Here is a 44,235-nt window from a genome sequence, read left to right as displayed (position 1 = left end):
GCATCACGCAGTCGCACATGTCCACGCCGCGCTCGATGAGCTCCAGCAGGTTCCACGGCGTGCCAACACCCATCACGTAACGGGCGTGGTCCTGCGGCAAAATATCGGTACAGAAATCCGCAATCTCGTACATCGTCTCGGTCGGTTCTCCTACCGAGAGGCCTCCCATCGCAAATCCGTCGGGCCCGAGTTCCGCGATGCGTTCAATCGCCTGCTGGCGCAAGTTCTTGTGCATGCCGCCCTGGATAATCCCGAAGAACTGCTGGTCGTAACCGTGGATGGGCGGGTGCTCCTTGAGCCATTGCATGGCTTCCGCGGTCCACTTGAGGGTGTAATTTAGGCTGTGCTCTGCTTCCTTTGCCGTGCTCGGGAAGGGCGTGCACTCGTCGAGCGCCATGATGATGTCGGCACCGATTTCCCGCTGTGCGTTCATGACGCTTGCGGGGCTAAAGAAGTGCTTCGAACCGTCCAGGATGCTCCTGAATTCTACGCCTTCGGGCGTAATTTTGCGCAAATCCTTCAGGCTCCATACCTGGAATCCGCCGCTGTCGGTAAGCACCGGGCCGTCCCATGCCATGAACTTGTGGATGCCGCCCGCCTTCGCAATACGCGGGGTGGTGGGACGCAGGTACAGGTGGTACGTGTTCGCGAGTATTATTTCCGCCTTGATATCCTTGAGCTGTGCCGGGGTGACCGCCTTGACGGTCGCCTCGGTGCCCACCGGCATAAAAATCGGCGTTGTCACGTCGCCATGGTCGGTGTGGACTACGCCCAGGCGGGCCTTGGATTTCTTGGATGTTTTAAGGAGCTCGAAACGGTTCATTTGGCCTAAAATGTAGAAAAAAACGCTTGTTGTCAATTTATCCATGCAAAGGCTGCGACATGGGGGGATATTACCCCTGGCAGAACATATTTTATATTCGCGGGTTCTGCATGTGCAGGCCCTTGGTGAATGGAGATGTGTATATGAAAACAGTGTGGAAAGCCGTTACGGCTGTTACTTTCGGCATGGTCGCGAATGCAGTTGCCGACAACCCCATTTCATCTTACCACTATCTGGCGGACCCTTCTTGCGCCTCTGATGGTGACACGTTCTACATCCTTACCGATGTGGACGACTACAACAACCAGACGAACTGGAACTACGACATTGTCGGCCTTTATGCCTTTACGTCCGAAGACATGAAAAACTGGACCGACCACGGCATGATTTTCCGCTCCAAGCGTGAATTCGGCAACTATCCGAACAACACTTGGGCTTCGGGCATTGCTGTCAAGAATGGTAAGGTCTATATCGTTTACCCTGATGGCGCAAGCGGCGTGGGCATGATTACCGCTCCGGCTATCGATGGTCCTTATACCGACCCGGTCAAGGAAACCCATGGCGTCAATAGAATTGCGGGTGGTGGCAGCCTTATCGGTGGTTGCGACGGCATTGCGCACTGCTTTGACCCGGGCATCTTGATTGATGACGACGGCAAGGGTTACGTGATTTTCGGTGGTGGCGAAAGCTCTAGCCGCCCCTATGGCAACAACTTTGACATTATCAGCTTTACCGAAAGCAATGGCAAGATTACTTTCGACAAGAACTCATTGAAGAAGGTCTCTTTGCCGAACTCCTTCGAAGCTCCTTACTTGCACAAGAAGGGTAGCACCTATTACTTGAGCTTCAACAACCGTAGCCAGGTGATTGACTATGGTATGTCCAACAATATTTGGGGTCCGTATACCTTTGTGGGCACGGTCATTCCGGGAATCGGCTCTGTGCCTGATGCTCATGGCGAAGGTGGTAACAACCACCAGGGTTTCGCTCCGTTCAAGGACAAGTGGTACGCAGTCTACCACGATCGTCGCCTGGTGACTTCCGACAACCACCCGGCCGCAACGACCCAGGCGGGCGTGCGTTCCGAGAACCCGAACTACGAAAACCACAGAAGCGTGTCCATCGACGAACTCACCTGGAGTGGCGACAAGATGAACAAGCTGACCTTCACTCGTGAAGGCCCGAAGCAGATCAAGAACTTCGACCCGTACAAGACCTACAAGGCTACCACTAGCTCCAAGCAGATGAACATCCGTAGCCGTACCGACTGGACCAAGGGTCAGCCGGTGAAGCACGTGCTTCTGCCGCTTACGAGCCGTAGCGAATCCTGGATCCGCGTTACCGGAGTGGACTTCGGCAATGGTGCCCAGAACCTCCGCATCAAGGCTGCGAACGTGGGCGATGGCAATAAGATTGAAATCCATACGGGCAGTGCCTCCGGTACACTTGCCGGTACTTGCGAACTTGCGAAGACTGCCAATAACATGACCTTTGTCGATAACGATTGCGAAATGAAGGGCCTTACCGGCGTTGTCGACCAGGTGTTCTTCGTGTTCAAGGGCTCGCAGGATTCCACCATGGGCATTCTCGAATGGGAATTCCAGGGCACCAAGCGTGAACCCGAACCGCAGAGCGCCTTTGGTGGAAAGGCATGGGCCATTCCGGGCAAGATCGAAATGGAAAACTTCGATGAACCGGGCTACGGCGCAGGCAACGATTCCTACGCCGACAAAGATGCCGATGACCATGGCGCCGAAACCAACGGGGGCAAGAGCTACCGCGAAGGCACGGGTGTAGACATCTACAAGAAGGCGACCGGCTATGTGGTCGGCTACAACCAGACTGGCGAATGGCTGGAATACACCGTGGAAGTTGCCGAGGCGGGCGATTACACCATGTATGCGGCTGTGGCTTCTGCCAATGCGACCTCCAGCTTCCAGCTTTCTATCGATGGCGAAAGCATTACTGGTGAAGTCTCCGTTCCGCAGGCCAGCGCCGGCGAAGAGAACTACGACGACTACAACAAGGTCAAGGAAAACGTAACGCTTACTGCGGGCAAGCATATCCTCCGCTTCACCGTGACCGGCGACTGGATGGATATCGACTACATCAACTTCGTGAAGGGCAAGGATGCCGCAGATACCGACCCGATCGGTACGCTGGCTATCGGTGATGTCAGGTTCCAGAACGGTGCGTCGAAATCCTACCGCGTGTATGGTCTTTCGGGCAAGCTGCTCGGTACGGTCGACTTGACCGGCATGGATGCCTCCAGCGCCCTTAAGGCGGCCGGCTATACCAGGGGCGTGTACATGCTCAAGCAGGTACGGGGCGGCAAGAAGCTCATGGTGAATACCGCAAGGTAGCCTCACGCGTTCGGGCTGGAAATGCCCGCTCGGGTTAGAAATGCCCCGGACCTTTGTCCGGGGTCTCTTTTTTGCATTTTCTTGAATTCAAAAACAAGAAAACCCGGCTTTTCAGCCGGGTTTTCTTCTGCGGTCGGACAGACTTGAACTGTCATGGGATCTCTCCCACTAGCACCTCAAGCTAGCGTGTCTACCAATTCCACCACGACCGCGTGGTCCTTAGCGGAACGGCTCAAATTTAGATTAAAATGAGCCGTTTGTAAAGGGGTTCCTGCACTTTTTTGTGATTTTTCTTTTTATACCTCAGAAACCAGCTTGTCGAAGACTTGGCCTCGGACCTTGTAGTTCTTGAATAGGCCGAAACTGGCGCAGGCGGGGCTCATGATGACGGTCCCGCCATTGCCGATGGAGAGGCTGTCGGCAAAGGCTTCTTCCAGGGTGGGGAAGATGCCTGCGACAATGCCCGAGCCTGCGGAATCGAGACCGGCTTGCCGGAGCGATTCGAGCATGCGCTCGGCGGTGGCACCGATGAGCGCGATGCGCTTCAGGTTCGGCCGCTGTTTCACGAGGATGTTCGAAAGTTCGGTGAAGTCCGCGTTCTTTTCGGAGCCGCCAAGAATCAGCGCGAAGGGACGCTTCATGCTGGCAGTGGCGGCGATAGTCGCGTCGGGGCGGGTAGCGTAGCTGTCGTTGTAGAACTCGATGCCGTTCTTTTCGCCCTTGAATTCCATGCGGAAGGGGAGGGTCTCGTAGCTCTTGAGTGCATTGAAAGCGTCGGCAACGGGAATCCCGAGAGCCTTGCACGCGAGGGTCGCCGCCGCCATGTTTTCCAGCTGGTAGATTCCCTTCACCTTGCAGTCGGCCAGGTACAGCGTTTCTCCGCCGATGGCGAGCGTGGCGCCGTCAATCACGGCATCTCCGTTGCCCGCGTTCGGGCCGTCTGCAAGGGTAATCGAGTACTTGGTCGCTGCAGGGCTTTCGCTCGCAATCTTCGCGGTCGGTGCGGCGTCTTTCAGGTAGACGCAGGTGCCGCCGCGCTTCTGCCAACGGACCAGGTTCGCCTTCGCGTCGCGGTATTCCTCGACGGTCTTGTGCCAGTCCAGGTGCTCTGTCGAGACGCGCAGTACGACGCCTACATCGGGCGAAACGGACAATGTCATCAGCTGGAAACTGGAAAGCTCGAGGATGCTGATGCGTTCGGGAGTTTCGTCTTCGAGCAAGTCCAGGGCCGGTACGCCGAAGTTCCCGCCGATGGCGTTCTTCTTGCCGCACTTGTCGAGAATATGGCTGATCATGCTCACGGTAGAACCCTTGCCGAGTGTTCCCGTGACTCCTACTACTTTTGCGGAGCGTGTCTGTTCCAGGAACAACTGTATCTGGCTCGTCATGATTCCGCCGTTCATCTGGAACTTGAAGAGTTCCTGGCTCATCGGGTAAACGCCCGCCGAGCGAACGACTGTCACGCAGTCCTTGAGTCCGTCCATGTAGTTGTCTCCGCTGAACGTCTTGACGTTCACGTCGGCCGGGACTTCCGGCAGGGTGACGGGGTTCTTGTCCATTACGACAATTTCCTTGATGCCTTCACGGACCAGGTACTTGAACGTGCTCTGGCCTTCGACGCCAAAGCCCAAAACGCCAACGGGCTGTATAAGATTAGAATCCATATTTCTCATTGTCGATGCATTTGATTTTCTCTGTGTTTGCATTGCACAGGGAATCGATGTTTAAAGGTTTTCCGGGTTGCTGCGTAGCTAGAATTTCTTGTTGTTCGGCCTTGCATCTTTCGACTGCGGCAAAGTCCGTACATTTACGGCTATCGCGTTCGTGCTCGTCTTCCCAAAACTCTTGGCAATGCTCGTCAGATAACTCCCAGCAACCACATGAGCTCAAGACGAGACAAAGAAAGATGAAAACGCGCTTCATATCAAGAAATCTAACATTTTTACTAAGCGGAAAAAGTCCGCCACAAGGGCGGACTTCAATATGCGGTTGGGCTATGCTCCCTTATTCGGCAGCCGGGGCAGCCGCATCAGCGGCCGGTGCTTCGGCTGCAGGCGCTTCAGCGGCGGCACCTGCATCAACAGCCGGAGCGGCAAAGTCACCGGGCAGAGCCGGGACCGTCGGAGCCTGCTGGGCAGCGCCTTCGCGTGTAGCCTTCTGCATGGCGGATTCTTCAACAGCCTGGTCCTGCTTGGCCGTGATGAGGCCGAGGGCGAAGACGATGATGAAGAACACCACAGCCACACCGCGGGTCAGCTTCTGGATGAACGTTGCTGCACCGGCGGTGGAGAATGCGGACTGGGAAGTCATACCACCGAGACCTGCGAGGCCACCCATCTTGTCGTTCTGCACGAGAACGAGCAACATGAGGAAGAAGCACAGGAACACGTGGACGACGATAAGGACCCAAAAAAGAGTTGTCATAGTGACGATTCCTTGGTTGTTTGAAAATTACTTGGCTTCGGCAGCGTCGATGATTTCCTTGAAGGTGTTGGCCTTGAGACCTGCACCGCCAATGAGACCACCGTCGATGTCCTTCTGGGCGAGGAGGCCGGCTGCGTTGGCGCCCTTCATGGAGCCACCGTACTGGATGCGCATGCCTTCGGCAACAGCTTCACCGTAGATTTCCTTCACAACGGAGCGAGCGTAGGCCTGGGTGTCCTGAGCCTGTTCGTCGGTAGCGGTAACGCCGGTACCGATTGCCCAAACCGGTTCGTAAGCGAGAACGCACTTGGCTGCGTCTTCAGCAGAAACGTCCTTGAAGGCGCCCTTGATCTGGAGACCGAGGACTTCCTTGAGGATGCCACCGTTGCGCTGGTCGAGGGTTTCGCCAATGCAGATAATCGGCTTAAGACCGGCTTCGAGGGTCTTCTTGACCTTGAGGTTCACGGTTTCTTCGGTTTCGTGGAAGTACTGACGCTGTTCGGAGTGACCGATGATGATGTATTCGGCACCGATTTCCTTGACCATGTCCACAGAAACCTTACCAGTGTATGCGCCCTGGTCCTTCCAGTGGATGTCCTGGATGGCGAGCTTCACGTTGGAACCCTTGATGACGTCGGCGACCTTGGCGGCGGCGAGGTAAGTCGGGGCGATGACCACTTCGGTCTTCTTCACGTCCTTGACGGCTTCCACGATATCCTTAGCGAGCTGAATGGATTCGCTAACGGTTTTGTTCATCTTCCAGTTACCAGCAATGATATACTGACGCATAATTGACTCCTTGAGAGGTTTAAATTTAACGCGCGTAAATGTAGAAAATTTTATGGATTTGGGTAGGCTGGAACGCGTTTTAGGCTCCGTATAGACCCCAAAAAAGACCGCCAGATGTTTTTTCCGGAGGTCTTTTTGCCTTTTTTACCGCTATCTGTTGTCAAGTTCCAGCAAAAGGGAATCCAGGCGGTGGGTGTAGATCTCGGCTCCTGTATCGCAAAGGTGCTGCGAATCTTCGTTCATTCCGCCGGCGTAGTCGTGCAGACCATCCTTGTTTTCGTCGAACAGGACAAAATTCGAATATGTGTTTTCCATCTCGACGAATTCATTGATCAGGGAATCGGCAATACTGCGCTTCATGCCCAGGTAACCGAACATCGTGGAATTCCTGTATGCGGGTGACTGGGGGAGGATTGTCCCGATGACTGTTACGCCTCGCTTGGCCGACTCTTCAATGATGGTCTTCAGGGAATTCATGGAGCCTGCGAGGATTTCTTGTCCAGGATCGCTAACGGTAGCTCCAAAACTTGCTCCTGGCCACGATCCCGAGCAAGTAGTGTGCAATTGACCTCTAAGCTCAATAATATGGTCGGTACGATTTGATGACGGGTAGAGTATTCCGTCCTTCGCAGCCTCGTATAAAGGTGTAAGGTCTTCTTCGCCAGCCCAGTAATCGTGGTTCTTGTCATATACAAATCCAGGATACAACAGGTATTTTGCGTTGGCGTCGTTGTCGGCGAACCAGTTGTCATCTTTGGCAGATGCTGTTTTCCACCAAAAATCCAAATCGAGGGAAACTACCAGATACTTCATCTTTTTGTAGTGGGGCATAATGTACTTCATCAGGAGGTCCTTTGACATATGGATCGTGCATGATGCAAGGCCCAAGTTTACCCCGATGAATTGGTTGCTGAGTCTTGTGGGGTAAACGGCGTTTAGAGGGCGCGAAGACCCTATGACGACCACGTTGGCGGAATCGGCAAACTGCCACAAGAGCTCCATCTTGTATCGTATAATGAAGTCTTTGAACTGCGTGTAGCTTTTTACGTATATTCCTGCGCTGTCGGGATCCAGGACCAGGCTGTGTTCGCCAGAAGAACTTGTTGGGTCAATCTCGCCGGAGGAACTTATCGGGACGATTTCGCCGGAGGAACTTATCGGGACAATCTCGCCGGAGGAACTTGTCGGGACAATTTCGCCGGAGGAACTTGTCGGGACAATCTCGCTTGAAGAGCTGGTTTCGACGATCTCGCTTGAAGAACTCGTTTGGATACTTGTGCTGGACGGTTCTTCGGCCGCTTTACTTGAAGAACTGCTTTTTGCGACAGGAGGCATGGACTGTTCTACCCAAAGAACCGGATGCCATAATTCATCGCTTTCTACGAGTTCGACAATTTTTTTCGTTTCCATGTCTATCAAGACGATTTTTTTATGGGCTCCATTATGGTCCGTAAGTGTTGCCACCGCCGCATTCTTGCCGGCCACCCATTCCGTATGGTCATAGGAATAGCCTGCCGGAGAAGCGACTGCGTCCACTAAGTTTCCACCGCTATTCATTACAAGAATTTGTTCGTGGGTCCTGTATCTCTGGCCGACAAACTTCTGACCCGTAGAACCTCCAAAATCGAGAAACAAAGTTCGGCTTGAACCGTCGCTGGCAAGGGAGACGTTGCAGGCCTGCTCGTTGTTGTACCATACGTCATATTTAACCTTGTCGGGATCGTTCCAGGTGGCAACGCGCAAAAGTGTCGAGCCGGTTACCGCAAACCCCTCTGTTACGCCTCCGTTAAAACTGCCCTTTAGCAATAGTCGGGGTGTGCCGAAATTCCCCCCTGCAAAAGGTACAATCCAGGTGCTGTATCCTGCCCAAGTCAAGGAATCCTTGTTGCTTCCTGCATCAGATACATACACTAGAACGGTATCGCCGGGTCCTAAGACCCTGAATCGCGGTATGGCGGCATTATTTACGGGGAGTTCTACTTTTTCTGAACATGCGGAATCCAGGCGGCATACATAGACTTTTGATTTTCCGGACAGTCCTTCAATCTGGGTGCTGAACGCGACATAATTGCCATCGGGAGATACGTCTGGATGGAATGCGCTTGTATTATCTTCGATTTCAATAGCCCTGGAAGCATTCCTGGAGTAATCGATAAAGGTCAATTTCCCGGAAACGTCGTTCCTGAATACGAGTTTCGCCTTTGCCCTTCTGGTGTTTAAAGTTCCCAGGACAGATTCTGTGGTTGCTACGATGTTTATCTTGACCGTGTTCACTGATCCGGAAGGATCTAGCCAAAGCGGTTTGTCGATGGCTCCAAGCACTAGCCTGAATCCTACATAATCGGCGCTGGAATTCATCGCGATAGGATACACATCCCGGCGGGTGTTGATGTTGATGTCGTTGGGCGACAGTCGATAGTTTCCGCCCTTTATCATGTTTTCTTTTAGACTGTTGGGAGCGGAGGCGCCGACGTAGTTTGTCAGTGTGGTATCTTTAAAATCCGCAAGCCATCCGTCCACCCATTCTGCAACATTTCCTGTCATGTCGCAGACGGCATCCGGATTTTCCTCGAATTTGCCGTGAGAACCGCCTAATCCGGGGGTGGAGCAAACCTCGTGGGGCGTCGATGAGGAATTGTCCGCGTTCCAGGAATTTTCAATATTCCAGAACTTTTTTGCGACGTATACCCACTCGGCCTCCGTTGGCAGTCGGTAGCCGGACACTTCGTAGTGGGTGGCTAGCCCTTCAAGAAAAACGCAACTTCCGGAGGGGGCGAAATTCGATTTTGCATAGGTATAAACGGTGTCGAGTCCTTCGCTTTTACTTAATGCGTTTGCGTACAAGACGGCATCGTAGAAATTGACATCGACTTGGGGGAGGTTCTTTTCACTTTCCGGTATATCGCCACCCATGAGGGCGGCGTACTGTCCTCGGGTCACTTCGGTGCGGCCAATGTAGAAGTCGTAGTCCAGCTGGACATCCATCGTAACTTTGGACTCGTCAGAGGCGTCTGTCAAAGATACCGTCTTAGGCCCCTTCTGCTTTACGAAACCTTCTATGGAGTATTCCGCTTCTTCGGAGGAACTGGACGAGTCTAGTTCCTCTCCAGAGGAACTGGATGACTCTTGGCCTTCGTCAATATTTTCCGAAGAGCTGGACGATTCAGGTTCTTCTCCGGTCTCGAATTCCAGTTCTTCTACAATATCGTCATCGGATTCAGTAGATTCGCTATTGGAACAGCTCGTCCAGAAACCGAATGCCAACAAGGGGATAATGCAGAAAATAGTTGTCTTTTTCATTTCTAAAAAAAGGGCTAATATAACAAAAAAAGCCGCCCTTGGCGGGTCGGCTTTTTGCCTGGATGCGGAAAAACTCCGGCAATCGCAGTTGAATTAGTTGTTGTAGTTGCTGGAACGGCTGGAGGTCGGGGCCGGGGATCCGCCGTAGCGGTCGCCCTCGATCTTTTCGAGAACCCATTCGCCTTCGAAGCCCTTCAGGCGGGCGATGTCGGGGTGCTTCCAGATGAGGCGGGTGATCAGCTGGCCTTCGCGGGTGTAGTATTCCCACACGCTGCTGGTCTCGGTCTCGGTTTCGTGGTCAGGAGGTCCCCAGAGCAGGTTCACCATGTCGTTGGTCATGCCTTCTTCGATATAGCCCTGCTTGAACACGTCCTTCAGGCGCTTGTCGATGCCCATGCTTTCCTTGACGACGAAATATTCACGTTCCCATTCTTTACGGCCTTCGCCGCGTTCGATAAGGATAGGGGAGGAATAACGGCTTGCGCAGCTCCAGAACAGCAATGCGCCGAGAGCAAGCAAACAGATATGAGGAATTTTCATAGAATCTCCTTAGAGGATTTTGTTGTTCACAAAATAAGAATTTAAATTACAAGTGGCTTAATATTTTTTAGATTTTACATTGAAATGAAGCTTCGGGGTCCCATAATCTGTAAATTTTTGCCCATTCTTATGATGGCGGTCGCCTTGCCGGCGTTCGCTTCGTTCGACCAGGGCGAACAGAACGGTTTCCGGTACGGGCCGAACCTTTCGTGGGGCGTCATGGGCAATACGCCCTTTGTATGGGGCCAGTGGTTACCCCAGTTGGTAGGGAACGTCCACTATACGTGGTTGGAACCCCTCGACGAGCCGGATTACGGCGGCCCGCTCGGCAAGAACCCCGCCTACCTCAAGATGGAAGCTTCCGTGGAGGGCTCTCCGTTCTACGGCGGCTATAGCGCGGGCCTCGGGCTCCGCCCGTTCAAGACGAATCCGCAGTTCGAAGTGAATCTCGTGTACGAAAGCTACATCTACTACAAGTCCAACCTCGAGATGGTCACGGCGGATGTGCAGGGCGGTGGACGCATCGCCGAAACCTGGAACGCCGACTACATTACCGACAATGTGTGGAAGGACGAGGCGGCGAACCTCGACTACGTGCAACTGTTCGACATGAGCCTGAGCCTGGAGTTCTACTTCCTCCGTAGCTCCATTCTGGGGGGCGGAATCCACTATATTCTTTCTGACGTGAGCACGGACTTCAGTGGCAAGAGCTATGACTACAAGCGCAACATCCCCGTGTTCAGCCGCGATTTCTTGCTGGAACTGAATACTTACGGACGCCTGGTGTTTACGGAAAACTGGGCTGCAGTGTTCGAGACGATTTTTTATCGTACGGGCTACCTCCGCAGCGGGAATACGGTGCAGAAAGAATCCCTCGGGTACGGAATGATCAAGGCCGGACCGCATTTCTCATGGAAAAATGGTTTGCAGAACGTGACCTTGGAATTCGGCATGTGGAAACGCCCCAAGAAGCGCTTCTATGACGGCTCACTCTCTCAGGAATTCCTGATTGAGCTTGAGTATCAGGGGTATTTCTCGTTTCCCATCCACAAGCGTCTTTCTAAATAAGACCGGACGTTTGGACTGCTTCTTCTTTGAATTCTCTACGATAGGATCGCCTTTCGGCGGTTCGATGGTGTAGGCGGAACGCACCCAGAGGTTGCCGCTGTAGTTCGGGCCGGTCATCGAGACGAGTGTCGGCAGCGTACTCCCGGAAAAATCCTTCCAGGCACCGATATTGAAAGTCCTCGCTTCCTTGCGGGCTCCGCGCATCACGACCTTCTGCGGTAGCGGTAGCGTGTCGACGACCATGGAATACCACATGTTCGAAAAGGCCGTCGAGAATATCTTTTGCGATTTTGTCGAGTCGCGGCACAGGAACAGCCCGTTGGCCAGGAGTTCCAGGTCGTCCAGCTTGAGCGGCGTGTTGCCGATGGTCTCGCGGAGATGGTGCAGTCCCAGCTGCCGTTTCACGTTGGTCGGCTGGAGAATCTCGTAACGGGAATCCCCGGCAGTCACGAAAACGACGGGCTTCTGCTGCGGGAAGTTCAAGAAGAACGTGTCCAGCGCCTCGGGATGGTGACGCCATTCTATATCCAGGCTCACGCGGCTGTTCTGCGCGTTTACAAAACGTCCCTCTACGTTCACGATCATCGCGGAATCCAGCATGAACTGCGGGCACAGGTCGTGGGCGGCCGAGTAACCTAGACCCGCCAGAACGAGAAGTACGGATAAACGCGCTAATTTGAACATGCCGTAATGATAATAAAAAATATTGCGAGCGGTCGCTGAACGCAAAAAAAACTCCGGACCCTCACAATGGCTGAAGGAGGGAGCGGAGCTTGTTTCTCAACAGGAAGAAATTTAGATGGCGGGCGAGGCCCGCTTTTTTTGCTGCTAGCCTTCGGCCACTTCGACGGCTTCGTCGTCGCCAGCTTCGACCGATTCGTTCTCGCCGAGCTTGAACAGTTCCACGTCCTTCATGCTTTCGCGAATCTTCTGTTCGATCTCGTTGCAGAGTTCCGGATTGTCCTTGAGGAACAGGCGGGTGTTTTCGCGGCCCTGGCCGATTCTCTCATTGTTGTAGCTGAACCAGGAACCGCTCTTCTGGATGATGTCGAGTTCGGTGGCGAGGTCGAGGATGGAGGCTTCGCGCGAGATGCCGCAACCGTAGAGGATGTCGAATTCGCACTGGGTAAACGGTGCGGCGACCTTGTTCTTCACGACCTTGATGCGGGTGCGGTTGCCGATGACCTCTTCGCCGTCCTTGATTGCGGCGATGCGGCGGATGTCGAGACGCTGGGTGGCGTAGAACTTGAGGGCGTTACCGCCGGTGGTGGTTTCGGGGTTGCCGAACATCACGCCGATCTTCATGCGCAGCTGGTTGATGAACAGCATGCAGGTGTTGGACTTGGAAAGAATGCCGGTGAGCTTGCGGAGCGCCTGGCTCATGAGGCGGGCCTGGAGGCCGACGTGGTTGTCGCCCATTTCGCCGTTGATTTCGGCCTGCGGCACGAGGGCGGCCACGGAGTCGACGACGATGATGTCGATGGCGCCGGAGCGGACGAGCGTTTCGGCGATGTCGAGGGCCTGTTCACCGGTGTCCGGCTGGGACACGAGTAGGGATTCGATATCGACGCCGAGCTTGCGGGCATAGACGGCATCGAAGGCGTGTTCGGCATCGATGAAGGCTGCGACGCCGCCGAGCTTCTGGGCTTCGGCAATGGCGTGGAGGGCGAGGGTCGTCTTGCCGGAAGATTCGGGTCCGTAGATCTCGATGATACGGCCGCGCGGGAATCCGCCAACGCCGAGCGCCATGTCGAGCTGGATACAGCCGGACGGGATGACGGGAATATCTTCGACGGGTTGCTGTCCGAGAGCCATAATCGAACCTTTACCATAGTTCTTTTCAATTTGTGCAATTGCGGCTTCTACCGCTTTTGCCTTGTCCGAGGAAAGGTTGCTCGTGGGTGTATTTTTCTTTGCCATGTTGTTTGACTCCATTTTAGTTTTGTTTCTCTGTTAATATACTAATTGGTGTTCGTTTGTGCAAGTGCTTTTTTGGTTATTTATTAAAAAAAGTAGCTTGCCTAACACCTTATAAACGGATTTTTCCCGGATTTCGTTCCTATTTCCGTCAAAAATTTCAAAAAAAGACTCATTTTGCCAACAACTGTTGACACACATCCATACGGAACCGACCGGTTTGCCGGGTTCCGCTCCGGTGGGGCCGGCGATTCCGGAGGTGGCGACCGCCCATTCGCAGCCGAATTTTTCGCGGACGCCCTTTGCCATGGCCTCGACGGTTTCGGCGCTCACGGCACCCTTTTCTTCGAGAACCTGGTGGGGGACCCCGAGGATGTTCTCCTTGATCTCGTTCTGGTAGGCGATTACCCCGCCGGCAAGGATGTCGGATGTGCCCGGCTCCTTCACGATTTCGGATGCGATGAGCCCGCCCGTGCAAGATTCGGCGGTGGCCATCTTTTCGCCACGTGCGATGAGCGCCTCCTTGATGGCCTTGACCAGCAGGGAGATTTCGTTTTCGATATTCTCAAGATCTTTTGTGTCGCTCATTTTCATACTCCATAATTTAGAATTATTTTATGACATAAAATGACAATTAAATAAAAACTTCGTTTTTTTTGAAATATACCTTTTGGAACCGCGGTATGCAGTTCTTTTACTGAAAAAAGGAAAATTATTGCCGGTGGTTAGGAAATCGTATGTCTATATAAACGAATAAAAGTCGGGTTGTAAACCTGGCTGGCGCAGGGTTGGCCATCTTTTTCTATATTGTCAAGCCGATGTCAAACCGTCTGCTTGCTATAATCTTGTTCGCATGCCTCGCCATTGCTACGGGGGCTGGTGCGCAGACGGATTCTACGGCGTCCATCAGGGTGACGCAGAAGGGCGTCACCGGGATAGAATCTATCGATACGCTGACCGTGAACGAATGGGATATCCCGACAACGCATAATTCGCTGCCTTTGACCATGCTGTTCAGCATTTTCCCCGGTGGCGGCCAGTACTATACGGGCCATTATGTGCGCGGCGGTTTCATCACGGGTATCGAGGCCCTGCTTATATACGAAGTCTATATCAACAAGTCGTGGCAGAAGGACCGCGTGTACGAACAGGCCAAGCCGTTCCAGGATTCCGTCGCCATCATGAACCGCAAGATCATGGAAGCCGACAACCGCGATAGCCTGCAGGCGTATCACGAAAAACGCCAGGAGTATGCGAACCGCGTCCGCGAGCTGAGCGACAAGAAGATGGAACAGGAAGACTTGCGCACGGCCGAAAACGCCTGGCTCTTTGGCCTCCACCTCTACGGCATGTTCGATGCCTTTGGCATCTGGTACAACAACAACTACCGCAGCGTAGAACTGCGCAGCATGAAAAAGGCCTTGCTCTGGGGCATCATCCCGGGGTTCGGCCAGATGTACAACGGGGAGTTCGGCAAGGCCGGGCTTTTGTACATGAGCATCATCGGCGCGACCACGAGTATAAGGACTTCGCAGCACATGGTCAATTACTACCTCAAGCGCAAACACATGTTGGCCGACGAATCCCCGGATTCCGAGGAATACGAGAAGATTGCCGAGCGCGTGACGTACTACCGCAAGAACCGCAACCAGTACATTTGGGGTATGGCTTTAATTTATCTGTACTCCCTGGCCGATGCTGCCGTCGATGCCCTGCTGAGCGATTTCGACAACCCGTTGCATTTGGCGGTCCTGCCTCGCCTGGAAGGCGGTGCGCAGGCGATGTTCTCGGTAGACTTTTAGCTGTGGGCCGTGGGCTTTGGGCTGTCATCCTCCGAAGGAGGATCCATCATCAATTATCAATCATCAATCATCAATTATCACAAATCAATCGCCCATCACGAGCGGGGGCATCTGGATGCCGTCGTAGATTTTTTCGAATGTCCCGCGGAAATGCCCCTCGGCGTTGCGCTGCAGGTCGAAGCGCGTCACCATGGTATAGCTGAACTTGCCTTCCACGAAATCCTCGTCGGGCAGTCCGCAGGCGAAATGCTGCAGGGCCGCAATGACTCCCGCATGCGTCACGAACAGGAATTCCCCGTCGTCGGGGAGGCTGTCCAGGAACGACTCGACACGCCGGTCCACGTCGTAGAAGTTTTCTCCGCCCGGGAAACGGAACCCGCGGAGGTCGTTCATCCAGGCGTGCATCTCTTCGCGGGGGACGGCAGTAAGCTTTTGCCCTTCCCAGGAACCGAAGTTCACTTCGATGATGGCGTCGTTCTTCTCGATTTCGAGTCCTGTTGCCTGGGCGGCCTTTTCTGCAAGGCGGTAGGCCCGGAGAAGCGGGCTCGAGAAAAGCCGGGTGGGCTTGGCCCCTGATTTCTGGAATGCGTCCAGCGCCCCGGCGGCCTCGCTTTCGAATGTCGGCGAAACGTCAAAATCCAATCGGCCGTAGCAGACGTCGTTGGGGTTGTAGGGCTTCGTGTGGCGGATTGTCCAGAGGATCATATCGGAACTTAGAAATTGGGGATGCAATTAAAAAAGCAACCCGAGGGTTGCAAAAAGAATCCTAGGCGACCCGGACACATAAAAATTCGCAAGTCCGTTGCTGCTTTCGCCCTGGCGATTTGCCCGCAAATAGTCATTGTCCGGGGCCTAGGACTCCGCAATATAGCTTGTTTTTGCAAAAATTACAAGCGTTTTGTCGAAAATGGCCGTTTTTTATCACATAATTATGCGATTATACCACTATGGAATAAACACAAATGAAAAATCCCGTTTACATTAATTATATTTTACAAATAGGGGTGGTGGAATCGGTGATTTCCGGATGGGATTTTTAGATGCCGTTTCAACGGGGCTGTGCCCCCTAGGAGTGACTATGGTTAGGTGTGAATTCAAATTTGCACTAGAGTTCTTGGCCTTGAGCCTTTTGGCCGCGGTGAATTTGTTCGCCGTGCCTATAGAGCCGTTTTACTTTGAGAATGCTGTCGACCAGGAAGCGACCTGGGACGACTTGATGAAGTATAAGCTCTGGGGAACGGGACTTCCTGGTGACAATTATGGCGTGGCGTTTATCGGACAAGAAGTTTTTATAAATGATTCAAATGGATATTCGGGAAGCGCTTCGGCCGGTTTCCAGATGAAGAATATCAAGCATTCAATTGGTGGCCCACTTGCATTTGCCGGGAATTTTGAAAATGGTGATGGTCAGGACACTGTTTTGAGTGGGCCTAGCCATTTTGGCGGACGTGTTAATGTAGGGTTTAATGGTCGAGAAAAGGTTGTCTGGAACGGCCCGGTTTGTAGTGATGTAAATGGTTTCGACTATTTCGACAATGTTCGGACGAAGGATGGTGCTGTGCCGGAAAAAACTTGTGACCCCGAAAAAGTCCCTGCCATCGACAAGACCCTTGATGTCCCCAAGGTAAACCATGCCGGATTTACGTATGATCGTGAAGTTGATTCATACCTGTTCGAGGATAAGACGAACTACATCGATATCCCGGAAGGCGAGGGCTTTTACGACATCCACGTGAAGGGCGACCTTACCATGAAGAGCAATAACGATTACTTGTACATTCGTATGCCGGAAGGCCGCTATGTACGATTCTTTATTGATGGGCGGTTTGTAATTTCTTCCGACTTGCACAATATTGTCGTCATGACGGTGAAGGACGGTGAATGGAGCGAAACCAACCAGCAATGGAACGGCGGTACGCAGAAGACTGTAGAGAACAAGGATTACGGCGGAAATCTGCTTTTCTATTCGCCGAATAATATTGCTTTCCCCGCTGAAGAATGCCATATTCAGGGAACGTATATTTCGGGTGGTACGATTAGCTTTGAACAGCATTACAAGTTTGCCGGTCAGCTTTTGGCAAAGAAGGTCTCTATCAATGCAGAATTCAGGGCCGGCGATTTCCGCTACGTGCAGTTCTTCCCGGCCAAGCTCAAGGTCGACAACAAGAAAAAGCTTCGCGAAGACCACGAAGATATCGGCGACACGGTGCGCCTGTACCTGAGTCTGGAACCGGCAACTAAAGTGCCGTTCCGCTATTGTTTTGAATTCCCCGACAAGGGTGCCGAGAACGGTGCCGGCGGCAAGTATGCACATCGTGACGACATTGTCGATACGGGTATCCCGGCTTGCGACAAGGGCGATACGGTAAAGGCTTATTTCGAGAAGGGGAAGACGACGCTGACGAACCCGATTATCCTGCATGCGAAGTACGATGCCTTGCTCGAAGAGGATGAACGCTTCTACATCCGCGTGTGCGACCTGGAAGCGGCGGTCTATGCCGATGGCGACAGAACCGAAAATTGCGCGAGACTCCCCATCGACATCATCAACGTGCCGAAGAGCCCGCTCAGCGAGGACTTCACTGTCACCGGTATCATGAACGACCCGCTTGTGATTTCGGATTTCCGGGCCATGAATCCGGACTCCTCCGCCCTTGCGGATTATTCCGTGAAGATCGTGGATGGTGTTTCTGTCGGTACGCTTAAGCTCGATGGCGCTGACGTTGTTGCCGGTACGGTTATCGATGCGAAGGATTTTGCGAAGCTCGTGTACAAGGGCAAGACCGACGAGTTCGGCGCCCCGTACGATTCGCTCCATTTCCAAATTATCCGTAACTCGGACAGCACCGTTTCGGACTATACGTACACGCTGACCATCGACCTCGTCTCGGCCATGTTCCCGGTCCTCGAAAACTCCAAGAAGGATACGCCGGTCGGCTATATGGAAACGGATATCGCATCGCCGGTGTTCGGCATCGACGATCCCTCCGGGACGTTCGTTATCGATGCGGCTTCGGGCCTCATTACGGTGGCGGTGGACAGCACCATCGACTACGAAGTCAAGGACAAGTATTTGGTGACGGTGTCGATTACGAGCGGTACGGTCACGAAGAATGTCGCGGTACAGGTTTTGGTGGTAGACGTGAACGATCCGCCTTCTATCAAGGATACCACGATGGGCGTTCGCGAGAACGAACCCGTGGGTACCGAGGTCGGCGTGCTTGCCTATTACGACCAGGACGGCCCGAATTCAGGCTTCCGCCAAAACACCTTTAGCCTGGTGGGTGGCGATTCCAGCCTGTTCGCCATTGACGCGACGAGCGGGAAGATTACGACCCGCAAGGTGTTCGACTACGAGGCGCTCCCCGCCGACAAGAAGTACTACACGGTCAAGGTGCAGATTATCGACAACGACGGCTACAAGAGCGTGGCCGATGTCCGCATCAACATCCTGGATGTTGTCGAAAAGTCCGTTATCGTGGTGACGCATGCCGAATCGGGTACGGGCGACTACAGCGAAAACAATCCGGAAATTCCTATCAAGGTGAACGACAAGACGGTGACGCTCTCGTGGACGGGTGACGGCATCCCGCAGCCGGATACGACTGTAAAGAACCTCCACGAAGGCTACAACGTAGTACGTTTGACATACTACGACAAGACAAAGGATTCTCCCGCCATCTTGGATGTCATCATCTTCGTCTGCACCAAGACTCCGGAAGTGGATGTCTCGACGCAGGTCGCCGATGTACTCGCGACCGATATCTTCACGGTCGTGGAACAGCCCGCGGAAGGCGATACGTCGTTCTACGTGAACAAGAAGTCCAACGACATTTCGATCAAGATAAAGAATCCTGTCCTGGATTCCACGTATACGGATTCTACTTGCAACTACACGACAAAGGAATTCAAGATTGCCGACGTCCCGTTCGATACGCTGAAGAACGTGTCCGACGCGGTGAAGACAATTGCAAAGATTGCCGCCGAAAAGATTATGCTGAACGATATGCCGTCTGGCAAGGTCAAGCATTCTCCGTTTAACGACAGCCTGGTGGCCGTGAGCTATGCCGAAAAGGTGGCTGGCCAGACGGTGACCGTTTCTTACGTGACCAACGCCAAGGGCGACGTGGTGAACGACCGCATCAAGGTTTCTTACGAGACGACGATTGACGGCAAGACGGTGACGGTGTCGTACGAGGCGGATGCGCTCACGGGTGAACCGGTCGAATCGGAATCTGGCGCGATTTACTCTGTGGCGTACAGCTATACCGACAAGCACGACAATAGCGTCACCGTGGCCTACGCCTTGAATTCCAAGGGCAACGCCATCAAGGACGAAGACAAGAACGTGGGTTACGAGGTCACCTTCACGTACGTGAACGAATTCGGCAATACGGCCAGCCGTTCCATCTACATCGTGGTCGACCTGATTCCGCCGAAGGTGAAAATCGAATCGCCGCATACCGACGACGTGATATTCTCGACCTACGTCGACGTGAAGTGGACTGTAGACCTGAACGACGGCAAGGGCCCCGCCGTGATGGATACCCTCAAGGTGCAGGGACTCAACAAGGGCGGCAACACGATTATCCGCCGTTACAAGGACAAGGCCGGCAACGGTTCTGCCGATACGGTTTACGTTATCATGAAGGACGCCAAGGACGTGGACATTTCTGTGGTGACTCCGGTGACGAAGGTGACCCGCGAGAAGACCGAGGAATACTACGCTGCGAACGAGCCGGAAAAGGGCCAGACCTTCGCCGTGACCATCTACAATTCCAAGACGGATAAGGAAGTCGAAACGCTCAAGGGCGGAAGCTTCAAGACAAAGAACGGCTCCGGCGACGAACCGTATCCGAACATGAGTGGCCACCTTGGCCCGACTCTCGCCGTAGATGCCAAGCTGCCTGTAGTTAGCGCCGTGACGGGCCTTGCGACACTCAATGACCTTGTCGGCAAGGACGGCTTGATTTCCATGAACGGTGTCGAATCTGCCAACGATACTTCGCGAATCACCGTGGATGAATACGTGAAGGAACATTGCACTGCGCAGTTCCAGTCGGATTTGGGCACGGATCTTTCCCGTGCGAACTTGTTCCACACGACGATGAAGGTGAAAATCTGGGTGTATACGACGATCGGTAACTTTGTCGATTATTTCTCGTTCGACCAGGAACTGGACAATCCGGATTACGTAAACGATGCCGGCGTGTTGAGGCTGTACTTTGAACAGAAACCCGACAAGGAAGGGTACGTGCGTACGGCCGATGGCCGTCTCTACGGTACGGGCGCCTATCTCTACAAGACCGAAGTTACCTTGAAGTCGGAATTGCTGTGCGACCTGCCGGGTGAAAACTCGACGGAGGTCGACCAGATGGGGGCGGTCCGCAAGAGCAGCGAAGATCTGCTTAAACCGTTCGGTTACAAGAGGCCCGAATATAAGTAAGAAAAAAAGTTCTTGTTTTGAAAAAAATACGGCTCGGAGGGTATCTGGGCCGTTTTTTTACGTTGAAACGGGAAAAATGCAAATTTTTAGGATATAAATCACGCTTTTTGTATCGATTTGTAAACCTTTAGGCGCCTTAATGTTGCTTTTTTGAAACATTTTACCTATATTTATGGCCAAGAAATGTGTGGAGCCTAAGGAATCACAATATTCCAAGTTGGAATATGGGACGTTTGTTTGGATAGCTCACTAGAGGGAGAAATAGTGATTATGCGTATGAACAAATTCAAAATTCTAGGATTGTCCGCACTTCTGCTCGGACTGGCGGTGCAGGTCCAGGCTGCAGACACACTTCGAGTGAAGTCCTGGCCGCTGTATTTTAATGGCGTCGGCACGCGCGCTTCCGATGGCTCGTATTCACCCGATGATTCGGTGCTTCAGGAAACATACTGGCAGAACTTGATGAAGTACAAGCTGTGGGGAACCTCCGGTATTGAGGTTAAGCTTGGTGCGATTATCATAGCGGACAATGTCGGCTATAATGGTACTGCAAAAGGTGATTTTACCATTGCAAATCAGAAAAATCTTGATGTTTCAAATAATTATGCGGATTGCAATTCCGACAACGAAAATTGTGTAAACCATCACTTTGGTGGCCCTACGATTGTTGGGGGTGATTTTACTTTCACAAACTCTACACATGATAGGATAACGACTGGACCGGTTCGTGTGTCTGGCAATTTGGTGGTTAGTGGTGGGTCTGGTTCTCGAAATGTGATGGAGGGAAATTGGTGTGTAGGAGATTCAATATTAGGTCAATATAATGGAAACCTAGAACATTGGAATTCCTTGGTTTCTGGAGTGTATAATGCCAATTATACCTTGGACAAGAAAAAAGGCGACTATAATGCTTGCACTGAATCCATTGCCCCGAAGGTTGAAACTGATATGGACGTTCCTATTTGGCCGACGTCGACTTCTACTGTTTGGGAAGGTGCGATAAATTTGACAAGCAATTACATGAATGAGGTGGCTTTTATTCATGTACCGCCTGATTCTGTGCAAAAGAACAAATATAGGACTTTTGATAAATACATTGAAGATTTTAAAATTGGTGGTAGTACAGGAAAGGTTCTGTATGTCTTGATGCCTCCTGGTGGAAAGCTAACTAGAATTTATTCGAGAAACGGCTTCTCTTTTGATGCTTCTGCCAATGATATGAAGATAGTTGTTGCGTACGTAAAGGAAGGACTGAAGTTTGATGCAACAACGATGAAATGGGATGTTGCAGAACCTGCTCAAAAACTTGACAACAATGGTCATCCGTTTAATCCGGCTCAACCTGCAAATGGAACTTCTTGGGAGTTTACTGATGGGGACAAGTTCACTGCTGTATCGAATAAGGACTATGCCGGCAACCTGTTGTTTTATACGCAAAAGGATATTCTTTGGAATTACTGGAAAGATGCAAGTTTCGTGGGTTCCTGGTTTACTACAGGGGAAATGAGAGTTGGTGGCCACTTTAAATTGGCCGGTCAGTTGATTGCCGGGAAATTGGTATTCACGAACGATGTTACGGGTGATTTCCGCTATGTGCCGATTGATCCGCCCGGAATTGACCCGACGATTTTTGCAAAGGATTACATCTATTATGAAGGCGATACCCTTGAAGTTATCCCGGTAAAACTGGACAAGATTCCGGAAACGAACGTGACCTTCGATTATTGCTACGAGTTCATCAATCCCTGTCCTTGGGGTAATGGCCTCTGCGCCGAAAATGCGGACTTGAACATTAACAATCCGGATCCGAGAGATCCCCAGCGCAAGCTCCCGATATGCGGAGCCGATACCGGACATGTCATAATTCCGAAGGGTTCCCTGGCTGCGACGGATACTGCGTTTATGCCGATTATCAATGTCAAGAAAGACGGCATTGAAGAAAATGACGAAGCCTTGAAGATGCACATCATCAACCTTGCCGGTGCGGTGGTGAAGTACAATGACAATACGTATTTCGAAGGAAAAATCTCGGTGAATATTCGCCTCGGCGATAGGGACAGGAGCAACGATCCTCCTGTATTCGTGTGTGAAGACGAGGACGGTAACCCGATTGATTGCGATTCGCTCTTGAAGGTGGCTGAAAACGACGCTGGAGCTAAGGCAGGCAAAGTCAAGGCTACAGACAAGGAAGATGAACAGGTTACTTACGCCCTTGGCGGCCAGTATCGTGCCAATGGCGTAGAAGATGTCAACATCTTCGAAATTGACGAGAATACGGGTGTAGTCAAGCTGAAAGCTGGTGTTCAAGTCAACTACGAAGAAGACCAGTACTTTGGCGTGGACATCATGGCCAAGGATGAAAAGCATGTTACGGTCAAGAGCTTCCGCGTCAGCGTCCGCGACGTGAACGAAAACCCGATTATTGTCGGCAATACGGATTTGGATGCCGTCAACAACAAGACCTACAATGCCGAAGAAGACCTGGCCGATGGCGATATCATTGGTAAGGTTGTCGTTGGCGATATCGACTCCCTGCACAGGGAGACGACTGAGGAAAAGTTCAGGGATAACATCGTGAAGGCCGTCGATGGCGATACCAATATCTTCACGGTGGACTCCAGGAAGAATATCGTGGTGCTTCACGGGGATTCCCTGGATTACGAAAAGGATTCTGTCTACACGTTGCTGATTCGTGCCGAAGACCGCAACGATCCGACCTTGTTCGATACGATGACGGTTACTATCCGCATTATCGACGTGAACGATCCTCCGCATTTTGACACGACCCATGTCGACATCGTTATTCCGCCTCCCGATCCGACCGATCCGGGCAGCGATCCTGATACGACGAAGAACCTTATCAGCCTCGATAGGAACAAGAAGGGCTCTGTCGAAGAAAACAACCCGGCCAACGTGATTGTCGGTGCTGTCAAGGCTACTTGCTCCGATACGCTCAAGACGCTTATTTACGAGATTGTCAAGGATACGAGCGGCCTCTTCACGATTGACCCGAAAACGGGCGTTGTGGTCGTGAAGGATCCCATGGTGTTCGACTACGAAAGGGTTAATGAATACGAAATTACGGTGAAGGTTTCTGACGGCGTAGATGCGGGCTCCGGATTTACTGCGGATGGGGTTAAGGTCCAGACCGCAGAAAGGCCGGTGATTATCCGCGTTATCGACGTGAACGAAGCTCCCGAAATTGCAAAGCAGGAATTCCATATTGACGAAAACCAGCCCGCCGGAAGCGAAGTGGATGGCCATCTGGTTTCTGCCGACCCGGATACGCTGAACCACAACTTCTCGGTGAGCTCCTATAAGGCCTTGAGCGGCGATACCCTCCTGTTCCAGGTGAACGAGGACGGCAGCATCGTTACCAAGACGAAGCTGGATTACGAAAAGTATGCCGCTACCGGCGATACCGTGTTCTCCCTGGTTGTCGAGGTGAAGAACGTCCTGGGCAGCGACGGCGGTTATGCTACCGAATCTACCGCGCTTTGGGATACGGCGACCGTCACGATTATCTTGCGTGACGTGAACGAACCTCCTGAAATCCTGACGGATACGGTACGTGTCGAGGAAAATTCCAAGGGCGGTACTGTTGTCGATACCATCGAGTCTGTCGACCCCGAAAACCCGAACGAAAAGATTACGTATACCCAGATCGGCACGTCTGATTTCAACGTGAGCGAAGATGGCGTGATCACCGTGAAGGATGGTGCGAAGCTTGACTACGAGTCTACGCCGATTCTCAAGATTACGGTCGAGGTATCCGATTCCGAGGGTCATAAGGATAGGAAGGAAATCATTGTGAAGGTCGAGGACGTGAACGAACCTCCGACCATCAGGGACCAGGTTGTCACGTTCCTGGAATCCGATTCTATCGGAACGACGAAGGGTCCGCTTGTTGCCGACGATCCGGATACGGATCCGAAGAACAGGAATTTGAAGTTCTCGCTCGTGGGAGACCCCGTCACGTTCGACGTGCTCGAGGATGGCAAGGTCAAACTGCTCGATAGCCTCGACTACGAAAAGGATTCCGTCTACTACATCACGGTCCGCGTGACCGACGGCGACTACTCCGACACGGCCAAGATCACTATCCGCATCGGCAACGTGATCGAGTACTCCGAAGTCAAGATTACCCGTGCCGAAAACCCGGATTCTGTCTGGAGCGAACCGGATACGCTGTACGTGAACAAGGAAGATCTGGACTTCTGCTGGTCGCAGGGTATCAAGGGCAGGGACAACGCCAAGGAATTCTGTGCCGACACAACCCTGACTCCGGGCAAGAACGTTATCAAGAGAACGTACAAGGACCCGACTACGGATAATCCGGGTACCGCTACGTTGATTGTGTACTACAGCAACGCCGTCCCCGAAGTGACGCTCTCGAAGGAGCATGATCCCGAATTCAAGGGCAGCATCTATACGATTGTGGAACAGGTGAAGGAGAAGGACAGCACCACGTTCTACGTGAACAAGCTGAAGAACGAAGTGACTGTTACTGTGAAGGATTCCGCTGCGAACAACAACTCCTCGTTCACGATCAACCTCGAACTCGGAACGGTGAGCATCCCGTCCAAGTACTACACGACCATGTCGGAAATTGCCGACGGAATTCTCCCGCTGAACGAATCTGCCAAGGGTGCCAAGCGTTCGGAAGTTAACGGCGAGAAGATTGCCGTGAGCTATACCGAAATCGTGAATGGCAACGAGGTGACGGTTACCTACTACACCGACATGAAGGGCAATATCATCAAGGGCGAAAGCGGCGAAGAAGAAATGACCGTGTCGTACACGAAGGTGATCGACGGCAAGACGGTGACGATTTCTTTCCAGGCCAACGCCACTACGGGTAGCCTCATCGAATCTAAGGATGGCGGATACTACAATATCGGTTACGACTATATAGATTCGAAGAAGAACTCTGTCCATCTCTCTTACGACGTGGACGAAAAGGGCAAGGTGATCAAGAACGCCTCGGGCGATATCGCCTACGACGTGAGCTACTCCTACGTGAACAAGTTCGGCAATGCCGCCGAAAGGTCCGTGCATATCGTGCTCGACACCAAGCCGCCTATGGTATGGATCAAGAGCCCCGTTACCGACGAAGTGCTGACGTCGAACATGGCCGAGGTCGTGTGGTACGTGAGCGTCACGGGTGACAGTGCGGACTACGCGCTGATGGATACCCTGAACATCCAGGGCCTCGAAAAGGGCGGTAACACGATTATCCGCTACTTCATCGACAAGGCTGGTAACATCGCCGGCGATACCGTGTATGTTATCATGAAGAATGCGAAGGATATCGAAATCGCCGTCGAAAAGCCGGTGACCCTCGTGACTGCGGACAAGGTCGCGGAATACTATACCGAGGAAAATACGCCTGCAAAGAAGCAGACCTTCGCCGTGTCCATTGCGAACCCGTCGACGGGTGACGAAAAGGAAACCCTGGTCGGTGGCGGCTTCAAGACAAAGAAGGGCAGTGGCAACACCCCCTATCCGTCTAAGAAGGGCCACCTGGGTCCGACTCTCGGATTCGACGTGAAGCTCCCGGTCTACAAGCCCGCCCAGGATGGAAATACCGGTTCTGTGAGCGGCCTTGCCACTCTGGACGACCTTGTCGGCAAGGATGGTACTATTTCTCTTGACGGTCTCGATGCTGCCGGTGGCGAAAAGCTCTCCGTGGAGAAGTACGTGCAGGAATACTGCACTGCCGATTTCGCGAGCACCTACAGCAGGAACGACTTGAGCGCGGCGACCCTCTATGATTCCAAGATGGAAGTGAAGATTTGGGTGTTCACGACTCTCGGAACCTTTGTGGACTACTACAAGTTCACCCAGGACATGAATGATCCGGATTACGTGAACGATGCCGGCCTCTTGAAGATGTATTTCGAACTGAAACCGGATAAGGACGGTTACGTACATACCGAAAACGGCAAGGCCTATGCTACTGGCGCTTACATCTTCAGGACCGAGGTGACTATCAAGTCTACGCTGAACTGCACGCTCCCGCCTGTGAACGATTCCTCGAATCTCCAGACGATGGGTGCCGTCATCAAGACCTCGGATGACTTGACCAAGTCCTTCGGTTACAGGCGTCCGGATTCCAAGAAGTAACCCCAAATAGCTTTTTACGGCTGAAAATCCTGTTACGGCTCCGTAACGGGATTTTTTGTTGTTTTTGCTCGTGTTTTACATCACTTTGTGATGTAGAACGTATTCCTTTTTGGACTAAAAGGACTATTTTAATGTATAGGAATACGAACGAAAAGGATGCATGACTCCTATGAAAACACTGGCACGAATTCTAGCGCTGTTTTTGGTTGTACCCGGTCTCGCCTTGGCGGCATCGGATGTGGGCAAGGTCCGGCAGAAGGTCGGTAGTGTTGCCCGCCTGAAAGTGAACAAGGATCAGTGGGACTCCCTGAAGGTCGGTTCCAAGATTTACCAGTCGGACTTTATCCGCACGGGTATCGAGGCGATTCTCGGTATCCAGTTTACCGACGGTTCTACTGTCAGTATCGGTGAAAATGCCGAAGTCGAGATGTCCAGCCTTTTCGAGACGAAGGGCAAGGACGATGCCTCGCGTACGTTCTTCAACATCAAGAAGGGCTTTGTCGATTTCGACGTGAAGAAGCTTATCAAGGAATCGACGTTCCAGTTCAAGACCGGGACGGCGACCGCTTCTATCCGTGGAACTAGTGGCTTCGTTGGAGGCGAGGATGGCGCCTTCTTCGCAAGCCTTTCTACGGGTAAATTCGATATCCAGCAGAAGGACAATGGCCCGGTGATGCCTGTCGTTGCCGGCGAGACGATGTTCGGTACGGATTCGCTTGTCACGATGAAGTTGGCGTCTTCGGGTAAGGCCGGATTCGCACGCCGTGTTTCCAAGGTCCTGAAAGAAACAAAGGGCGACGTGAATAAGATGGTGCAGGCCGTCAAGGATGCCGATGCGGCTTTCCAGAAAGAGCTTGCCCAGAACAATTTCGAAGTGAGGACCGCGTCCCCGGTAAATGTTTGCAAGGACGGCTTGACCATTGAAGGTACCTATGTGTCTACCGATCCGAAGGCTACCCTCGAGGTGACCGTGGCCGATGTGTATTCTTCCGGGAATTTGGTCCGTGTCGCGGATGGCAAGAGCCATTCCTTCTCGGTCAAGATTCCTGTAAATGACGGCAACAAGCTCTGGAACGAATCTGCTGCGACTATCGCGTTCAAGTCGGCAGGAATGACGGATTCCAAGACGCTCGAACTCAACGTGAGCAAGTCTTGCCCGGAAGTGAACCAGATTGCCCCCATGGTCAAGTTCCTCTCTTACGATTCCATCGCTTGCAAGATGAACGTCTCTGTGGAACAGATGCAGGACGATGCCGGTATCCTGACGTTCTCCGTGGATGGCGCTCCTGAGTTCGAAGAGGCCGTGACCAAGAACGAACTGAAGCAGAGGAAGCTTACTGCCGGTGAACATACCTATGGCGTGTTCATCAAGGACCAGGCCGGCAACGAGGCCTCTGTCGAAAAGAAACTCGGCTGCTATCCGGTAAAACGCTTCAATATCGATGTCTACGGCAAGAAACGTGAAGTCCTGAATGTGCCGATTCCCCCGCGCGATGTTCCGGACAAGATTGTCCGTACCCTGCAATTCAAGATAAAGAGCCCCGAAAATGACCCGGTTTTCTTGTACAAGGTTACCGTGAAGCGAAACGGAAAGATTATATTACAGGAGACCCTCCGACAGATCCAATCTCTGGATTACCAGGTTCCGCTGGAACTGATCCGTGGCGCTCAGAATAAGTTTGATATCGAGGTCATCCACAAGAGCGGTTTTGTCGCGAGGAACGAGAAAATATTTGAGGTCCAGTAATGAATTGGGGAATGAGGCTGACTGGGCTGACGTTGGCGATTGCCGCGTTGGCTTTTGCTAGGACGGAGATAAAGGGCGAATATTCGGGATTCCTGAAAGCCGAAGGATCCCCTTATCTTGTTTCTGAAACTATTGTCGTGCCCGAAGGCCGCGCCCTTCTCGTAGAAGCGGGCGTCGTCATGGAATTCGTTGCTGGGGCAGGTCTCGACATACAGGGCGGTTCTATCGCGGTGGACGGGTCTTCGCAGATGCCTGTCGTGATGCGCCCGGCTCCGGGCTATGCGTCATGGAACGGTATTTCTATCACGGGCCAGCACAGTGCCGGATTCCAGAATGTCGAAATCCACAATGCCGAAGTCGGTATCGCCGTAGAGAACGGCGTGCTGGAACTGAAGAACGTGAATGTTGAAGGCGTGAACCAGATTGGCCTCTATGCTCGTTCTGCTTCGGTCAACGTGCAGTGGAGCAAGTTCAAATTCAATAAGGGCGTCTCTGTATGGGCGGCAAATGAAGCCCAGGTCAACCTGAATTCCTGCGAGATTTTCAATAACCATATCGGTTTCTTGGCCGGCCAGAAGTCGTATGTCGAAATACAGTCTTCCAAGATTGCCCATAACGATTACGGCTTTGTCGACATGGAAAACAATTCCGTGCGCCAGTTGCGTTCGCAGATCGAGCAGAACCGCGTCGGCCTCGTGGCAAACGACGTCCCGCACGACGACCTTAAGAAGGTGGCGCTCCGTAACCAGAAGAATCTGGAACAGGGCGGCAAGCATATAACGAATTCCTTGCCCGAAGAACCCCGGAATCCGGTCGCGGAGATTTTCCGTGCGGCTCCGCCCAAGAGTACCTATGCCGAAGGCGATGTCTCGTGGTCGCGTAGCGGGAATATCGAGGCGATTATGGGTTACCATCACGTGCTGACCCGCACCAACAGGACCGGCGAAGCCTATATCGTAGGTACCGATACGGTGGAATCGAAGGATAAGTACATCAACTACTTCCAGGTTCCTGGACTTTTCGGCGAACTCAACGCCTACTTGCTCATGGAATCGACGGACGGCAAGAGTTTCGAATTTTCTGCCAACCTCTCTGCCGATACCTGGAACCATTTTGACCCCGAGAACGTGCTTGCCGTCTATTCCGACAAGATGCAGCGCCTGGCTCTCGGTGACGTGTTCCTTTCGGGCGGCAACATCTATATGGCCGGAGTGAATGTGCTGGGCGGTTCCTATGACTTGAACTTGTTCCATAATGCGAACGGCTCGCCGCTGTTTGTCGTGTCCGCCTATGGTGGTGAAGTCCAGAAGCCGAAACTGCTTGGCGACCGCAACGAGGATATCTACAAGGATTACATCGAGGACGGCGAAGTGGAACCGCAGAAGCTCCTGGTGGGCGGAAAGGTCCGCTGGAACATGCACCGCCGCTTTAACGGTACCTTGGGCTTTATCGGCAGCAAGGACTTCCTGGACGACCCGCTGCTGCGTGACGGCTCGAAGAAGGATGCCAATACCTTCTCTCCCGTGATGTCGTCCAAGACTTTCTTTGCCGATGGAAACTGGCTCCTGTTCCCGGGCGATGTCGAGCTGAACGGCCAGATTGCTGTCGGTGCGGCCGATACGGCGAATGCGTCTTTGCAACGCGCTATCAACGAGGTGTTTGTCGGTGCCGGTCTCGATGCGTCGAACCTGACCAAGATTCGTAGGCTTATGAACAACCCTGCACTCGTGGACCTCATGACATACGAGGAACTCGAGGAGTTCTTTGGCGACAATACGATGAAGTCGAAATCGGAACTGCAGACCAAGTTGAAGTCCCTGTTGGCGCAGGCGAAGTCGCTCAGGGACGACTACAGCTCGCGTGCGGAATCCCCCGCAGAAATCAAGAACTGGGACGGACAGAATCTCGCGTTTACGGGATCGCTCCGCTGGGAACTCGGCAAGACGTTGCTTTCCGGTTATGTGCGCTTTGTCGGTGCCGACTACTACAGTGCCGGTTCTCCGGATTTGCTGCAGAATTCCAGGGAAGTGTACGGAAGCCTGGACAGAAAGATTTTTGATTTCTGGAAAATGAATTTCAACTACAAAATCAATGTCGAGAATGCGGCGCATGGCACTGCCTATAACGTATTCGGCATGGCAGAAGGTGAAAAGCTGGGACTTGTTCCCGGTGCCGACAATGACTGGCTCGAAAAGCACGAACAGGACGAAGACCGCACGCTCTACGAACACGACGTGAACTTCAACAACGACTTCAAGGTAAACAAGCTGCTGGAGATTTCTTTAGGCTACAATATGGATTACCGCACCCGCAGCACTAGCCAACGCCTGTTCGGGGACTACTCTGCGGAGTCCGGGGTTTTCGACGATTCCTGGTTCGAACCCGTTAAGGGCCGCTCTACGGTAGATGTCGAGAGGACAAACGACACGTTGAAGATTGACTCGGTACGCTGGGCGGAATACTATTCCTTGAGAAATAAGCCTTACCTGGCTACGGAATTCAACGAGCGCATCATGAGGCATATATTCAAGCTGGGATTCAGGTTCGACCTTCCCAAGAATATTCTCAAGGTGGGTGGCGTATGGACGCTGCGTAGGGACATGTCTAAATTCGAGCAGGACGACCTGCTGGAAGGATTCGACTTTGAAGACAAGACCTACGGCCTGTTGGGATATTATTTCCACGGCGGAGACTACTTTGAACAGCGCTATCCCGTGTCGCTGACGACGACGGTGGGCGGGTTCCGCAACATGTTCTCGGTGACTCCTCGCTACAAGATTTACAACCGCGACGACATGACCGATTTCGAATGGAACGTCGGGGACAACATGACGATTCCCCTTTCGAAGAACTTCCTGGATTTGCTGCTCGCGGCAAGCTTCAGGCAGGAATTCCTGAACCGTGACGAAGAAGGTTCCCGCATCAAGGAAAAGGAAATGGACGTTTCGGGTAGCGGAACCCTGCGGTTTACGCATACCGGGAGCCTGACTTCGGAATGGACCGTGGGAGCCTATTGCGCTTACCGCCCGGACTACAAGTCGGACGAATACAAGGATTTGTTCGGCACCGTTTCCATCAATTATTCGTTCTAGCGAATTCCACATGTTTATAGGCTGTCATCTCTCTTCTTCCTCTGGCTTCTTGGCCATGGGGAAGGATGCCCTTTCTATCGGGGCCAATGTTTTCCAGTTCTTTACCCGCAACCCGCGCGGCGGTGCCGCGAAGCCGTTCGACAAGGTCGATGCTGCCGCACTGGTGGACCTGATGCGCGAGAACGGCTTCGGTCCGGCGCTTGCGCACGCTCCCTACACGCTGAACCCGTGTGCGGCGGACCCGGGGTTGCGCGACTATGCCCGCGACGTGATGAAGGACGACCTGTGGCGCATGGACCACTTTCCGGGAGCGATGTACAACTTCCACCCCGGGAGTCACGTGAAGCAGGGCGTAGAACGCGGGATAGAACTGATTGCCGACCACCTGAACGCGATTCTGCGCCCCGACCTGAAGACAATGGTGCTTCTCGAGACCATGGCGGGGAAGGGAAGCGAGGTCGGGCGCAACTTCGAGGAACTGCGGGCGATTATAGACCGCGTGGAACTCTCGGACAAGGTCGGGGTTTGCCTCGACACCTGCCACGTGCACGACGGCGGCTACGACATCGTGAACCGCCTGGACTGGGTGCTGGAACAGTTCGACAAGGTTATCGGGCTCTCTAGACTCCATGCTATCCATTTGAACGACAGCAAGAACCCGCTGGCAAGCCACAAGGACCGCCACGAGGTCATCGGGGCCGGTTTTATCGGTTTGGAAGCGCTTGTACGCGTGGTAAACCACCCTTCGTTGAAGACTTTGCCGTTCTATCTGGAAACGCCGAACGAACTGCCCGGGTACGCGAAAGAGATTGCTTTGATGCGTAGCCGGTCGTCATTTTGACGAATTTAAGCGAAAAAACGCAAATTTTTTGCTAAAAATCCCTTGACAAAGGAACAGGAATATCTATATTTGGGTTCGTCTAACAGACGATGCTTCATAGCTCAGTTGGTAGAGCCCGCGACTGTTAATCGCGTTGTCCTTGGTTCGAGTCCAAGTGAAGCAGCTTAGAACCCCGTTCGAAAGAGCGGGGTTCTTTGTTTTGCTATATTGGGGATATGGAAATGAAACGGGGGATTGATTTGAATAGAATATTGCGTCTTTGCATTGCGGGTCTCTGGACTCTAGCAGTCCTTGGTTGTGAAAATTCGGATTCTTCTACGACAGTTGTAGAAGATGTCGAGAATCAGTCAGAAGGTCAATCTGGAAACCAGTCTGAGAATAACTCGGATTCGAAAGCCGGTATTGATCCGGCCGATGCGAGTGAAGATATCAAGGAACTGGAAATCGTTTTGCGGGACTTCGAGGCGGGCTATCCGGATTTCGATAATTTCCAGTCGGCTGCCTACGAAAGTCAGACGGCTGCACGTGGCAGTACTTTTGATACGTGGAACTTTCCCGGTTATGGGGACAACGAGGAGTGGTTGGCGCGCCGCGTGATTCCCGACGGCTATGCGGTTTATGGTTGTGGAAGTCAGACGACTCCCGAATACGGAACGCCGCTTCTTGAAAATTCCACACAAGTCTGGTATGGCGAGTTTGCGAATTGCGATGGAGAGCCTATCAAGACGATGCGCGGTTTTGTCCACGACCTTTGTTCCGATGCTACGGAAGGGTGGGAAACGGCGGATTCTGTTCGCCTGTGCAATAAGCGTTGCAAGGGCTATTTGTGGTCGGAGAAGGTGTATTTTACGTCGGGCATGGTGAAACCGGCGCTTTCGTTCCCGAAGGGGGAAAACGGCAAGCCGAACTTGCATGAGCCGAACATTGTCAAGGCGCGCGATGCTTGCGACAACAAGTATTTTGAACAGTGGTTCACCGATAACGAATTGAACAAGCGTTCCGAAGGTACGTTGCCCCTTGATCCGCTTGACGAAACTTCGATGGGGATTTCGTATGACTGGAACAATGGCGGGTTCTACCCGTTGGATTCCGTTTCTGACAAGTCGGAATTTGTTTCGGTAAATCCGGATTTCCAGAATCAGTTCGGCCCCCAGAGCTTGACGATTTACTGCCCTCCTTATAACTACGAGTATGCGAGTACGCAGGAAGATAACATGGGCATGAATACGGCCTCCTTGTGTGCGTCGTGGTTGCTGAATGGAGGACCGAGAGTGGGCGACGCTGCCGTGAGCGCTGCAATGTCGACTAATTATGTTGGACTGCGTCATCTGCGTAATTCCGGCTTTACCATGATGGGCTATGCTCCGTTCAAGTACAAGAAGGATGCGGGCAAGGTGTTCGAGTTTACTTCCCAGGGTGATTTGTGGGTCTTTATTGATGGCGTGCTGGCTTTGGACCTGGGCGGAACGCATCTGCCAGCCGGCGGAAAGGTCGATTTGAAGAGCCTCGCTTCGGAAGGTCACGGGTGCCATGCGGGAGACCCCCTGGAAGCATCCTGCGAAGGACGCGTGGATGACAAGGGTGCATGGAAAGATGGCTCTTGGCATCATTTGCACGTTTTCTATGCGGACAGAAGTACGGACGGCTCGACGCTGTACCTGAAATTTTAATTGGAAGGAATCTTTATGTTCAAGAAGCTTTTTATCGCTATCCTCGCTGCCGCGGCTTTTACGCTGGCGGCTGATCCCGTGACTGTCGAAGCCCGCCTGACCGAAATCCCGGGCAAGATGCCGAGCAACGACCTGTACAGCTACGTGTACGTGTTCAAGTACAAGGTGCAGAAGGTGGTCTCCGGCAAGCTCGACGCGAAGGAAATCCTCGTGGGCGTTTACAACCCGCTTATCGCGCGCGGCAAGGTCAAGGACAAGATGGCCGACAAGAGCAAGGGCAACGTGGGCGAGTTCAAGGCGAAGGCCAAGCACACGCTCAAGATTATCCCTCTCGAAGGCAACTGGGACGGAGCTGTCGAGGACGAGTATTTTGACGACGAATCCCCGCGCTATCTGGCCATCGAGGTGAATGAATAAATAGGGTTTAGATGGCGGATCTGGTCCGCCATGACGTGAATGCGTCATTCCGGCCTCCGAGCCGGAATCTATCAACGGACTTATGGTTTTTTCTTCCCAGATTTTCCTGTTCTACTTTCTGCCGACGTTCCTGGTCGGCTACTTTGTGCTGTTCCGTGCCGGGGTCAAGCATTCCGGCCTGAACTTTTTCATCACGATTTTCAGTTACATCTTTTACGGTTGGCTCGAACCGTGGCTCGTATTCCTGATGTTCGGCTCGACGCTCGTCGTGTACGTGAGCGGGCGCTTTATCTCTGCGCCTGGTGCGAGCAAGCGGCAGCGTAACTTGGCCCTCCTTGCGGCGATTGTCGTGAACCTCGGTGCGCTCGGGTTCTTCAAGTACTACATGTTCGGCATGGGCGTCATCAACGATGTTGTGGCCAAGCTCGGCTGTGAGCCGTTCTCGGTGATGACGGTGCTTTTGCCGGTGGGCATCTCGTTCTATACGTTCCAGTCCATGAGCTACGCGATTGACGTATGGCGCGGCACGGCCCCTCCGGTCAAGGATTTTGTGACGTTCGCTTGCTATGTGGCGCTGTTCCCGCAGCTCGTGGCGGGCCCGATCGTGCGCTACAATACGGTGGCCGAGGAATTGGCGACCCGCACGCATACGCTCGAGAACTTCGTGCGTGGCATCATGTTCTTCAGTTTCGGTTTTGCGGAGAAGATTTTCCTCGCGAACCAGGTGGGCATCATCGCCGACCGCGTGTTTGCGGCGGACGCTCCGGGCGTGCTCAATACATGGTGGGGTAGCCTTGCCTACATGTTCCAGATTTATTTCGACTTCTCGGCATATAGCAACATGGCGATTGGCCTCGGACTGATGCTCGGGTTCCATTTCCCGCGCAACTTCAACGGCCCGTACCGCTCGGGGAGCATTACCGAATTCTGGAAGCGCTGGCATATTTCACTCACGAGCTGGTTCCGCGATTACCTCTACATTGCCCTCGGTGGAAACCGCGTGGGCAAGAAGCGCCTGTATTTTAATTTGTTCATGGTCATGTTCCTGAGCGGCGTGTGGCACGGTGCGAACTGGACGTTCGTTTGCTGGGGGCTTTACCACGCCTTCTTCATGATCGTGGAACGTGCGAACAACAAGAACGCGCTCTACTACAAGGCGCCCCGCGTGGTGCAGATTCTGATTACGCAGGTGCTCGTGCTGTTCGGCTGGGTGCTGTTCCGCGCCGACAACATCGGCGAGGCGTGGCGCCTGTGGAAGACGATGCTTGGGCTTATGCCGGTGAGTACGTCCGATGCCATCCTTACGGCCGAAATCTTCACGCCCACGTGCGTCGTGTTCATGGCCGTGGCGGCCCTGCTTTCGTTCTGGAAATTCCGCAGTTTCGACTGGTGCAACGAGGTGAAACCCTGGAAGGCTGCCGTCGCGCTCGGGCTCTTTGTGCTCGCGACGCTAGCGCTGTTTACCCAGAGCTACAACCCGTTCCTGTATTTCCAGTTCTAGCGGTTCCCCGTACTATTTGACAGGGGATGTTTACTATATTTCTAGACGTATGGCAGATAATCAGAATGTAGACGAACTGGCCGAGGAAGTCGAAGAAGAACTCCCGAAAGTGGAAAGCCGGGAGGACCTGGCCCGTATTATACAAGCTATCGTTTTCGCATCGCCCGACATAGTGACGCTCAAGAAGCTCCGCGAGATTCTTGGGGACTTTCTCGATGTGCGCACTGTGTCCGACGCGCTTATTTCTGCAAATGATTCATTGAACAAGATCCAGTCCCCGTTCGAGATTGTGGAACAGGCGGGCGGTTACCGTTTCCGTACGCGTGCCAAGTACTACCCGTGGGTGCGCAAGCTGTTCCCCGAGGCGAATGCCCGTCGTTTGAGCCAGGCCGCCCTCGAGACACTGGCCGTGATTGCCTATCAGCAGCCGATTACGAAGGCGGCGATTGAGCAGGTTCGTGGCGTGTCGTCGGTAGACGGCCCTATCCGCAACTTGCTCGACAAGGGATTTATCGCTTTGGGCGCCCGTGCCGAGACGGTGGGCAACCCCTATACGTACATCACCACACAGGAATTCATGAAGTACTTCGGCATCAACCGCATCCCCGAAGACCTGCCGCGCCTGCGCGAATTCAGCGAACTCCTGGAAGCGGGCAACCTCGTTCCGCAGTATCCGAAGCCCGAAAGCGCTCCGGAAGAACCGCGCCCGCCCGAAGAAATGCCCGACCAGATTGAACTCTCGATGGGAGATGCGTAATGGCTGTAACCCCGTTGATGCAGCAGTATTACGAAATCAAGAAACAGAACCCGGGCTGCATACTTTTTTTTCGCATGGGAGATTTCTTCGAACTGTTCGAAGAAGATGCGGTGATTGCTTCTAAAATTCTTGGACTGACGCTGACGAGCCGCAACAATGGTGCCGCCGGCGCGACGCCCCTTTGCGGATTCCCGCATCATGCCGCCGACCGCTACGTGCCCAAGATGGTCGCGGCCGGCTACCGCATCGCCATTTGCGAGCAGGTGGAAGACCCGAAACTCGCGAAGGGCATTGTCAAGCGCGATATCGTCGAGATTATCAGCGCCGGTACCGCGATGGACGAGACGAACCTGAACGCGAAAGAGGCGAACTACCTTTGCGCTTACATTCCTGCGACGCATAAGGATGCGGGCAGGGGGACGTCTGCGTTGGCCGCGTTTGCCATTGCCGATGTTACGACCGGTTACCTGGCGGCCTGCTGCAGCACCTTGCAGGCCTTTGAATGCGAATTTAGCCGCCGTATGCCGAAGGAAATCGTCGTGCCCGAAGGCTGCGAGATTCCTGCGGCCATCATGGACCTGGTAAAGGCGGAAAACGTCCTGGTGACGGAACTGCCCGAATTCCTCTTCTCCGTGGACCAGGCGAAGGAAGTGCTATTCAGCCATTTCAAGGTGGAATCCCTGGACGGTCTCGGTCTCGATGGCCGCGATGACGAGACTGCCGTGACGGGCGGACTGCTCCATTACCTGATGGACCAGAAAAAGTCCGAACTCACGCATTTCACGAACCTCGAAATCCTGAACCTCGACGACTTCATGACGCTCGATCCGAGTACGCTCAGGAACTTGGAATTGGTACGCCCGCTGAATGCGGACGATTACAGTAGTACGCTCTGCTCCGTTCTGGATTTTACCGTTACCGCGATGGGTGGCCGTACGCTCAAGGACTGGGTGAGCCATCCGCTGATTTCTGTTTCGCGGATTCAGGAACGCGAAGAAGCAGTCGCCGAACTTGTGCAGAATCCGGTGGCGCTTGACGAACTGAAGGATTCGCTCACCAGCATCCTCGACATGGAACGCCTGATGGGGCGCGTCGGTTCTGGACGTGCCAATGCGCGTGACCTCGCAGGCATGGGACGTTCGCTTTCGCAGGCTTCGAAGGTGGCCGACGTACTGGAAGGCCTGCATGCCGAAGCTTTCGAGAAATTGCGCGAGACGCTCGTGCTGGCCAAGGGCCGTGGCGAAGAATTGCTTAAGAACTTCAATGAAGACTTGCCCCTGACCGTCCGTGAAGGCGGTATGATTCGTCCGGGAGCGAATGCCGAACTCGACGCGATGAACGAGGATATCAGGGAACGTCGTGAATGGATTGCCTCGCTGGAAGGCCGTGAACGCGAACGCCTGGGCATCCCGAGCCTCAAGGTTGGCTACAACCGCGTGTTCGGTTACTATATCGAGATTACCAAGGCGCAGATGGCGAAGGCGACTCAGCCGATTCCCGAGGAATATATCCGCAAGCAGACGACCGTGAACGGCGAACGCTATATCACGCCCGAGATGAAGGAATGCGAATCCGTCATCAGCAACGCCGAGATGAACATCCATGCGCTGGAGTACAAGATTTTCTGCGAACTGCGTGACCGCGTGAACGGCTGGCGTGCCGAGCTCCAGAGCATTGCGGATGCCGTTGCCCGTGTGGATGTCTTTTACAGCTTTGCCCGTGCCGCCCGCAAGTACAATTACGTGTGTCCCGAGGTTTTCGAGGGAACAGGAATCGATATCCGCGGCGGGTTCCATCCCGTGATTGTCGCGGTAAACCCGGATCTGGATTTTGTCCCGAACGACGTTTCGCTTTCGCCCGATGCAACCCGCCTGATGCTCATTACGGGTCCGAACATGGCCGGTAAGTCGACTTACCTGCGACAGACGGGGCTGATCGTGCTCATGGCGCAAATCGGCTGTTTCGTGCCGGCGGAAAGTGCCCGTATCGGCGTGGTGGACCGCATATTCACGCGCGTGGGCGCGAGCGACCGCCTGAGCCGCGGACTCAGTACGTTTATGGTCGAGATGATCGAGACTGCGAACATTTTGAGGAACGCGACGCCGCATAGCCTGGTACTGCTCGATGAAATCGGCCGCGGGACGAGTACGTTCGATGGACTTTCGATTGCATGGTCCATTGTCGAGACGTTGCACGACGAGCCCGCCCGTATGGCGTTGACGTTATTTGCGACGCATTACCATGAACTGACCGGGCTTGTAGATAGTCTGGAACATGCAGGCAATTTCCAGGTAGCCGTACAGGAAAAGGGCGAGAAACTGATATTCCTGCACAAGATCCTTGCCGGCGCATGCGACTCCAGCTACGGTATCCACGTGGCCGAAATGGCCGGGCTGCCGAACAATGTCGTGCGCAGGGCCCGCAAGATTTTGCTGCGCCTCGAAAAGCAGAAAATCGACCCGAGTGACGGAGCCGCCCACAAGAAACTCGTGGAAAAGCCCCAGATGGACCTCTTTGCCCCGCCCGACGAGAATACGCAACTGCTGAAGGACGAAATTCGCCGCATCAAGCCCGAAGAGATGACTCCGATGCAGGCGCTGCAGCGCTTGATGGAACTGAAGGAAAACTACGGAAAGTAGCGGCGTTGTGTGGAATTAGAACTTAGAACTTAGACGTCATCCTCCGAAGGAGGATCCATCCGGTTTTATACAGGTGCTAGAACAAGACGGATGGATCCTCGGCCTTCGGCCAAGGATGACACTGCCAACTAGCATCAATCTCTCGTTTAACGCCCCCTAACCACTAACCACTACCCACTAACCATGATCGACTTCGCCGCTTTACAGTATTACGTCTACGAGAACCGGGTGTTCGATTCGAAACGCCACGGGCTTTCGCATTGGCGCCAGGTGGAGTTCAACGGACTCATGCTCGCGACATCGACAGGGGCGGACATTACGGTGGTGCGCCTTTTTGCGCTGTTCCATGACTGCAAGCGGGAAGACGACGGCTACGATGGCGAGCATGGCGAGCGCGGTGCGGCTTTTGCCAAGAAATGCTTTGAAGACGGCCTTCTCGACATTACGCAGGAGCAGTTCGACAAACTTTACCACGCCTGCTTTTTCCATACGAAGGAACACCGTGCAGACGATGTAACCATCGATACTTGCTACGATGCCGACCGCCTGGACTTGGGCCGCGTCGGATTCAAGCTCAACCCTGAAAAAATGGCGACTGCGGCAGGTGCAAAAATCGCCCGCAAGTCATTGCAGGCGAATGTAGATGTCTACAAAATGCGCGAGTGGCTCAAGTCGCTCTAGCCGTTATTTCCTTCAATCCAGTTCATTCTGCCGGCAAACTGGACCTGTTCCGGCACGGCTTGGAAGGTGCAGCTGATTTCGACGGCGGCATTCTTCGGGAGTGCGCCGACGCCCACGGCGGTGCGGGCGTGCTTGCCGTTTTCGCCGAGAATCTGGACCGCGAGTTCGCTGGCGCCGTTCAATACGGCAGGCTGTTCATGGAAATCGCTTGCGGACTGCACGAATCCCTGCATCTGAACGAGCCTGAGCGTTTCGCCGTGCTGCAATTGCGTCATGGCGGCGGCGATGTTGTTCAGCAGGCAGATGCGTGCGGCTTCGGTCGCCTTCTCGACGGTAAGTTCGCTCGGAACGGTGCCGCAGTAGGCGGAAAAGTTTCCCTTGACGCTCGGGAGCTGTCCCGAGACTACAATCGTATCGCCGAAACGGGTCGCCGGCACATAGGCGGCAAGCGGCACCGGGCATTCAGGAAGCGTCAATGCAAGTTCTTCGATTCTCTTCTGAATATCCATGATAAGTCTTTCCTTTTCGTTATTAAATATACTTACTTCTTCTTGAACACTTTCGAAAAGCAGAAGGCGCATAGCCCGATGATGCCGGCCCAGGAGGCGAGCATGAATACGAGTCCACCGGTCGAGAATTGTGCGTCCATGTTATGCCTCCTTCGCGCTGTCGGTAGCGCCGTTGTTCGTTTCGTCGGAATTGCCGACGGGCATTTTCTGGATAGTTTCGCTGCGCCCTCGTTCTGCGGTACCGCCCTTGCGCCAGGCATAGGCGATGGCGACGTTCAGGAGCACCACGAGCAACAGCAGGAACCCGCGGAAGCCCCATGTGAAGTAAAGCTGCGAGTATTCCGAACCGAGGAAGGTGACCTTCGCGTCGGCGGGGATGTTGCTCAGCGTGATGAGCGGGAGGCCGTCGGTCAGCGTGAATGACACGAGGAGCACAATCAGGTAGACGGGGCACACGTACTGGATGATGGGCCTGAAGAAGCGGGGGAGCTTGAGTTGCGAGCCCTCGTTCATCAGGGCGAATGCCTCGTTGTCTTCGGTTCCGTCGTCGGTCTTTACCTTGCGGCGTCCGAGAATGAACGAGAATATCAGCGCCTGGATGGCGCCGAATACCACGAGCAGGAAGGTGCCGCCCCAGAAGTCGAGTTCGTCGACCGTGCCGGCAGCGAGTCCGAAGATGGCGGTGAGGCCGCCGATGAAGGTGATGGTGCTGATGGTCGTGACGGATTTTTTGCGGCTGAACTTGAGGTCGTCTTCGCAGAAGCTGATAAGCGGCTGGATGATGGAAATAGCGCTGGTGATGCCCGCGAAGAAGAGCAGGGCGAACCAGACCGCCTGCAGGACCCCGCCGAGCGGGAGCGTGCCGAACACGTACGGCATGGTCTGGAAACCGAGCCCGAAGGTGCCGAGTTTCGCGCATTCCTCGATGTTCGCGCCCGCGATGATGACTGCGATGGGGATGACGACCGTGCCGCCGATGATGATTTCGGCAAAGCCGTTCGTGGCGCTAGCGGTAAGCGAAGAAAGTACGAGGTCTTCCTTGGGCTTGAGGTAGCTCGCGTAGCACCAGATGATGCCCATGCCGAGGCTCATGGTGAAGAATACCTGGCCGGCTGCCGCCATCCAGACCTTGGGATTGGCAAGTTCGCTGAAGTTCGGGTTCCACATGAAGGCAAGCCCCTTGCCGATATCCGGGAGCGTAAGCACGCGCACCACGAGGATGATGCCGAGGATAAGCAGGATGGGCATGCAGATCTTGTTCGCTCGCTCGATTCCCTTGCGCACGCCGAAGGAGAGCACCACCATGTTGCAGGCGAACGTGACGAGGAAGAAGATGATGGCGACGGGGACGGGACCCACGCATGTCTTGAGCATGATGAAGTCGCCGAAGAACTGCGTCACTGCGGCACTGCCCTGGGCCGTGACTTCCATGAGCTTGCCCGTGAGCGAGTAGTAGGCGAACGCGAGAATCCACGACTGGATGAACACGTAGTAGAACACGATGAAGATGGGCGGCAGGAGCCCGATGGAACCCAGGTGCTTTGCCCAGGGCTTCTTCTTGCCGAAGATGATGTGGAGCGTACTCGGGGCGGTGCCGTAGCCTTGCCTGCCCGCGTAGCGGCCGAGCGTCCATTCCATCCATGCGAGCGGGATGCCCAGCAGGAGGAAGGCGATGAGGTAGGGGATGATGAATGCGCCACCGCCGTTGGTGGCCGCCTGTACGGGGAATCGAAGGAAGTTGCCGAGCCCGACTGCCGAACCGGCGACAGCGAGGATGACTCCTATTTTGGAGCCCCAGTTTTCACGATTGTTTTGCATGCCTTAAAACTAAGACAATCTGCGCGTCTTGGCAACCCGCCTTGGCCTATCTTAACCGGATTTTCTTTTGTGCGTAGATGCTCTTGCCGCCGTTGCATGCGTAGGCGAACGTACACACGATAAAGAATGCGGGCAGCGTATCGAAACCGAACATCTCGGCGCCCACAAGGATAGGGGCGAACAGCGTGTTCGTCGCGCCACCGAAGACCGCTGCGTAGCCGAGCGCTGCGGCAAGCGGGAAGGGAACGCCTACGGCGGTCGCGATGACCGCGCCGAAGGTGGCGCCGATGGTGAACAGCGGGGTGACTTCGCCGCCCTGGAACCCGACAGAGAGCGTGACGATGGTGAACAGCATCTTCAAAATCCAGTCCCAGGCGTAGATGCCCGCACCGCTGGCCATAACGGCGGAAGCGTTGCCGAAGCAGGCGTCCGTCAGGTTCGTGCCGAGGCCGGAATAGCGGCCCTGCCAGCAGAGGAGCAGGAGCGCGCTCAATGCGATGCCCATGACGGCGACGCGCTTGACGGGATTCGGGAACTTTTCGGCGAAGAACTTTCTGGAAAGCGGGAGCAGCCAGGCGAATACGCCGCCGACAATCCCGAAGAGGACGCCCAGTACGGCGAGCTTTAGGACAAAATAAATGTCAAGGCCCGCATTGCCGTAAAAGAGTCCTGCGAGGTTCCAGTCCGGCGAGAAACTGTTCAGGTCCAGCGTGAATCGTGCGATTCCGAGCGTTTCGGAAACCTTGTATGCCGTGACTGCGGCGACGGTCGCGGGGAGGAGCGCTGCCATCTCGAGGTGACCTGCCAGCAAAATCTCGATGGAAAGCGCGATGGCCGCCATCGGGGTCTGGAAGAGCCCGGCAAAGCCTGCCGCCATGCCCGACACGAGTAAAATACGCGGAGCGTTCTCCACATGGATTTTAGAACTGATGTTGTGGCCGAGGGTAGCGCCAATCTGCATGGCGACGCCTTCGCGGCCGGAGCTACCGCCGAAGAGGTGCGTGACCCACGTCGTTACCATGATGAGCGGAATCAGGCGGAGCGGAATTTCGCTTTCTTTGCCGTGCGCGACATCAAAGATGATTCCCATGCCGCGTTCCGAACCCTTGCCGAACTTGCGGTAGGTGAGGACGATGGCGACACCGCCTATGGCGAGAGCCGGAATCCAGTACAACGGATTAGCGTCGCGGATTTCACCGACGCGTTGCAGGACCTGCCCGAAAAACGCGGTCAGTGCGCCGACGATGGCTCCGAGAACCAGGGCCGCAACGACGAGTACCGGCTGCGAAAACCAGTGAGCGATTTTTTCCCGAATCTTTGCCTTCGCCCTGCGGATGACTTCTTCTTTCATCTCGGGGCTCAGGCTATTATAGATGTCTTGCCAGTTCTTGCCGTTCATCGCTTACTTGTTGTTCGCGCGAATCAGGTTGAGGGCGGAACCCGCCTTGAACCATGCCCACTGCTGTTCGTTGTAGGTGTGGCTGAGGGCGATATTATCGACCGAGCCATCCTTGTGGTGGGCGACGAGCGTGAACTCGGAACCCGGAGCGAACTTGGTGAGGCCAACGATGTCGAACACGTCCTGTTCCTGGATCTTGTCGTAGTCGGCGGCGTTCTTGAAAGTGAGGGCGAGCATGCCCTGCTTCTTCAGGTTCGTTTCGTGAATGCGGGCGAAGCTCTTCACGATCACGGCCTTCACGCCGAGGAAGCGCGGTTCCATGGCGGCGTGTTCGCGGCTACTTCCTTCGCCGTAGTTTTCGTCACCGATGACGATGGAGCCCGTGCCCTTGGCCTTGTAAATCTTGGCAAGTTCGGGGACTTCCTTGTATTCACCGCACTGGCAGAGAACCTTGTTCGTTTCGCCGTTGAAAGCGTTCACGGCGCCGATGAGCATGTTGTTCGAAATGTTTTCGAGGTGACCGCGGTAGTTGAGCCACGGACCGGCCATGGAGATATGGTCGGTGG

Annotated in this window: 28 protein-coding genes, 2 tRNA genes and 1 pseudogene; 15 read left to right on the top strand and 16 right to left on the bottom strand. The window is 53.9% G+C overall.

The window, feature by feature from the left end; all coding sequences use genetic code 11:
- The coding region (tgt, locus tag B3M32_RS08175) for a tRNA guanosine(34) transglycosylase Tgt (RefSeq protein WP_290745185.1) at positions 1–823 on the bottom strand (823 nt) is incomplete at its 3' end.
- A 143-nt stretch (positions 824–966) separates the two neighbouring features.
- On the opposite strand from tgt, the gene B3M32_RS08170 reads away from it, so the two are divergent.
- A complete protein-coding gene (locus B3M32_RS08170) occupies positions 967–3,186 on the top strand; it encodes a carbohydrate-binding protein (protein WP_290745182.1) in 2,220 nt (739 codons plus the stop codon).
- A 128-nt stretch (positions 3,187–3,314) separates the two neighbouring features.
- Here the strand turns inward: B3M32_RS08170 and B3M32_RS08165 are convergent.
- From B3M32_RS08165 to B3M32_RS08135, 7 genes are all read right to left on the bottom strand, one after another.
- Positions 3,315–3,398: transfer RNA gene (locus tag B3M32_RS08165), tRNA-Leu, on the bottom strand.
- An 84-nt stretch (positions 3,399–3,482) separates the two neighbouring features.
- Positions 3,483–4,850 (bottom strand): UDP-N-acetylmuramoyl-L-alanine--D-glutamate ligase, encoded by a 1,368-nt coding sequence (murD, locus tag B3M32_RS08160; RefSeq protein WP_290745179.1) that lies wholly within the window; start codon positions 4,848–4,850, stop codon positions 3,483–3,485.
- The gene (locus B3M32_RS08155) at positions 4,840–5,109 is read right to left on the bottom strand and encodes a hypothetical protein (RefSeq protein WP_290745176.1); all 270 of its coding nucleotides are present in this window, start codon (positions 5,107–5,109) and stop codon (positions 4,840–4,842) included. Before B3M32_RS08155 ends, murD begins: the two co-directional genes overlap by 11 nt.
- Before the next feature lie 81 nt (positions 5,110–5,190).
- A complete protein-coding gene (secG, locus tag B3M32_RS08150; protein ID WP_290745172.1) occupies positions 5,191–5,610 on the bottom strand; it encodes a preprotein translocase subunit SecG in 420 nt (139 codons plus the stop codon).
- Positions 5,611–5,637: 27 nt separating this feature from the next.
- Positions 5,638–6,399 (bottom strand): triose-phosphate isomerase, encoded by a 762-nt coding sequence (gene tpiA, locus B3M32_RS08145; RefSeq protein ID WP_173820266.1) that lies wholly within the window; start codon positions 6,397–6,399, stop codon positions 5,638–5,640.
- A gap of 150 nt (positions 6,400–6,549) precedes the next feature.
- A complete protein-coding gene (locus B3M32_RS08140; RefSeq protein WP_290745165.1) occupies positions 6,550–9,699 on the bottom strand; it encodes a TIGR02171 family lipoprotein in 3,150 nt (1,049 codons plus the stop codon).
- 93 nt (positions 9,700–9,792) lie between these two features.
- A complete protein-coding gene (locus tag B3M32_RS08135) occupies positions 9,793–10,239 on the bottom strand; it encodes a hypothetical protein (protein WP_290745162.1) in 447 nt (148 codons plus the stop codon).
- A gap of 129 nt (positions 10,240–10,368) precedes the next feature.
- Between B3M32_RS08135 and B3M32_RS08130 the strand changes: the two genes are divergently transcribed.
- Positions 10,369–11,307 (top strand): hypothetical protein, encoded by a 939-nt coding sequence (locus tag B3M32_RS08130; protein ID WP_290745159.1) that lies wholly within the window; start codon positions 10,369–10,371, stop codon positions 11,305–11,307.
- On the opposite strand, the gene B3M32_RS08125 is transcribed toward B3M32_RS08130, so the two are convergent.
- From B3M32_RS08125 to B3M32_RS08115, 3 genes are all read right to left on the bottom strand, one after another.
- Positions 11,227–11,991 (bottom strand): hypothetical protein, encoded by a 765-nt coding sequence (locus B3M32_RS08125; RefSeq protein WP_290745158.1) that lies wholly within the window; start codon positions 11,989–11,991, stop codon positions 11,227–11,229. The two genes, B3M32_RS08130 and B3M32_RS08125, sit on opposite strands and share 81 nt — an antisense overlap.
- Before the next feature lie 144 nt (positions 11,992–12,135).
- The gene (gene recA, locus B3M32_RS08120; RefSeq protein ID WP_290745155.1) at positions 12,136–13,227 is read right to left on the bottom strand and encodes a recombinase RecA; all 1,092 of its coding nucleotides are present in this window, start codon (positions 13,225–13,227) and stop codon (positions 12,136–12,138) included.
- 33 nt (positions 13,228–13,260) lie between these two features.
- Positions 13,261–13,812, bottom strand: a complete 552-nt coding sequence (locus B3M32_RS08115; protein ID WP_290745152.1) for a CinA family protein — start codon at positions 13,810–13,812, stop codon at positions 13,261–13,263.
- A gap of 230 nt (positions 13,813–14,042) precedes the next feature.
- On the opposite strand from B3M32_RS08115, the gene B3M32_RS08110 reads away from it, so the two are divergent.
- Positions 14,043–15,026, top strand: coding sequence for a DUF5683 domain-containing protein (locus B3M32_RS08110; RefSeq protein WP_290745149.1), 984 nt, complete (start codon positions 14,043–14,045; stop codon positions 15,024–15,026).
- A gap of 84 nt (positions 15,027–15,110) precedes the next feature.
- Here B3M32_RS08110 and B3M32_RS08105 read toward each other — a convergent pair whose 3' ends face one another.
- On the bottom strand, positions 15,111–15,731 hold the full coding sequence (locus tag B3M32_RS08105; RefSeq protein ID WP_290745146.1) for a histidine phosphatase family protein: 621 nt from the start codon (positions 15,729–15,731) through the stop codon (positions 15,111–15,113).
- A gap of 373 nt (positions 15,732–16,104) precedes the next feature.
- On the opposite strand from B3M32_RS08105, the gene B3M32_RS08100 reads away from it, so the two are divergent.
- The 12 genes from B3M32_RS08100 to B3M32_RS08045 all read left to right on the top strand — a co-directional run bounded on the left by B3M32_RS08100 (position 16,105) and on the right by B3M32_RS08045 (position 39,943).
- A complete protein-coding gene (locus tag B3M32_RS08100; RefSeq protein ID WP_290745142.1) occupies positions 16,105–20,472 on the top strand; it encodes a cadherin repeat domain-containing protein in 4,368 nt (1,455 codons plus the stop codon).
- Between the two features lie 1,218 nt (positions 20,473–21,690).
- Positions 21,691–26,598, top strand: coding sequence for a cadherin repeat domain-containing protein (locus B3M32_RS08095; protein WP_290745139.1), 4,908 nt, complete (start codon positions 21,691–21,693; stop codon positions 26,596–26,598).
- A gap of 169 nt (positions 26,599–26,767) precedes the next feature.
- Positions 26,768–28,345 (top strand): FecR family protein, encoded by a 1,578-nt coding sequence (locus tag B3M32_RS08090; RefSeq protein ID WP_290745136.1) that lies wholly within the window; start codon positions 26,768–26,770, stop codon positions 28,343–28,345.
- Positions 28,345–31,437, top strand: coding sequence for a right-handed parallel beta-helix repeat-containing protein (locus tag B3M32_RS08085; protein ID WP_290745133.1), 3,093 nt, complete (start codon positions 28,345–28,347; stop codon positions 31,435–31,437). The genes B3M32_RS08090 and B3M32_RS08085 overlap by 1 nt, the downstream gene beginning before the upstream one ends.
- A gap of 10 nt (positions 31,438–31,447) precedes the next feature.
- Positions 31,448–32,278, top strand: coding sequence for a deoxyribonuclease IV (locus tag B3M32_RS08080; RefSeq protein WP_290745130.1), 831 nt, complete (start codon positions 31,448–31,450; stop codon positions 32,276–32,278).
- A 90-nt stretch (positions 32,279–32,368) separates the two neighbouring features.
- A tRNA-Asn gene (locus B3M32_RS08075) sits at positions 32,369–32,441 on the top strand.
- Positions 32,442–32,493: 52 nt separating this feature from the next.
- On the top strand, positions 32,494–33,948 hold the full coding sequence (locus B3M32_RS08070; RefSeq protein ID WP_290745128.1) for a fibro-slime domain-containing protein: 1,455 nt from the start codon (positions 32,494–32,496) through the stop codon (positions 33,946–33,948).
- Positions 33,949–33,963: 15 nt separating this feature from the next.
- Positions 33,964–34,365 carry a hypothetical protein gene (locus tag B3M32_RS08065; protein ID WP_290745125.1) on the top strand — a complete coding sequence of 134 codons (402 nt, stop codon included), beginning with the start codon at positions 33,964–33,966 and terminating at the stop codon, positions 34,363–34,365.
- 82 nt (positions 34,366–34,447) lie between these two features.
- Positions 34,448–35,866 (top strand): MBOAT family O-acyltransferase, encoded by a 1,419-nt coding sequence (locus B3M32_RS08060; protein WP_290745122.1) that lies wholly within the window; start codon positions 34,448–34,450, stop codon positions 35,864–35,866.
- Between the two features lie 49 nt (positions 35,867–35,915).
- Positions 35,916–36,623: an SMC-Scp complex subunit ScpB gene (scpB, locus tag B3M32_RS08055; RefSeq protein WP_290745119.1), complete on the top strand. Its 708-nt coding sequence runs from the start codon at positions 35,916–35,918 to the stop codon at positions 36,621–36,623.
- Entirely contained in the window at positions 36,623–39,262 is a 2,640-nt protein-coding gene (gene mutS, locus B3M32_RS08050; RefSeq protein ID WP_290745116.1) for a DNA mismatch repair protein MutS, read from the top strand. Before scpB ends, mutS begins: the two co-directional genes overlap by 1 nt.
- A gap of 183 nt (positions 39,263–39,445) precedes the next feature.
- On the top strand, positions 39,446–39,943 hold the full coding sequence (locus B3M32_RS08045; RefSeq protein WP_290745113.1) for a hypothetical protein: 498 nt from the start codon (positions 39,446–39,448) through the stop codon (positions 39,941–39,943).
- On the opposite strand, the gene B3M32_RS08040 is transcribed toward B3M32_RS08045, so the two are convergent.
- The 4 genes and pseudogenes from B3M32_RS08040 to B3M32_RS08025 form a co-directional block, all read right to left on the bottom strand.
- Entirely contained in the window at positions 39,940–40,452 is a 513-nt protein-coding gene (locus tag B3M32_RS08040; protein ID WP_290745110.1) for a RidA family protein, read from the bottom strand. The genes B3M32_RS08045 and B3M32_RS08040 overlap by 4 nt on opposite strands.
- A 141-nt stretch (positions 40,453–40,593) precedes the next feature.
- Complete coding sequence (locus B3M32_RS08035; protein WP_290745107.1) at positions 40,594–42,270, bottom strand: sodium-dependent transporter; 1,677 nt, start codon at positions 42,268–42,270, stop codon at positions 40,594–40,596.
- 46 nt (positions 42,271–42,316) lie between these two features.
- Entirely contained in the window at positions 42,317–43,669 is a 1,353-nt protein-coding gene (locus B3M32_RS08030; RefSeq protein ID WP_290745104.1) for a chloride channel protein, read from the bottom strand.
- Between the two features lie 3 nt (positions 43,670–43,672).
- Positions 43,673–44,235 (bottom strand): annotated as a pseudogene (locus B3M32_RS08025) (aconitate hydratase); the annotation flags it as partial.

Source organism: Fibrobacter sp. UBA4309 (genome assembly GCF_002395745.1).
In the GTDB taxonomy this organism is placed as follows: Bacteria; Fibrobacterota; Fibrobacteria; order Fibrobacterales; family Fibrobacteraceae; genus Fibrobacter.
The sequence above is the reverse complement of the archived record's forward strand: the minus strand, read 5'-3'. Positions and strand labels throughout refer to the sequence as shown.

Bases quoted from the DNA above. Each gene is read 5' to 3' on its own strand.
- B3M32_RS08170 (WP_290745182.1), top strand. From the start codon at position 967: ATGAAAACAGTGTGGAAAGCCGTTACGGCTGTTACTTTCGGCATGGTC.
- murD (WP_290745179.1), bottom strand. From the start codon at position 4,850: ATGGATTCTAATCTTATACAGCCCGTTGGCGTTTTGGGCTTTGGCGTC.
- B3M32_RS08155 (WP_290745176.1), bottom strand. From the start codon at position 5,109: ATGAAGCGCGTTTTCATCTTTCTTTGTCTCGTCTTGAGCTCATGTGGT.
- secG (WP_290745172.1), bottom strand. From the start codon at position 5,610: ATGACAACTCTTTTTTGGGTCCTTATCGTCGTCCACGTGTTCCTGTGC.
- tpiA (WP_173820266.1), bottom strand. From the start codon at position 6,399: ATGCGTCAGTATATCATTGCTGGTAACTGGAAGATGAACAAAACCGTT.
- B3M32_RS08140 (WP_290745165.1), bottom strand. From the start codon at position 9,699: ATGAAAAAGACAACTATTTTCTGCATTATCCCCTTGTTGGCATTCGGT.
- B3M32_RS08135 (WP_290745162.1), bottom strand. From the start codon at position 10,239: ATGAAAATTCCTCATATCTGTTTGCTTGCTCTCGGCGCATTGCTGTTC.
- B3M32_RS08130 (WP_290745159.1), top strand. From the start codon at position 10,369: ATGATGGCGGTCGCCTTGCCGGCGTTCGCTTCGTTCGACCAGGGCGAA.
- B3M32_RS08125 (WP_290745158.1), bottom strand. From the start codon at position 11,991: ATGTTCAAATTAGCGCGTTTATCCGTACTTCTCGTTCTGGCGGGTCTA.
- recA (WP_290745155.1), bottom strand. From the start codon at position 13,227: ATGGCAAAGAAAAATACACCCACGAGCAACCTTTCCTCGGACAAGGCA.
- B3M32_RS08115 (WP_290745152.1), bottom strand. From the start codon at position 13,812: ATGAGCGACACAAAAGATCTTGAGAATATCGAAAACGAAATCTCCCTG.
- B3M32_RS08110 (WP_290745149.1), top strand. From the start codon at position 14,043: ATGTCAAACCGTCTGCTTGCTATAATCTTGTTCGCATGCCTCGCCATT.
- B3M32_RS08105 (WP_290745146.1), bottom strand. From the start codon at position 15,731: ATGATCCTCTGGACAATCCGCCACACGAAGCCCTACAACCCCAACGAC.
- B3M32_RS08100 (WP_290745142.1), top strand. From the start codon at position 16,105: ATGGTTAGGTGTGAATTCAAATTTGCACTAGAGTTCTTGGCCTTGAGC.
- B3M32_RS08095 (WP_290745139.1), top strand. From the start codon at position 21,691: ATGAAGATAGTTGTTGCGTACGTAAAGGAAGGACTGAAGTTTGATGCA.
- B3M32_RS08090 (WP_290745136.1), top strand. From the start codon at position 26,768: ATGAAAACACTGGCACGAATTCTAGCGCTGTTTTTGGTTGTACCCGGT.
- B3M32_RS08085 (WP_290745133.1), top strand. From the start codon at position 28,345: ATGAATTGGGGAATGAGGCTGACTGGGCTGACGTTGGCGATTGCCGCG.
- B3M32_RS08080 (WP_290745130.1), top strand. From the start codon at position 31,448: ATGTTTATAGGCTGTCATCTCTCTTCTTCCTCTGGCTTCTTGGCCATG.
- B3M32_RS08070 (WP_290745128.1), top strand. From the start codon at position 32,494: ATGGAAATGAAACGGGGGATTGATTTGAATAGAATATTGCGTCTTTGC.
- B3M32_RS08065 (WP_290745125.1), top strand. From the start codon at position 33,964: ATGTTCAAGAAGCTTTTTATCGCTATCCTCGCTGCCGCGGCTTTTACG.
- B3M32_RS08060 (WP_290745122.1), top strand. From the start codon at position 34,448: ATGGTTTTTTCTTCCCAGATTTTCCTGTTCTACTTTCTGCCGACGTTC.
- scpB (WP_290745119.1), top strand. From the start codon at position 35,916: ATGGCAGATAATCAGAATGTAGACGAACTGGCCGAGGAAGTCGAAGAA.
- mutS (WP_290745116.1), top strand. From the start codon at position 36,623: ATGGCTGTAACCCCGTTGATGCAGCAGTATTACGAAATCAAGAAACAG.
- B3M32_RS08045 (WP_290745113.1), top strand. From the start codon at position 39,446: ATGATCGACTTCGCCGCTTTACAGTATTACGTCTACGAGAACCGGGTG.
- B3M32_RS08040 (WP_290745110.1), bottom strand. From the start codon at position 40,452: ATGGATATTCAGAAGAGAATCGAAGAACTTGCATTGACGCTTCCTGAA.
- B3M32_RS08035 (WP_290745107.1), bottom strand. From the start codon at position 42,270: ATGCAAAACAATCGTGAAAACTGGGGCTCCAAAATAGGAGTCATCCTC.
- B3M32_RS08030 (WP_290745104.1), bottom strand. From the start codon at position 43,669: ATGAACGGCAAGAACTGGCAAGACATCTATAATAGCCTGAGCCCCGAG.